This window comes from Pedosphaera parvula Ellin514 (genome assembly GCF_000172555.1).
GTDB lineage: Bacteria > Verrucomicrobiota > Verrucomicrobiia > Limisphaerales > Pedosphaeraceae > Pedosphaera.
Genome location: NZ_ABOX02000052.1, coordinates 1 through 53,453 on the forward strand (window position 1 = coordinate 1; position 53,453 = coordinate 53,453).

The following is a 53,453-nucleotide window of genomic DNA, read 5'->3' on the forward strand; positions in this document are numbered from 1 at the left end:
GACGAAAATAATTTAGTCCCGTGCTCTGCACTTTCCCCTCAACCAACTCATCATGCCGGCAAATCGGACAGACCTCCCGCGCTCTGTCTACATCCTTCGCGCTGTGGAACACCTCCATGACTGCATCCAGGTCTTCCTGCCAAAACCGCGTGGAATCACCCACTTTACGATACGTAATTTTCCCGTCGCGCATCCAACGATAAAGGGTTGGTTCACCTACATCCAAATACTCCGCAGCCTCCTTGATGGAGTACCACTTCCTGCCTGTTGTTTCAGTCTTTTCCATAGCTTTTGCTCCCAATCCGGGTGCATTCATACTCCATTTACTATCATATGCAATTATTTTATTGCATATACAATTAAATGATAGTAAATGATAGTTAATGACACGCAGGCAGGATTGCAGCATTCAACCAATCAGGAGTCATTGCTATGAATCAACATTCTCAGAACGATCCCAAACATTCTTCGTCCCCTCACGGCGCTCCAAATCGAAAACCCATCGGTAGCCTTCTCGCTAAAGGCCTTATCCTAGCCATCTTGGCAGTAACTGTTTATTCAATCTACGTTGCTGTCCACGAACCCGACCCGCAGGAAACGGTATTCCTCGGCCAAACCAAACTCGCCAGTGCCAGTCCAGCCGCCTTCCGAATTCTTGTCCGCCACCGGGCCACAGGTTCTCCCGTTCAAAATGCCAAAGTCGGTCTTAATCTCTCCTCCAAATTTCATTCCACCATAAATCTGGGCACTTTTTACACCGGAGCGGATGGCAGTCTGGGAGACAATATAAACATTCCCGACCTCCCGCCCGGTTCATACCAATTGACTGTGGATGTCTCCTCACGGTTGGGCCGGGATAAATTAATCGAAAAAATGGAAGTCCAACATGCTGTCCGCATTCTCCTCTCCTCAGACAAACCGATTTATCAGCCCGGTCAGACCATTCGTCTCCGCAGTCTGGTGTCCAACACCCGCACACAAGCCCCATTCACCAATGAACCTGTGACCTTTGAAGTAAGTGATCCCAAAGGAAACAAGGTGTTTAAGGAAACCCATAAAGTCTCGAGCTTCGGCATAGCCTCCGCCGACTTTGTTCTCGCCTCAGAGCTAAATCTCGGCAACTACACCATCCGTGCCATCAGCGGCACCGCCACCACGGAAAGCTCGATTCAGGTAAAGCGTTACGTCCTGCCCAAATTCAAAGTGAACATCACCACGGATAAAACCTATTATCTGCCCGGCTACAATGTGGCCGGGAAAATTCAGGTTAAATACTTTTTTGGCAAACCCGTCGCTAATGCTTCAGTAAAATTGAAAGTCACAAGTCTCCAGGAAAAATCATTCGCTGCTTTTGAGATCCCGGGCACAACCGACTCCTCCGGCAACTTCTCCTTCCAATTCGTTGCACCTGATTTTTTTGCCGGTATGCCGCAAAATAATCTCCAAGCCTTTTTGGATTTGAACGTTGAGGTCACTGACACCGCCGGACATCAGGAACAAACAGCCTCGTCGCTGACTGTCACCCAAAGCGAGCTCGACCTCGCGGTCGTTCCTGATGGTGGCAGAGTGGTTCCCGGCGTTGAGAACCTTCTCTACGTCCTCACGACATATCCCGATGGCCAGCCTGCCATTTGTAAAGTCTTCCTCGCCGGAGCCTCTTACCAATCAGATGCCCAAGGGGTTTGTGTTATTAAGTTTTTCCCAGCAGAAATCAATCCCCTGTTGGAACTGCAAGCGCTCGATAACACAGGCAAAAAAGCCCGGCTCAACTATTATCCAGAGGTAAAGGCGGATACCTCGCCGCTGCTGTTGCGTACAGACAAGGCAATCTACGACGCTGGCCAGAGCGCAAACCTAACTATCCTCTCAACCAACAAGAACAATACAGTTTTCATCGATGTGATTCGCGACGGCCAAATGGTTCTTACTAAATCCGTAGTGTTGAAAAACCATCAAGCTCAGTATTCGCTTCCTCTCCCAACTTCCCTGGTTGGCGTTCTAAAAATTCATGCCTACCTGATCACGGATGACGGCGATGATCTCGGGCTCTCCCGGATTATTTACATCAATCCAACCTCCAATCTCAAAATCCAGGCGCTTGCTTCAAAGCCTGTTTATCGGCCGGGCGAAGTTGCGAAAGTTGAATTAAGTGTCACTGACGCTCAAGGACGCCCCGCTCCCAGCGCTCTCGGCATCAGTGCTGTGGATGAGAGTGTCTTTGCTTTGCATGGAAATCATCCCGGACTGTTGCAGCATTTCCTTGATGCCGAAAGCGACCTGCTTAAGCCGCGATTTCAGCTCAAGTCTTTCTCAGACCCAAGCCCTTTGCTTCTGGGCCCTGCCCCTAATCAAACCCTGGCTCAAGCCTATTTTTCTTCGCTCGAATCGGAACCTCCCAATCCAGCGATGGAGAACCTGATTGGCAATGACCAACTGCCGCGCAAAGTACTGGATCACGTCCGCTCTATGCGCGGAACTCCCGATTACGAACGACTTCGCAAAGATCCATACTTTGCAGGGATTCTACAGCGTATCGAAAATGGCGTAGGCTACTATGATCTGCGTGAAGCCACCGGCCCTTCCAAGCTCCGAATTGTCGAATCCAAACGCAAGGCGTATTTCCACAACCTCAAAGGCGCCGTCCTTACAATCGCCGGTGCCGCTCTATTCCTATTGCTGATGTTTCTGGTACTCCGTTCCGCCTACTCGGGAGAGATCCTGATGGTCGTAGCCATCCTTGCCATCATTGCCATTCTGGCAGGATTGCTTATGCCGGCTCTCGCCAAAGCCAAACAGAAAGCTTCAAGAATCAGTCTTATCAATGATCTGAAACAAATTGATCTCGCCAACCGCATGGCGGAGGAGGATAGAAAGGATGCAGGCGGAGCCAATTCAGCTCCGCGCGTCCGCCGTGATTTTCCCGAAACTCTTTTTTGGCAGCCTCAGTTGATCACGGATGACCAGGGCAAGGCATCACTGGAGATACCACTGGCCGATTCGATCACCACCTGGCGCACCACAATTGACGCCGTTGACCACCATGGCAAGCTGGGCGGCACCGAACTCCCCATTGCAGTCTTTCAGGATTTCTTTGTTGATTTGGATCTGCCCGTTTCCCTGTCGCTCAACGACGAGGTCTCCATGTCTGTCACATGTTATAATTACCTGAATGAATCTCAGGATATTCATCTCAAACTTGCCCACTCGGATTGGTTCTACAGTCCATCAGCGGAGGCCACCCTTCACCTTGGGCCGAATGAAGTGAAAAGCGTGCATTTCTCACTAAAAACCCTCAGGGTTGGAACTCACTCGCTCCGGGTGACGGCAAAAGGGCGAAAGCTGTCCGATGCCATCGAACGTGAGATCAAAGTCCTTCCCACCGGCGATCAAATAGAGCTGACCAAAAATGACTTTTTGAAGGATGGCTTTACCAGTGTATTCAATGTGCCAGCAACTGCCATTCCGGGCTCACAAAGCCTTTGGCTTAAATTCTATCCCTCCCGGTTCAGCGAAATTGTGGAAGGTCTGGACGGAATTTTAGAGGCTCCTCACGGTTGTTTTGAACAAACCTCCTCCACAACTTATCCCAATGTTTTGGTTCTCGAATATTTGAAACGAATGGGCCGATTGACTCCGGCAACCGAACTCAAGGCAAAATCGTTCATCAACGAGGGTTATCAACGATTGATTAGTTTTGAAGTCCCTGGCGGTGGGTTTGAGTGGTTCGGACATACTCCGGCACACGTGGGCTTGACCGCTTATGGCATCCTGGAATTTAAGGATATGAGCCGGGTGCATCCAGTCGATCAGGCTCTTATTGATCGCACGGTTAAATGGCTCTCAGCGCAACAAATGACCGATGGTTCGTGGAGCAGCTCAGCCGGGTTGGACTCATGGAGCAAGTTCGATGCGGTCACGCCCTACGTTGCCTGGGCTCTGGCTGAAGCGGGAGATAATTCTCAAAATCTTGAAAAAGCCCTCGCCTATCTCCAGTCCCACGAGAATGAATTCTCCACAGTTTATGCGAAGGCCCTGGTCGCGAATGCCTTTCTCGCTCATGACCGCGCCGATTCGTATGGTCGCAAACTCGCGGCTGAGTTGAAGCAAACTGCCCATCTGGACAATAATAAATCCATTCATTGGACTTCAGCTGGAACAAGCCTCAGCTATTCTCGCGGCGCAGATCTTGAGGTCGAAACCTCTGCGCTTTGCGCCATGGCGCTGATGAAAGCCGGCCTCTGGCCCGAATCGGTAAAGCAAGCGCTCACGTGGATCTCCGCTCATAAGACTCGCAACGGCACGTGGGGTTCCACCCAGGCAACCATTCTTGCAATGCGCGCTTTGATCGAGGGAAGCACCACCTCTCTCGGCCAGGAATTTGACTCTACAGTCACTCTCTCGTCCAACGGAAAACCCATCCATACCTTTCACCTGAACAAACAAAACAGCGATGTCATGCAACAAATCGATCTCACCAAATATTTGCGCTCCGGAGAAAACAGGATCGACCTGCATCAAGTTCCTGCTGGTGAATTGCCTTTCCAGCTGACTGGTGTTTACTGGCTCCCCAGTTCTCCTTCAACAATACCTCCTAAAGTGGCTGAAACTGGCAATCCTCAGCCCTTGGAAATAGTTCTGAATTACGACCGAACCACGCTGGCAGTGAACGATCAACTGCAATGCACCGCGACCGTTAAAAATAGTTCCGGCAGCCTGATCAACATGGCGATAATCGATCTCAGCATTCCACCGGGTTTTGAGGTCGATTCCTCCGACTTCCAATCACTGTTGGCAGCAGGCAAAATCGAAAAATTCGAAGCGACGGCTAATCAGGTCGTTCTTTATTTGCGTGAACTGTCAGCTTCAGTTCCGTTCACCTTCAGTTATTCGTTGCGTGCCCGGTACCCACTTCGTATTCAAACCAGCCCCAGCACAGTCTACGAATACTACCAATCCAGGAACCGTGCGCAGAGCCGTTCCATTACTCTCGAAGTTGCCAAAGAATAACAGGTGCACCGTTGGGATGACATATCACCATCAACCAGTGCACCTGCGATAAATCAGACCTCTTCAAGGCCGCCCGATTCCAGCGGTCAGCCTTTTTTGACTTTCCATGCCAACTCCATCATTTCGGAAGTGTAGGGCTGAGGCAGATCGCCGTGTGCGGCGTAGAGGAAAAGGGCGCAACGAAAAATTTGGCTGGCAACGCTCATGATGTAACTCAGCACAATAATTGAAAACAACCAACTCACACCCACCATCACCCCCAGCAACACTGAATGCAGGGCAATGGCTGCAAAAATACCGCCTGCCAGCCAGACCAGCGAAATAAGCATGATGATGGAACCGCCGAAACTCACCCCCACGTAGCCGATCAATGATTCTCCCCAGGTCCGAGTTAAAGTCACTGCCGACTTTTTCAAGACCTTCACCGGATTGATCGCTTCTTCATCGGTCACAATCACCGGAATCACAAACACGCAAGCAATGCTCCAGGCTGCTCCCACCAACTTCATCACAATCTGGCCCACAATTCCAAAACGCTGCTCCAGGGATTTTATGATAAACCCGATCAATCCTGCGAACGCAGTCCACATCAAAATTTGCTTCCATTTGCCGCACGCAAACCGCAACCCTCCCCCGACTGTTACAGAGCCGCCGCCCAGCGCACTCAATATCTGGGAATAAAAGGCCACATTGAAGAAGGTGGCGCAGAACATCGAAACGAAATACATCGCCGCAAAGTAGGCCACACCCAATGGCTTTACTCCGCTGAGGGCCTGATATCGCCCATAGTGGTTGCCGCTGTGCGCCATACTCCCGGTATCATAGATGGTGTTCACCACCTTGCCCCAGTGTTCGCCAGAGGTGTAACTATAGCCAGTTGGCTGGAAGGCAACGGGCAGAATAAACAGCATCGTGATGATGATGGTGAACGTGGCGGTAAGAATTGGAAACACCAGCAATTTCTTATTTTGCTGCATTACGTAAAGTGAACTCTTGAACAACTCCCAGCTTCTTCTGAACTTTTCCATAATTATCCTTATTTGTGTTAAACGTTCCGGAACCCTTCTCCAGGAAAACAAACTTCTGGACTCATTTTTTCCAACTTTGATGAAACCCCGCTCTTACAGACGCTTCCTCTTTGTATGACTGCCAGGCTGGACAGTCAATCTTTCGGTGCTTATAAATCTACACTTCGTTTATACTCACTCCACACCTTTGCATTTGGGTCATTAGTGCCTTTTCATTACCCGAGATATTGGCCAGTTGATCTTGAACCGGAGAGTAAGTTGATCGCACCTCTCATTTTTCCATTCCAGCAAGAACTTTCGCCACAAGGATTTTATAACTGACTGGTGTTTAGCTTTTTACCTTACCGCATAAGATTTCACTCAAGAAAAAATTTGGAACTCGTTGAATTACATGCTTTTTTCAATCGTCAGAGTTGCAATAGTTATTTTGAGGATGTTTAATAATTGGATAATGACCCCGGTTTTCAAATTTGGTTTTATGACACCTTTGTCGACAAAGCTTTTTCTAGCACTCCTGGGCACGCTTGTGGCCTCGCAGGTTAATGCAGCTCCTGCTCCCGACAAGATTGAATACAACCGCGACATTCGCCCCATCCTTTCGGAGAACTGCTTCGGTTGCCACGGTCCGGATTCCGCTTCACGCAAGGCGGGTTTGCGCCTCGATAAACTCGACGAAGCCACAGCGCCCAGAAAAGAAAACAAATTCGCCATCGTCCCGGGTAGTCCTGAGAAAAGCGAACTGGTCCGTCGTATCACGGCCTCTGACCCGGACGACATCATGCCTCCGGCCAAAACCCACAAAACTCTCTCCTCAAAAGAAAAAGACCTTCTCAAGCTCTGGATTGCCGGCGGTGCAAAATATCAGGCCCACTGGTCTTTCCTTGCACCAACCCGCCCTGAGTTGCCCAAGGTAAAAAACCGCCGCTGGGTTCATAATCCAATAGATCAATTCCTTCTGGCGCGCCTCGAAAAGGAAGGGCTTAAACCCGCTTCCGAAGCGGATCGCCGCACTCTGGCCCGCCGTGTGACGCTTGATTTGACTGGTCTTCCGCCTAAACCAGAGGACGTCGAGGTTTTCTTGAAAGACACTTCAGCCAATGCTTACGAAAAACTTGTCGACCGTCTTTTAGCATCTCCCCAATATGGTGAACACCGGGCTCGCTATTGGCTTGATACGGCTCGTTATGCGGATTCCAACGGCATCCATTTCGACAACTACCGTGAAATCTGGTCTTATCGTGATTGGATAATAAAAGCATTCAACCGCAACCTGTCATTCGATAAATTTACCATCGATCAACTCGCCGGTGATCTGCTGCCCGGGCATGATCTCGATGACGATGTTGCCACCGGCTTCAATCGTTGCAACATGACCACGAACGAAGGCGGCGCGATTGATGACGAATATTATGTGCTCTACGCCCGCGATCGCACCGAAGCCACCGGGCAGACCTGGTTGGGCCTTACCGTTGGCTGCGCCGTTTGTCACGATCACAAATTTGATCCTCTCTCACAAAAAGAGTTTTACTCGCTCTCCGCATTCTTCAACAACACCACCCAAAAGGCCATGGATGGAAATGTCCAAAACACGCCTCCCATTCTGGTGGTTCCTTTGGAACAAGATCGCGCCAAATGGGAATCCCTTTCTCCCCGCATCGACGCCGCCAAAGCGAAACTCGACGACCGCCGCAAAGTCGCGCGCCCTGATTTCGATATCTGGTTCACCAATGTTTCGGCCAAAGCCTTTTCCAAACGCCTGCCCAAGGATGTCCCCCAGTTCCGCGCTCTTCTCGCCGATAACAAAACCAACTCCATCCAGGTCGCCGTTAATGGCGAGAATCGCACGGTAACTCTGGCCACCAACGCTCATTGGCAAGGCGGCTATACTGCGGCCAAGGCCTATACCAGCGATGCCAAAACAACCCCGGCGCTGGATGACGTTGGTGATTTCGACAAAGACCAATCCTTCTCTTACGGTGCCTGGGTTTATCTCGCCAAGGGCCGTGATGGCGCTGTCATCGCCCGCATGGATGATCAACATGATTACCGCGGCTGGGATCTCTGGCTCGAAGGCGGCAAGCCCGGCACACACATTGTGAGCAAATGGCCCGAAGATGCCTTGAAGGTCGTGGCGAACAAAGCAATCGATGCCAAGCGCTGGACTCACGTTTGCATCACGTACGATGGTTCCGCCAAGGCGAGCGGCGTTAAAATCTACATGGACGGCGAACTCCAGGAATCGGTCGGTGTCCAGGCTGACAAACTCCAAAACACGCTTCGCACGAAGGTCCCGTTCAAAATCGGCCAGCGTAATACTTCCTCTCCGTTGGATACGGCGGGCATCCAGGACGTGCGTATCTACAATCGCGTGCTCAAACCCACCGAAGTCAAGTCGCTGGCCACGGATACCCGTATGGCCTATCTGGTTACCCGCTTAAAAAAGAAGGAGAACGACAAGGAGAAGGACGAACTTTATACCGGTTACCTCAAGGATTTTGACCAGCCATACCAGGACCTCTCCAAGTCAGTTGCCGAGGTGGAGCGTCAAGGCGCTGACATAAAGGCTCGCGCCACCGTTGCCCACGTCATGCACGAAAAGCCTGAATCTCCCGAGGCTTTCGTGTTGTTCCGTGGTGAATATGATAAGCGTCGCGACAAGGTCGAACCGACCACTCCCAAGGCATTGCCAGCCATGCCTGCCGACTTCCCCCGTAACCGCCTCGGCTTTGCCAAATGGCTGCTGCTCCCGGAACATCCCCTCACTGCCCGGGTGAACGTGAACCGATTCTGGCAGGAACTTTTTGGTGTGGGCATCGTCCGCACCACGGGAGATTTCGGCATCACCGGCGAACTTCCTTCCAACCAGGCTTTGCTTGACTGGCTGGCAGTTGAATTTCGCGAATCTGGCTGGGACATGAAACATATGTATAAGCTGATGGTAATGTCCTCCTCCTATCGGCAGGCAGCTACGGTTACTCCGGAAAAGCTTTCCAAGGATCCTGATAATCGCCTGCTCTCGCGCGGCCCCCGCTTCCGCATGGATGGGGAAATGGTCCGTGACTACGCTCTCTCAGCCAGTGGCCTGCTTATCCCGAAGATCGGCGGCCCCAGCGTGAAGCCCTATCAACCGGATGGCGTATGGGAAGCCGTGGCCATGATCGGCAGCAATACCCGCGATTACAAACGCGACTCTGGCGAGGCTCTTTATCGTCGCAGCCTCTATACTTTCTGGAAGCGCGCCGCACCACCTGCCTCCATGGAAATCTTTAACGCTCCCAGCCGCGAAACCTGCACCGTGCGCCGCGAACGAACAGACACTCCCCTACAAGCTTTGGTAACCATGGACGACCCGCAATTTATCGAAGCTGCTCGCAATCTGGCCCAACATGCACTCAAGGATTGCGGCGCCAGGGATGAAGTTCGCATTGATTTTATTGCCCAACGGCTTCTCGCACGACCGCTTAAACCGGCGGAATTAAAAATCGTCAGTTCCGGCTATAAAGGCCTGCTTGCTCACTACCAGTCCACTCCCAAAGCCGCGGAGGCCTTGGTTTCAGTGGGCGAATCCAAGCCAGACCCTTCTCTGGATCGCCCCACCCTCGCGGCTTACACCATGGTGGCCAACCAACTGATGAACCTGGATGAAGTCCTGAATAAATAAGCTTATGTTTCCTGAATTTAATCCCCATCCAATTTTCAAAGATTACGTCCGCTATGAAACGCGCCGTCAATTCTTCCGGCGCGGCGCCAGTTTGATGGGTGCCGCCGCTCTTGGAATGTTGGCTCCCGGATTGGCGAAGGGTGCCGAAAAGGTTGCCTCTTTGTCACATGCGAAGAACCAACCAATTGGCCCACACTTCGCGCCCAGGGCTAAACGGGTGATTTATCTGCACATGGTAGGCGGACCACCGCAGATGGATCTCTACGATTACAAACCGGCCATGGGCGAATATTACGACAAGGATTTGCCGGAATCGATTCGTATGGGACAGCGCTTGACCACAATGACGTCCGGCCAGGCCCGCTTCCCTATCGCCCCATCCAAATATAAGTTTCAGCAGCACGGCAAATCAGGCATGTGGGTCAGCGAACTGCTTCCCTGGACTTCCAAGATGGTTGACGATATGTGCTTCATTCGCTCCATGCACACCGAGGCCATCAACCATGAACCGGCCATTTGCTACATGCAGACCGGCAACCAAATCACGGGCCGCCCCTGCCTCGGTTCATGGGTTTCTTACGGACTCGGTTCCATGAATTCTTCCCTGCCCACTTTCGTTGTGCTCGTGGCCAAGCCGACCAATACCGAGCAAGTCCAGGCAATCTCGGGTCGTCTCTGGTCCTCGGGTTATTTGCCCGGACAACACGCCGGCGTTTCCTTCCGTTCTGCAGGTGATCCCATCCTTTACATCAATAATCCCAATGGAGTTGATGCCAAGGTGCGTCGCAGCATGCTTGATGGATTGAAGGCGCTGAATGAAATGAATTATCATGATGTGGGCGATCCTGAAACCCATACCCGTATTAATCAGTACGAACTCGCCTTCCGCATGCAGGCGAGCGTCCCCGAACTGACCGACATGTCCGGCGAGCCCGAGTCCGTTTATCAACTCTACGGTAATGAAGCGAAGAAGCCCGGAACCTTTGCCAATACCGCCCTGCTCGCCCGTCGCATGGTGGAACGCGGCGTCCGCTTCGTTCAGATTTATCACAACAATTGGGACACGCATGCGAACGTCTCCGGTCGCCTGCCCATGCAGTGCAAAGACGTCGACCAACCCTGTTACGGCTTGATTCAAGATCTCAAACAACGCGGCATGCTGGACGATACCCTGGTGATTTGGGGCGGCGAGTTTGGCCGGACAATTTACTCTCAAGGCGGCCTCTCCAAGGACAATTACGGACGCGATCACCATCCCCGCTGCTTCACCATGTGGATGGCTGGCGGTGGATCGAAAGGCGGAACCATTTACGGCGAAACGGATGATTTCTCCTACAACATCGTCAAGGATCCAGTCCACATTCACGATTTTCATGCCACCGCCCTCCAGTTACTCGGCATGGATCACGAACGCTTCACGTTCCGCTATCAAGGCCTCGACCAACGCCTTACCGGTGTTGAGGCCTCCCGTGTCGTCCGCGAGTTGATCGCCTGACCGGCCGCAGCCATTTTCGCAAAACTTAGTCTGGTGCTCGATGCGTCTCAAAGGCACATTGACTGCCAAAGCTTTTGAACCGTGTTGTATGGCTGTACGCCTTCAAACATTATTTGCACTCTGGTTGATTCTGGAAATTGTCCCCAACGGGATAACATTGGCAGCGTCCCCCTCCGGGCAGGTTAACTTCAGTCGCGATGTCCTCCCCATCCTTTCCGACAATTGTTACCAGTGCCACGGTCCGGACGAAGGAGCACGCAAAGCCAAACTCCGCTTCGATACCAAAGACGGCGCATTCCGCGTCAAGGACGGCAAGGCGGTCATCGCTCCTGGCAAAAGCTCGAAAAGCGAACTCATCCGTCGCATCACCACCACCGACGTTGACGACCTCATGCCGCCGCCTAAATCGAATCGCAAATTGACTGCTCAACAAATTGACCTGCTCAGACGCTGGATTGATCAAGGAGCCGTCTGGAGCAGGCATTGGTCCTTCGAACCACCGCAACGTCCCGAGGTTCCGAAGGTCAAAAACACACGCTGGGCACAAAACCAGATTGACTCTTTCATCCTGGCCCGTCTGCAAAAGGAAAATCTCAAACCCTCACCCGAAGCCCGCAAGGAAACGCTCCTGCGCCGCATCACTTTTGATCTCACCGGTCTGCCACCCACCCTCTCCGAGATGGATGGCTTCCTTGCCGACAAATCTTCGAATGCGTACGAGAAAGTGGTCGACCGCCTGCTCGCTTCACCTCGTTACGGTGAGCGCATGGCCACCGACTGGCTGGATATCGCACGCTTTGCCGACACACATGGATATCAAATGGACCGGTACCGCGCGATGTGGCCTTATCGCGATTGGGTGATCAAGGCGTTCAACCAAAATCTCTCCTTCGATAAGTTCGTTCTCTGGCAACTCGCCGGCGATCTGGTGCCTAATGCCACCAAGGAACAACGCCTCGCCACTGCCTTCAATCGTCTTCATTGCCAGAATGAGGAAGGTGGCATCGTTGAAGAGGAATACCGTGTTGCCTACGTTGTCGATCGCGTGAACACCATGGGCACTGCGTTCCTTGGCCTCACCTTCGAATGCTCCCGCTGCCATGATCATAAATTCGACCCCATCACACAAAAAGATTATTACTCTCTCTTCTCCTTCTTTCAAAATATCGATGAGTCAGGCCAGACTAGCTACTTCACCGACTCAATGCCGGTGCCAACCTTGTTGCTCTCGGACGACGCGACCGATACAAAGCTGGCCAGGCTCAACACTGAGATCACCAAAAAGGAACAGCAACTGGTGGCTGTTCGCGATACCGCGCTTGATGCCTTCGATGAATGGCTCAATACCAAAACCAACAAACTGGAAATCCCAGGTTTGATTGCCTCTTTTTCTTTCGATGAAATTGTTTCCAATAAAATTGCGAATGCTGCCGATCCCTCCAAGCCCGGCAACCCGGTGGAAAACCCGAAACTCGTCTCCGGAAAGTTAGGACAGTGCGCTGAATTAAGTGGTGAAAACGGTTTTACCTTCCCTGATCTTGGAAAGTTCAGCCGCACAGATCCATTCTCGATCAGCCTCTGGTTGCAAACATCCACGCTCGCCCCGCGTGCTGTCATTCTTCATCACAGCAAAGCCCCGATTGATGCGGGCAGTCGTGGTTATGAACTTTTACTCGAGAATGGCCGCGTGGCGGTTGGTCTGCACCACATGTGGCCTGGCAATTCACTCAAGGTCACAACCAGCAATGCCATTCCAACCAACGAATGGGTGCACATCGCGATGACGTACGACGGCTCGAGCCACGCCAATGGAGTGCAGATTTACATCGATGGCGAGCCAACGCCCCTCGAAGTCATCCGGGATGGATTGTTCAAGGATATCACTTACGAAAATGGCGAACCTGACCTCGCCATTGGCTACCGCTTTCGAGATAACGGTTTCAAAGGCGGGCGCGTGGATGAATTTAAACTTTTCAACCGCGCCCTGACTCCAATGGAGGTTTCATTGCTCGGCGGTCAGAATAGTTTTTCAAATACCTGGAATACCACAAACTCACAACTAACCTCGGTCCAACGCGACAATTTGTTTACCTTCTACTGCGCCACCATTTACCGGCCCGGCTTTAAACTGAACGATCAATTACATCAATTACGCCAGGAGCAAAACAGCCTGATCAATCCCATCCCGGAAATAATGGTCATGCGGGAACTGCCGCAACCCAAGCCTGCGTATATCCTCAAGCGAGGATCTTACGATGCCCATGGCGATCAAGTCTCGGCCAACACTCCCGCCGCACTGCCACCCCTTCACGCCGACGAACCCCGCAATCGTCTCGGCCTCGCGCACTGGCTTCTCTCACCCGAAAACCCTTTAACCACCCGCGTCACCGTAAACCGCGCCTGGCAGATGATGTTTGGTCGTGGACTGGTGGAAACGAGTGACAACTTTGGCCGTCAAGGTTCGTTTCCCACACATCCGGAACTGCTTGATTGGCTGGCCTGCGACTTCAGGGAAAGCGGATGGGACATGAAACATCTTCTCAAACTGATCGCTCTGTCCGCTACTTACCGACAATCCTCGCAAGCCAATTCCGAACTGCTCGCCCGCGATCCTGCCAACGAACTTTTGGCCCGCGGCCCATCCCGTCGCCTCACGGCCGAGATGCTGCGTGACCAGGCACTCGCCACCAGTGGTCTGCTCGTCGAAAAAATAGGCGGCCCAAGTGTGAAACCCTATCAGCCCGAAGGTCTCTGGGAGGAAAAAGCAATGGGCGCTCCGCACTACGATCAAGGCCATGGTGATGACCTACACCGTCGCAGCCTTTACACCTTTTGGAAACGCACAGTGCCCAACCCCGCCATGATTGCGTTCGATGCCAGTGAAAAAAACACCTGCACCGTGCGTCGTCAAAGCACCAGCACACCCTTGCAAGCCTTGGCCCTGCTGAATGATACCCAAATCATCGAAGCCGCCAGACACATCAGCCAGCGCATGCTCAAGGAAGGCGGCACGAACCTGGAAAGCCAGGTCTCCTGGACCTTCCGCCTGCTTACGGACCGCCGCCCCACAGCTAGGGAAGTTAAATTGCTGAAAGAACTTTATCAGGAGCAACGCGAGTTGTTTGCCAACGATAAACAGGCAACGGAGAAGTTGTTGGTTATCGGCGAAGTGAAAAACGATCCCACCCTAAACCCGGCGGATCTGGCCGCTGGCACAGTTCTCGCCGAGGCCATATTGAACCACGACGAAGCCGTAATGCGTAGATGATATGAATTGCTCGCACGTCAACTTTCAGATGAATCGCCGCGACTTCTTCAGCAAATTCGCCCTCGGTCTCGGCGGTGCCGCCTTGTTCGGCTTGCTGCGTAAGGATACCTTCGCCAGTGCGTCCGCTCCGGATCATTCTTTGAAAGGCATTCTGGATGTGCCGCATTTCGCACCGAAAGCGAAACGCATCATCTATCTGTTCATGAGTGGCGGACCATCACAATTGGATTTGTTCGATTACAAGCCGCTGCTCAATAAGCGAAACGGTGAGGATCTGCCAGCCAGCGTACGCATGGGCCAACGGCTCACCGGCATGTCTGGAAATCAATCCACCCTGCCGCTCGCCGGTTCCATCTTCAATTTTGCTCAACATGGCCAGAGCGGTGCCTGGGTCAGCGAGCTGATGCCTTGGACTGCCAAACTCGCAGACGAACTTTGTTTCATCAAATCGTTGCACACGGAAGCCATCAATCACGACCCCGCCATCACATTTTTCCAGACTGGTTCACAACTTCCCGGACGCCCATCGATGGGCGCCTGGCTCAGCTACGGACTCGGCAGTACCAACCAAAACCTGCCTGCATTCACCGTTCTCATTTCCAAAGACCGCATCGATCAACCCTTGTATGCGCGTCTTTGGGGCAACGGTTTTCTACCCAGCACCCATCAAGGCGTGCAGTTCCGATCAGGCAAGGACCCGGTTCTTTATCTGGCCAATCCTGACGGCATTTCGGGCCAAAGCCGTCGCAAGATGCTCGACAAACTCGGCGAATTGCACGCGCTCCAGTTTCAGGATCTCGGTGATCCGGAGATCAACTCGCGCGTGGCTCAATATGAACTGGCTTACCGCATGCAAACATCCGTTCCCGATGTAATGGATATTTCCAGGGAACCAGCCAGCACGTTTGAACTCTACGGGACTGAATCAAAAAATCCCGGAACCTTCGCCGCGAACTGCATCCTTGCCCGTCGCCTCGCCGAACGCGATGTGCGATTTATTCAGCTCTATCATCCCGGCTGGGATCACCATGGTGGCCTGCCCGCCGGCATCCGACGTCAATGCAAAGATGTCGATCAAGCCTGTTACGCGCTTATCACCGACCTGAAGCAGCGTGGTTTGCTCGAAGACACGCTCGTGGTCTGGGGCGGTGAGTTCGGCCGCACCAACTATTCACAAGGCAAGCTGACTCCCACGGATTATGGTCGCGACCATCACCCGCGATGTTTCACTGCCTGGATGGCCGGTGGCGGCGTGAAACCCGGCTTCAGCTATGGCACCACGGATGATTACGGTTATAGTGTGACGGAAAACCCGGTTCACGTCCACGACCTCCAGGCCACCATCCTTCACCAACTCGGCATCGACCACGAAAAACTCACTTACAAATTCCAAGGCCGTTACTACCGCCTGACCGATGTTCACGGTGAAGTGGTAAAATCCATCCTGGCTTGAACGGAAAAGCCCGAGCCAAAGCCCGGGCTTAACCTGCGACTATTATTGCACCACTGCTTAACGGTCGCGATCGATATTCTTATTCAAGCCAATACCGCTGGAGCGCTTGGCAACCTTGCGACTGGTCTTGATCTTGGTCACCGTGCCGGTCTTAAGGTAAAGGCCCTTGATGGTATCAAGCAATTCATCGCGGCGGTTGTAAAGACGTTTGAGCTTTCGCGGCTTGACCCGGCTCAGGCAATACGCGGTCAGCAGCGGCAGCGAAATGGTGGAATCCACGTAGGCAACGACGCAGTCAGGCAAGGTGTTCGGGTCCACTTTGCCCCAGCTTACTGCTTCAGCCGGCGTGGCACCGCTCAACCCACCGGTGTCCGGACGCGCATCGGTGCATTGAAGGAAATAATCATGGCCCTTTTCCTGGATGCCCATTACTTCCTGAATCTGTGGCTCGGTTTGCAGCATGAAATTCTTAGGTGACCCGCCACCGAGAATGAACACGGATGACTTGTGTCCGCTCGACTTGGCTTCATACACAATCGCAGCCGTCTGATTCACATCACGATTCACATCCATCAGCAATTTGGAATCACGCAGCGCCATCGCGGCCACATTCATGCCGATCGAACTATCGCCCGGGCTGCTCGTGAAAATTGGAATGCCACATTCATAAGCCGTGGCCAGCACGGAGCTATCCTTCAGCCCCAGCTTTTTGCCGCGCTCGGAAACGTATTTGCCCAACAGATAATGAAACTCATCGGTGCCCATCGTGCGTTGGAACTCCGGCCCTTTGATTACTTCCCGAACAAACGCGTCGGTATCGAGCAGCACATTATAGTCGAACAGCACATCGTAAATACGGATGACGCCGTCCTTGTGCAGTTCTATGTCGTTCAAAAAGGGTGAACCGGCGTAGAGCTTCATGTTGAGGCCGTAGTGAAGATCATGGTAAAGATTGGCCCCGGTCGAAATAATCCAATCCACAAAACCCGCCTTCATGAATGGAATGAGGCAGGACTTGCCCAGTCCCGCCGGCGTCAAGGCGCCGGTCAGGCTCATGCCAATGAATCCATCCTTCGGCAGCATCTTCTCGGTCAAAAGTTGTGCCGCTTCGCGAATGCGTCCCCCGTTGTACGCCAGAAAGGTTTGATCGATCAGGTCCGCAGCGGAAATATTTTTGCCCACGCCCAACGGATTGAGGCGGGGATACGCAGCAAATTTACGTGATACACTCTTGCTCATGCGCGCAGTGTTACCAAAATTCCGGCAAACGCAAATTTTTTTTGCGTATCAATAAAGAAAAAGCCCTCGCCGGAACTCCGACGAGGGCAGGATTTTTATTCGTTAAATCAACAATTACTCTGCCACGGCAAACTTGGGCAACCGGGTCTTCGCATTCTTCGGCTGCACATTCGGCACCGAAGGACCTTCTGCCTGTTTGAAATGCACTTTGGAGCGCAGCAGCAGGGTTCCCAAAATCAAATCAGCCAGAGGGAGCACTACATTAAAATTCTTGTGCATATAACGATGATGCAAAAGATGATGGCCGTTTAGGCGGAAGAAGATGCCGGAGCGTTCGATATTGCGCTTCCTTGGCAGGTGCATGCACCAGTGGATGTACTCATAAGCGCCGTAATAGCTGGCGCAAGCCAGGGCCGCGCCGCAGGCAATGGCCCAATGTCCAAGCAGCCATGAAGCCAGCACGAAAGGAAGCATTCCAACTGCAATCAACACCGGGCCGTTCCACCATGCCATGGGGATCGTGTGCTTGTCCTTTTCATCAATCAAATGATAAGTATGGTCGGCCTTGAAAATTTGGTGGTGAACCACGGCATGAGCTTGGAAGGCATAATCAAATTTGCCCACCGGCCGATGCATGATATACTTGTGAAGCACCCACTCAAAGAGGGATGCGAAAAAGATGCCGATTACAAAACTTGCGGACATCCAAAAGAAAAATATAGACATAATTCTGCTAATCAAAAGAAGCCGCAAAGAACCGACAGATTTCCACCCGGAAGCCTAACACCAATTCATACCCGGCTTTCGTGCCACTTTCCGCGCTTTTGCTCACTTAGTCAAATCACAATTCGTCAATTTTAATTAAAAATAATTGAACGTATATCGATTAAATCGATGAAATGTTTCTTTCTCAGCCTTCCGCTTGCCCTCTTTGCCACACCTTGGCAGACTATGCTTGCATGCGTGAATCTATCCGTGCGTGGACGGAATCCATTGAAACGTTCCTTTTAGACGTGATTTTTGAGCAACGCCGCGGTTACGTGGCGGGGCTCGTCCGCGCCATTTTGTACTCGCTTTCCAAAATTTTCCAAGTCGCTGTTAAAACCCGGCGTTTCCTCTATAACGTTCGCATTATGCGCGATTCCACCCTCGGGGTACAAGTAATCGCGATCGGTAACCTTACGGTGGGTGGTACCGGCAAAACACCCGTGGTGGAGAAATTTGCCCGGGAACTCAAAGATCAAGGTCGAACGGTTGCCATCTTATCACGAGGCTATCGCTCCAAACCTCCTCCGTTTCGTAAACGTCTTGTAAACAAGCTTCTCTTTCAGGAAGATAGTACTCCTCCTCGAGTTGTTTCTGATGGTAAATCCCTGCTCCTGGATTCTGAAGCTGCCGGCGATGAACCTTACATGCTGGCCTCGAATCTCAAGGATGTCGTTGTGCTGGTTGACAAGGACCGCGTGAAAAGCGGTCGCTATGCGATTGAGAAGTTCGGCTGCGACACACTTCTCCTCGACGATGGATTTCAATATTGGAAGCTTCGTGGCCGCCGACAGGACATCGTTTTAATTGATCGCCAGCAGCCTTTTGGCAATGAACGCCTGCTCCCGCGCGGCACCTTGCGTGAACCCCCTTCGCATCTTGCCCGCGCCACCACCATTTTCATTACTAAAAGCGACGGCAAAACGGAGGAACTCAGAAAACGCATCGCTGAGTTAAACCCGACCGCGGGAATTATCGAATGCATTCATCATCCGCTCTATTTTGAGGACGTATTTACCGGCCAACGTTGCGGCCTGGAATTAATCAAGGATCGTAAAGTCGCCTCCTTTAGTGGTATTGCTCAACCAGAGAGTTTCGAGCACAGTCTCACCGCCTTGGGCGGAAACCTGGTGTATTCCAAGCGTTTTGCGGATCACCACCGTTTTTCGCAACAGGAAGTGCTTAATGCGATTAATCGGAGCAAGAAGCGTCAGGCGGAATTGATTATCACGACTCAGAAGGATGCCGTGCGATTTCCCAAGATTGATCGGCGCGACCTGCCCATTTATTTTGTGCGGGTGGAAATCAAAATATTGAGCGGGGCGAAAGATTTTCAGGACTGCGTCCGCAAGATCTGCTTCCGCTAGGCGACCATGAACTTTTTGCTTTATTACATTGCCCGCGGGTTGATCGGCTTTCTCCAGGCACTCCCCATCACCTGGGTGGCCCACACCGGGCGTGCTGGAGGAGGCTTGTTTTATTACCTCGATGCCCGGCATCGCCGCGTCGCTATCAAAAACATTTCCCTCTCCTTTCCAGAAAAGCCGGCCACTGAAGTCAAGGCCATCGCGAAGGAGAATTTCCGTCGCATTGGCGAAAACTGGTCTTGCGCCATCAAAACAGCGGCCATGACGTTCGACCAACTGAAGGAACATATGCAGGTCGTGGGCGTCAAAAAACTTCTACCCAAAACCGAAACGGAAACGCCCACCAGCCGGGTTTTTGCCATCGGGCATTTTGGGAACTTCGAGTTATTTGCCCACGCAGTGCACATCCTGCCCTGGTATCAGGGTGCAACCACTTATCGCGCCATCCGTAATCCTGCCATCAACAAACTGGTGCTCTCACTGCGCGAACAGACTGGTTGCTTGTTTTTTGAGCGCCGCATGGATGGTGCAGCCTTGCGCGAGGCAACTCGTAAAAAGCATCTTTTGTTAGGCTTGCTCTCCGATCAGCACGCGGGTAACAGTGGCATGCGGCTCCCGTTCCTGGGACGGGATTGCTCCACGACCAAGGCCCCGGCTGTCTTCGCCATGCGCTACAACATGCCTTTGCATGTCTCCATCTGTTTCCGGACGCGCCCCGGATATTGGCGCATCGAAGTGAGCGATGAAATTCCCACTCGCGAGTTTGGGGAATCCCGCACTGTCGAAGCCATTATGCGTGACGTCAACTCCGCTCTGGAAGAGGCCGTTCGTCGTGATCCAGCCAATTGGTTTTGGGTTCATAATCGGTGGAAGCCAGCTCCTCAGAAGCCGGCCCAATCCAAACCGGAACCGGAGCCGGAGATGGAAGGTGAAGACGCTGCTTAAATTCCGGGACCATTAAATGCCCTCCGCGCATACTGAACGCATCCTGGTTAGAGGCGTCAACTGGCTTGGTGATGCTGTCATGACCACTCCTGCCCTGCAGCGCCTCCGTGAATCCCGGCCACACGCACATATCACGCTGCTCACTCATGCCAAACTGAAAGATCTCTATCAAAATCATCCCTCAATTAACGAAATTCGCACGTTTGGTTCGAAGGCCGGTCCGCTGAAGATTGGCTGGCGTTTGCGAAGGCAAAATTATGATCTCGGGCTCATTTTCCCAAATTCACCGCGTTCAGCCTTGGAACTGTGGTTTGGAGGCGTCAAAAAAAGGGTCGGTTACGCCCGCCCTTGGCGTGACTGGCTTCTCACTCAACCAGTGCAATCGCGCCCGGATGAACTGGCCATGCATAAACGCTCGGAAATTGAGGTGCAAGAGTTGATCAGGACGAATAATTCCAGCCCCACAAGCTACCCTCGGACAGCACACCATATTTATCAATATCTTCACCTCACAACCGCCATCGGTGCCCAACCAGAGCCTGTAGCTCCAAAGATTGTCGTTCCCACTGAGAATGTCGCAAAACTGACCGCCAAATTTAACCTTTCTTCCAAACCAGGGGAACCGGCGCTTTGGTTCGGGTTGAATGCCGGCGCGGAATATGGACCAGCCAAACGCTGGCCGGAAGAGCGATTCACCGAAGCCGCAATTGAAATCCAACGTCGCACCAGATGTCGGTGGCTGATCTTCGGTGTGCACGCAGACCTTGAACTCTCCCTTCGCATCACCACCAATATTTATCGCGCAAATGAGAAGCTGTTTGGAGTTGAGGAAACCGGGAAATTTCCCCATGTCTTTAACCTGGCTGGAAAGACCTCACTGGGAGAACTGTGCGCCGCCCTGAAACTTTGCCGTGTCCTGCTCACCAACGATTCCGGCCCCATGCATGTAGCGGCGGCACTTGGCACCCGCGTCATAGTTCCTTTTGGCAGCACTTCGCCGGAACTCACCGGCCCTGGACTTCCTGGCGATTTCTCACACCAAATCCTTCGGGTTCAAGCCCCCTGCTCCCCCTGTTTCCTGCGCCAATGCCCCATCGACTTTCGTTGCATGACTTCGATCCCGGTTGCGAGCACGGTCGAAGCTGTTTTACGTGCTGCCCGTTAGCTTGCCTTTCTTCGCTGGCTGCTGAATACTCCCTCTGTGCAAATCACGGTTACACAATTAACCGATCAATTGGTCGCTTCCTATGCCCGGCATGGTGGCATCAATCATCTGGATGGCAAGAACCTGCCATCCAAGCGGGCCGTTTGCTCCATTACTGTCGATCTGCTGCGCCTTTTGTTCCCGGGTTTTTTCGATGAAAAGCCGATCCATTCCTCCGAAATCAAGGTGGAGACCGCCCTGCTGATGGATACTGTTTTGGAACATTTGGAGGATGAGATTTATAAAAGCCTCGAATATCGCCCGCCTGAAAACCTGCACAAGAAGGACTTGCGGCCTACCGCGCATGCGTTGACCATGGAGTTTTTAGGCAAACTTCCGCACATACGCGAGTTGTTGCAAACCGATACCGAAGCCGCCTACAACGGCGACCCCGCTGCTCTTAGCCGGGAAGAAATCATTGTCGCCTACCCTTTTGTCGAAAGCATCGCCGTCCAACGATTGGCACATGAGCTCTACAAAAAGGATGTCGCTCTGATTCCTCGCATCATGACGGAGTGGGCACACGGGCGCACCGGAATCGACTTGCACCCCGGAGCCAAAATCGGCTCACACTTCTTTGTCGACCACGGAACTGGTGCGGTCGTCGGCGAAACTGCTGAAATTGGTGATCACGTAAAAATGTATCAAGGTGTTGGCCTGGTTGCGCGTTCCCTTGCTGGTGGTCAGCAATTACACGGACTGAAACGCCATCCCACCATCGAAGACCGCGTCACCATTTATGCCAATGCCACCATTGTCGGCGGCGAAACGGTAATCGGCGCCGGCAGCACCATCGGCGCCAACGTTTTCCTCATGCAGAGCGTTTCTCCCAACTCACTCGTGCTCCAGGAAGAGGTCAACGTGAAAGTGATAAAAAAAGCCGATCGTGAAAAGAAAACGATCGATTTTCAGATTTAATCCAAAAATCGATCGTTTGTTAGCAATCGGACGCTTTTAAAACCTGGTCAGCCTTTCCAATTCCTTCACGCGCGCTTCAATCGCAGGCCGTGTAATTTTCGTGGTAAAGTTCAGCCCGAATCCTTCGCAACAGAACGAAGCCACCACACTGCCGTAAATCATTGCCCTGCGAATATTGTTATCAACCGAACCTTTCGCCGTGGAAAGATAGCCCATCATCCCGCCCACGAACGAATCACCAGCGCCTGTTGGGTCCACGACGCGATGCAGCGGATAAGCCGGTGACACAAACAAGCCGGCTTTCGTTGAAAGGATCGCCCCATGCTCGCCTTTCTTGATGATCACATATTTCGGCCCCAGTTTGTGTATCTTCTTCAACGCCGCCATAATGTTATCTTCCTGCGTAAGTTGGCGCGCTTCACTGTCATTCAGCACAAACCCATCCACCCGCTTCAGCAGTTTCAACAAGTCTGGCAATGCAATGTTCAGCCACAAATCCATCGTATCAGCCACCACGAACTTGGGCTTCTTCATCTGCGTCAAAACATGGTGTTGCAACGAAGGCGCGATATTTGCCAGCAGGACAAAGTCTGATTTTTGATACGCGACCGGCAACCTCGGGTTGAACGTCTCGAACACACCCAGTTCAGTCTCGAGCGTGCGACGATTGTTCATGTTCACTTCGTACTCGCCCGACCAATGGAAAGTCTTTCCGGGAAGAATCTGCAACCCTTCCAGGTGGATCTTATGCTTCTTGTAAAGCTGGATATACTTCTTCGGAAAATCTTCTCCCACAACCCCTACGAGCTTCGTGGGCGCAAAAAAACTCGCCGCCACCGCCGCATGACTCGCCGAGCCACCCAACAGCCGCGGATTTTCCGCCTTCGGAGTCTTGATGGAATCCAGGGCCGTCGAACCAACAATCAGAACGCTCATAGAAATTTTAAATTGGGCAATATTAGATTCTTAATTAAGCCTTAAGGCTACGGAATTATGTAACTCCTGACAAGTTCCCGTTCTCTCATCTTTTATACCGAATGCCGAAAGAAATTTCTGAATGGCAGGAGAGATTTTGGTTTGAAGCAAGGCCGACAACGCCGCCTCAAATCAAAAGAACCCTGTTCCCAATGACTAATGAATTTTCCTCGTCCTTCAGGTCCATGACTTTTCAATCTCCACTTTCATCAAGCTTATTGCCTGCTTTCATTCCGGTTCTTTCTCCCATTTCGGAAATTAATTTTGGCATTCGGTATATTATCATCAAACGCTTATCATACGTTGAAATCTTTACTTGAGCTAAGCCTTATTTCCAGCAAACTTGCTTTGATCCCGCACTCCCAACCAAAACCTTTATGAGAAAATTAACAGCTCTTTTTCTTTTACTCACTTGCCTCAGCCTTCACGCTGAGGAAGAAATCATCCGCCTCTACAAAGGACCCGCTCCCGGCTCCGAAGAATGGAAACACACCGAACAGGTAAGCCTGACCAACCTCTGGCAAGCCCGCGTCGTTTTCAACGTGGTCAATCCCACTCTCACCGTCTTCCGCCCCGACTCCGGCACGACCAATGGCACCGGCATCGTGATCTGCCCCGGCGGCGGATTCTTCGGACTGGGGATTGACAGTGAAGGTTTCGATGTCGCTCGCTGGTTGACCAAAAAAGGTTTCACCTGTTTTGTTCTAAAATATCGCCTCGTCCATTGCAAAACTGATGACCCCACCCGCGAAATGCTCAGCCAGGGCAATCTCGATACCGTCGTCGCCCCCACCGTCAAGCTCGCGCTGGAAGACGGAAAAACCGCCATCGGCTACCTCCGCACGCATGCCAAAGATTACGGCCTCAAACCTGACCACATCGGCATCATCGGTTTCTCCGCTGGCGGCACCGTGGCCACCTCCGTCGCCTATAACTACACCGCCGAAACTCGCCCCAATTTCGTCGCCCCCATCTACCCCGCCTACAGCTGGGCCATCAAGGATCACGGCGTGCCCGCCGACGCTCCCCCCATGTTCATCCTGGGTGCCACCGACGACCCCTTCAACCTCGCCCCGCAAAGCGTCACCCTTTACCAGGACTGGACCTCCGCAAAAAAATCCGCCGAACTCCACCTCTACTCCATGGGCGGCCACGGTTTCGGCATGAGAAAACAAAACCTCCCCTCCGACGAATGGATCCGCCTTTTTGCCGACTGGCTCAAAATCCAGGACGGCAAATAGCTCGTCAGCCAAAACACTCGCCAGCCCCAATAGAAAGGGCTGAACGCCCGACCTAAACCAGCCCCGGGCAAACGCGCAAAGCGCGTGCCGCCCTGGGTATCTGCCCTAACACACCCACACTTTGCCGAAGGCGCGAGCCCAAGCGAGCATCACACGCGTGCAATTTTGTTCGTGGAGGATTGCATCCGGTGTAATTCGGAAACAAGGGTTGAAGACAAAGTATTTACACAAACGCCTTCGCTCACTTAACTTCCGAGTATGACGAGGCAATTACGCATTCAATACCCGGGAGTTTTTAAGGCACCATGACGGTAATCACTGCAGGCGACAAGACCAGGTTCGCAATTGAGTCCGGAATATCAAAGGCATACGAGTCTTTAGGCTCTCGCGCATTAGGCTATTTTGTGATTTATATTCGTGAACACTGTTACGGTGTCTATGCCCCAGACGCCACGCTGCTGGCCTGCTCCTATGGCACAGTGAAGGAGCTAATCGCTCGGCGAGGTAAACACACTACCCCCTTCGCGACTGAACCTGATGCCGGCGCGATTGCCGATGCGTTTCGCGATTCCAGATATGCGCCCGACAAGATAGACGAACCGTTCTTTGGAATCTCAAATTTCAGCGACATCGTTTCCGATAGCAATATGCAATGGGCTCCAGACGGTGACGAAGCCTTCGATGACGGGAGTTATGTTCTGCAATTCGATGTGGGAGACCGCGTTCGTCTCATCGCCTTTAGGAGCATCGAAGAAGGGTATCACCACGACCCGCGCACGCTTGAAGACATCTGGCTTGGGGCCGACGAGTTTTATAGCATCCTTCAGCAATGGCTGGAGAACTTCACAAGCGCCTGGACTGCCGCACCAAAAATCCCTTAAGCTGATGATGGTGCAGAACGGGTTTGAGAGCGCCCTAAAAGCAGGAAATGGTGTCACGCGGTCGCCTACGTCGGCTTCCAGTTTTGTCCTCAGTCAGTTAAGTGCAACATCTCAAGCCGCAGACTCTCGAAGCAGGTTCTCAATTTTTGAGTCGAGATCCCGAGCGACAGCAAGTGCGTCCGCGTTTCCGTAGGGAGCCAGAAGACTGGCCATCCTGTCATACGTCAAATGCACGCCATCCGGCCGTTCATCCACAAGAATTGTTACCGGCGCGTAGGATCCGGCGTCGGGAACATGCTTCGCCATTTCTTTCATGATGAGCGGATTGCCGATCACAAGGCGCACGATTTTCGGTCTGTCGAGCCCGGTCTCCTTGCGCAAAATTGCCCCGAGATCGAATTCCGTAAATAGCATCAGCCCCGTCCTGCCCAAGCCGCGCTGAACCGCACTTTGCAATTCAGCGAACGTCCGTGCCGTCTTGGTCACGTTTGCGAACTCGACCATATCTGGATGCCCGACCGAAGCCTTGAGCGCTGCCACAACCGCCTCGAACGGCTTGGAAGATGTCACGCTGAACCGTTCAATCTCGACCTTTCTAATCGCCATAATTAATCCTTAACTCCACGGAAGCGGGAAAAACAATTGAGGCCGTGGCCTTCCACTATGAATGGCTTGCACTTATACCATGCCACAATCCACAAACAATTTTCTCACGAACTGATCGCCCAGTAAAGCGAAGCGTTCAACAAATAAAATCATCGTTCCCAATAATTGAGGTAAACTTCCGGTCAACAACAATAACGACCACCATTTTCACTATGGCGTTTGCACTCTGTAGAAGCGTGATGCAGCGGGAACAGGAATGGCGAATTTAAATGCTGTGCCTGTAAACACCGTGCTTAACGTCGCAGTACTATTTGTGGTGTATGGTCCACCAGGCTGGCTGGCTTGCAGGAGCTTAAAGCTGGAAGCAAAACCATTCTTCAAGAGGAAAGGCACCTGTAACTGACCGCCTGCTATAAACGGCATATCCAACTCGATCACCGTTATCGCGCTCCCTTTGCGAATGGACGAATTCTGCAGGTCAGCCACGAACAGATTGCCGGTCTTATCGATTGCGATCCCAAATGGACCATTGAACAGCGCCGCACTTCCGGCTCCATCCGCACTCCCGGTGCTGGCGTGGATTCCAGCAAGTGTGGTGACCATCCAGTTCGTGCCCAGCGGGGTAACTTTACGGATGGTATTATTGCCTTGATCTGTGACATAGAGCGTGTCGTTGGTATCGATGGCGATGCCTGTAGGATAAGCGAATCTTGCATCGCTGTTGGTGCCATCCATAAATCCATATGCCTGAGGAAAGGCAGCCACAGTGGAGGAAACATAATTCGTCCCGTTGGGCGTCAACTTGCGGACCATATTGTTACCCATATCCACCACGTAAACCACGCCGCCCTTGCCCACTGCGATTCCGGTCGGCTGGTTGAAAAGTATGTTCGTCCCCACGCCGTCGGCAAAATCGTAACTGTTCAACTTTCCCGCAATCGTGGTGGTAATCCAGTTCGTACCAACTGGCGCAATCTTACGAATGAGACAATTGTTGTTATCAGCCACAAAAAGATTTCCGGCGGCATCGACCGTAATGCCATCAACGATGAAAAAACGGGCATTGGCATTGGTGCCATCCGTGCTGCCAGCTTGAGCAGCGGCAGAGCCCGCAATGGTCGTCACCAGGTAATTCGTAGCCGTCGGTGTCAGCTTGCGAATGACATGATTTCCCGCATCGGTGACGAAGAGATTGCCACTGGCATCGACGGCGATTCCAGCAGGATAATTAAAGTACGCATTTGTGCCATTCCCATCACCGTAGTATGCCATTCCCGCTTGTCCGGCGATGGTGGTCACCGCCCAGTTCGTTCCGACCGGAGTAAGTTTGCGGATTGTGTTATTATTTTGATCCGCCACGAAAACGTTGCCTGCCGCATCCACCGCAATGCCTCTGGGAGAGTTGAAGCGGGCAACCGCATTGGTACCATCAGCACCGCCAACATTTTGAGCGAAACCAGCAAGTGTGGTCACAACATAGTTCGTCCCCACGGGAGCGATTTTGCGAATCTCACTATTCTGCGTATCTGCCACCAAAAGGTTTCCAGCCTTGTCGATGGAGATGCCAAGAAGAAACCAAAATCGCGCCGCGTTGTTGGTGCCATCAGTGCTGTTGCTGGCGCGCGTCTGTCCAATCGGCGTGCTCACCACATAATTCGTGCCGCTGGGAGTGAGTTTGCGAATCGTATAATTTTCCGAATCGGCAACGAAAACATTGCCGTTGGTGTCCACCGCCACTGCATGGGGATAGTTGAAAACGGCATTTGTTCCGGTCCCCTCCGCGCTATCCGCCACCCCGACCTTGCCGGCAATCGTGGTCACCAGCCAGTTCGTGCCCGCCGAGGTGATTTTACGAATCGTGCTGTTGAAATAGTCGGCCACGAAGATGCTGCCTGCGGCATCCACCGCCAGCCCGCACGGCTGGTTGAAATGAGCAAAACCGTTGGTGCCATCGTTGCTCCCGCTGACGGGGCTGCTCCCGGCAATCGTCGTCACCACCCAGTTGGTTCCCACCGGGGTCATCTTGCGAATGCTGTTGTTGGATGAATCGCCCACAAAAAGATGCCCGCTGGAGTCAAAAGCCAATCCCTCCGGGTAAAAGAAGAGCGCGTCCGTGTTGGTACCGTCAGAGCTGCCATGATACCCGGGCACACCCGCAATCGTTGTAACCACCCAATTGGTTCCTAAAGGGGCAATTTTACGAATAGTATAATTGGCCGAATCAGCAACGAAAACATTGCCGCTATTATCAACTGCGACTGCCGCCGGATAATAAAATTGTGCGGCGCTGTTGGTTCCGTCGGCGCTGCCGGGATTGCCTGGTAAACCCGCGATGGTGGTGACCACCCAGTTCGTGCCCACTGCCGCCATTTTCCGAATGACATGATTGCCACTGTCAGCAACGTAGATATTGCCCGCGCTGTCGGAAGCCGTGGCCTCGGGGTTGTTAAACCGCGCGACACGGTTGGTTCCATCATTCGAGCCAATACTCGCAACACCTGCAATGGTGGTGAAATTATAAGGCGTATAATCCACCTGCGCACGCAGAGGCAATGCTGCAATAGCCAGCAGGAAAACACCAAGCCCTACGAAAGAACGATTCCCAAAGACACCCAGGTATTTTCTCATATTTTTGAAAGACGGTTAAAGCAAATCCGGAGCCAATTCTAGGTTGGCTCAGAGGAAAGAGAATACTCCTTTGGGAGTATAGGCACGAAGCAACTGGCGAATGACCTTCTAAATAAAATGGTCGAATCGTAACAGCCAGTGAATGCATCCATCACGGTTGCGTGAGCCGATAGAAACGAATTGGAGAGTTCGTAGCCGTGGCATCGTTAAATATAAACAACCCATTTGTCCCGGCCAACAGGTTGGTGAGATTCATCCAGTTCGTCAGATCGGTCGAAGTCTGGAGCGTATAGCTCAAACCTGCGCCGCCACTAAACTGAAGTTGAAAACTGCCGTTGCCTTGCTGACCAAAGCCGGTCGCTTGCGGCGGCGCCAGCAAGGTAAACGTCATGTCGCCACTACTGTTCGTGCCCACACTATTGGTTGCCACCAACTGATAATGATAGGTTTTTCCCGCCAACAAATTGCTTAGTCCTGAATCAAACGACCATAATGTCGTGCCTCCACCCAGATTCGTCACACTCGTGCTGCTGTCGTAATTCGTGCTCTGCCCATACTGAAAATAGGCAATTGTGACGGCCCCATTCGGATTGACCGCTCCATGCAGACTGACCGTCGAATGCGCAATGCTGTCGGCAGTGGCATTGGTCACTACTGGAACATCTGCCAGATTTGTGAAACTCATGTCTGCCCCCATGACTAGGCCGAAACTGTTCGAAGCCACCACCCGGAAGTGATTGGTTGTGCCTGGCAGCAGTCCGGCAATCAGATTGCTGACCGATAGCGAATTCGTGCCGCCACCGATACTCGTTGCCACCGTGCTCTTCGTATAATTGGTATCCGACCCGTATTGGAATGAGTATACCGTGACAGTTCCGTTCGGATTCACGCTGGCATTAAGCAAGGCGCTGGCCACAGTAATTGTGCTGGCCGGTTGCGTTGTGACCACAGGCAAGCCCGCCTGTCGCGTAACTGTGAGGGTATAAATCTTGGAACTCGTCCCATCTTGAGCGGCGACCAGAATCGAAATCGTGTTGGTCCCGACATTAAGACCAAGCGCGCCGCTGGATGCTTCGGAACTCACCGGAGAGTAGCTGCCGCCATTGACCCGTACCTGGACTGTGGCATAAACACTGTCAGAGCAGGTCGGCGTCACTGTCAGACTGCCGACGCTGTTGGGAACAGCGAGGCTGTAACCAGTCACGCTGGAACTGAAGGGCGGATTGAGCCCCCCACTGCTGCATGCCAGGTTTGCGAGATTGGCATTAGTATTTAAGGATCGAGTAAAGTTCACGGGATAGACGACGGTGGCAAATCCGCTCTGAGCAGTCACTGCGAGCACGTGGGAGCTATTGCCAAAAGGCAACGGGATCAACCCGCTCGGCACACCAGAGGTCAAAGGAACTCCATCCAGTTCCAAGGTGGCATAGGGATTGTTGGCTGTTGCCGTGAGAGTGGTGTTGCTGGCCGCAGTAGGAAACTGTCCCGAATACGTGCCGACATTGAACGTCAAGACCGTTCCACTTGCGGTAACACTGGACAAGGTTGCATCGTCGCTGAGTAGCCGCAAAACATTAAGTGTGTAAGTTTGGGTATTCTGTCTATTCGGGGAAGTGATTTGAATAGGTATTAGGTTCGCGCCAAAGTTTAGTGTCACCCGGTTGCTAATCATGCTGGAAACTGGCGCGCTGAACGCTCCGCCGTTCGTTTGCACCTGTAGGAGTGCATGCGGGTCCTTGGTGACAGCTACGTAATCCGCGTTGCTCACAGAATTCGCCACCGTGCTCACATAGGAAAATATTGACGGGCTAAATGACGGAATCAATGAACCGGGGTTGACGGTCAGGCTGGAAAGCGTGGCATTGGTGCCTATGCCAAACGTCAGGTCCCCGCTGCTGCTGGGACCTGCCTGGTTCAGCGCCACGAGTTCGAAATGATACATGCCGGTATCCAGAAAACCGTTCTGAATATTTCCGGTCGTCCAGTCAGGATTGTTCAATATGTTTCCGGTTTTCCCATTTCCACTGGCGTCCACGGCATTCGTCCCCGGCCAGTCATCCAAATGATAACACGCCACCAATCCGGAATTTGTGCCCGAAAGGCTCCGATTCATGTTCTGCTGGATTTGACTTGGAGTGCGAGCCACGTTCCAAAGGCGCACCTCATCGAGGCTGCCAGGAAAGAAATTGGTCAGCGTCGCCAGACAGCCAAACGTTAGATTCGTGGCCCCGTTCAAAGTCGCCGTGCTGCCATTCGTGGAGGCCGTCAACACTCCATCAATGTAGAGTGCCATCGCGCCGTTGGTTTGTACCCGCGTCGCTGCCACATGATGCCAATTACCGTCCAGCAACTGCCCGCTGGAGATCGTAGTATCCGGTCCTCCCACCCCAAAAAGGACTTTTCCATTGCCAACAGAGACGCCGAAGTCGCCAGTGGCTCCGGGGACGTAGCCATCCACCAGGCCCAACCCTTGATACCATTGTCCTTCCATCAAGCTCGTCACCCGCGGATACAAAAACCAAAACTCGATTGTAAAATCGTTGGAGATGGTCGCAGGAACTTTTACATATTGATTCCCACCATTGAACGAAAGCGCCGCGCCCCGATTTGTTTCCAGACTGCACTCGTATAGATCCATGCTTCCTTCTGGGAAGATATCCTCCAGCATGGCCAGACTTCCGTAGTTGGTGGTGGCGCCGTATCTAACATAGGCCGTGGTATCCCCAAAGTAGCGGCCTATCTGCGAAGCGAAAGTTACAGAATTATTTGTCCCTATTGCCGCCTGTGCGCCCATTATGCTCGGCCATCCAACAACCGTAATCGTCACCGTATTGGTAAAATTCCGCGTGCCATCACTCATTGTGTACGTGAATGCATCCAGGCAGGAATAGATATTTGGCTGGTACGTGCGGTTGGGGCCACTGCCGCTAAGGGTGCCGTTAGTCGGCCCCGCAATGACCGTAAAACTGTAATTAGTCCCGAGAACGCCTGGGAATGAACTAAGCGTGACCGGAGTGATGGTGTTCGCCAACCCAATTATCGACTGGTTCCAGGCTGTAGGCTGATACATCTGGAATGAATAACGGCCTGGCACCGGCGGGGACACGTTCGAATTGTGGATCAAACCATTCGGGGAAGTATCCACCAGATTGGCCGTCCCGGAGCCGGGGAAATTGTAGTAGTTCAAACCATCACCCCGATCAAATCCTACTGATGGATAGGTTCCCAGACTGGCTGTGCCATTGAGCCATTGAATTTTTTCGTAATTGAATTCGACGTCGAAATTGCCCACCTGCACGTCAGAGCGGTCGATTAGAATCACCTGAAAACTGTTGGTGTTGGTTGTGTTCTGATAGGTCATGACATTGGTCCAAGTGACGCCGACTGCCAATCGGCCCCCGATATATTGCATCCCATAAGTCATCACTCCGGAACGGGTATCCATGGTGTACACATCAGCCCAATAGGGAGCAAGCATGGGACCATTCGTCGTCGTCGGAAACGCCGTTCCAATATAATTGGGATTCGCGCTCTTAAAGGTGAGATTGCCATTGTTGTTGGCATAAAACTGCGTGAAATAGTTGGTGGGAAATTTGTTGTTCGAAAACTGCAGCAATAAATCGCGCCCCAGCCAGTCGGAATTGGTGCCCGTTAAACTCACCGGAAACGATTGGTCATCCGCCCTTCCAAAAGAGAACTTGTCGAATCCGGGGCGAATAGCCCCAACGTTAGTCGCCACGACAATGCTCACTGTTCCAACATTCGTTGAATCCAGCGCCCCATCATTCACCTTAAAAGTGAAACTATCCGTACCGAGGTAATTATTGGTTGGAGTGTACATAAAGAATGGAGGAGTTGCAACCAATGTGCCATGGGATGGATTGCTCAGAATCGTATAAGTAAGGTTCGGTATGACCGGGCTATAGTGATACCCCTTGTGATTGGGATCGGCATAATTGGTAAGATCAGCATGGGGATCCAATGCATCCGCATCATCATCACCCGTCAAATATCCGTTGTAAGGTGTGTTTGTCAGCACTTTGATCGATTGAGTCTGGGCATGCGGAGCATGGTTGATATTGGTCGACAGCACGCTGATGCTCACCGTGGCCTCCGCCGAAGTGTTCGCTCCATTGCTCACCGTAAAGGTGAAACTGTCCTGACCACTGAATGTGGCAGGCATATTTGGCAGATATTGGCATTTGCCGGTGTTTGTGGTGTAAATGCCCCCGGCCAGATTGGTGACAATTGTCCCAAACTGGGGCGACCGCATGAGGGTGTAGGTCAATGGTGCGGCTCCGGCTCCCGCAAGTTGTATGGTGGGCGGATTGGTGTTCCCTGCATTCCAGAAAACTGCCTGCGGATATGCCGTAAGCACGGGCGCCTGCATTGAAACCATCACATTCGTGCCGATGGTTACCCCCAAGCTATTGCTGGCCACAATGCGATAGTAAAGAGTGAATGGATTTCCAGTCAGACCGCTAAGCTTGTTTGTGACCAAATACGACGTGGCACCGGCACTCAGATTGGTAATGGCAGTCTGGTTCGTGTAATCTGTGGTCTGCCCATACTGGAAATAAACCTTTGTTGCCGCTCCGATCGGCGTCACAAAACCATTTAAAATGACACTGCTGGAACTGATCACATTGGCCGGCAGCGTCGTCGCAACCGGACCGTTGATGGTGAAGGTCAAATCATTCCCCGTGGCAACGCCCGCGCTGTCAATGGCCATGATGCGATAATGATACGTTCCCGGTGCCATTCCATTTACGGTGATATAAACATTTTGTGAGCCGGGTGGATTGAAATATTGGCTGCTGGTGAAGCTGCCGTAATTCAAATCGGTGCCATATTCAAAATAAGCCCTCGTGCTGGACGTGAGGCCGCTAACGACGCCGGATAAGTACACAGTACTGCCCGAGCTCAAAGCAGAGGCGGTTACGACTCCCGCTCCAACCGCCGTGCTTGGACCTGTGAACCAGCACAATAAGGCAAGTGCCACCACCATTACTTTGAATAAAAACCTGGACTTCATTTTGTTCTTAATCGATCTCACAATTCATTTCTTACTCACCCGGAAATTAACAGCGTCCTCACTTCTGATAATCCGAGGAAATTGTGTATAAAACTGAGACAATGATTTGGCTGGGAAGAATGGGGAACGCTTCCAAGACTTGCTCGGGTCAAAGAAGAAAAAGAAACCAAAATCAAAGCAAACCGAATCGATGGCGGAGCGTCGATAGCCTTTGACAGTGGACAAACTCGGAAATCGAGCTTGGCCTCTTGCAGTTCGGATTCAGCTTCCCTTTGCATTAGTCCGGCTGAAACAGCAAGAGTTAAGCCAAACTACTTACCTCAGAATTTCAATAATTCTTTGAAAATCAGCAGTATTCCATTCCTTTCGCCGGGTTGCGAATTCGAGGATCAGTGGTATACTTTAATTGGTTAAAGACTCTCCTCGAGTCCGAGGTTAAAAATCGGGGAGTTTACCTGAAAAGGTAAACCAGGGATAAAAGCCTGGAACCAAGGATTCGAGTGGTTGCCACAACGTAAAGTGAAAGGTTGTTACCCGACTGGCAACATGGGCCTTTAACCATTTTTTGTGCCTGTGCGTTGCTGTAGGCGGGCTCTCTCACCGTCTCGGCATTCTTTAACATTTAAGCTTATCCACCTCGGCTGACCGGACGAAAACACCTCCCTTGACCGTCTCCAACTATCAGCGATTTGTTAAATAAAGAGAGGAGCTGGATACCAGCTCCAATCAACACCTCATGGCGTCCACCGAATCGCGCCCCATTAAGATTCTCGCGGCTTGGTTATTCAAGACGCTACGCTGGCTGTTGATTGGGCTCGGAATCATTCTTCGAGTTCTGCTCGTAGTGTGGGCCACTCTGGCAATTTACTATTCAAATCTCCCCTGGGCCTGGCTGCGACTCGTGCTGGCCATCGTCTTCATGGTCTTCAGTATTTGGGCCTTATGGTTCTCACGCAAACCGCGTATGTACCTGGCCTTCGCGGCACTATTTCTTGTCGTGCTCATTTGGTACATCTACATCCCTCCATCGCACGATCGCCCATGGCAACCGGAAGTGGCCGTGATGCCCCGGGCCTTTATCAACGGCGATCATGTGCGCATTACCGGAGTCCGTCATTTTGACTATCGCACCAAAGATGATTTCACAGTGCACTACGATGAACGCGATGTATCGCTCTCCCATCTGACTTCGGTGGATCTCTTCCTCTCCTACTGGACGGTGGGACCGATAGGGCACACCTTCGTGAGCTTTAACTTCGACAACGCGCCTCCCATCTGCATCTCCATCGAAACCAGGCCGAAGCTCGGTCAGGGCTATTCCCCCATCGCCTCGCTCTTTAAACAATACGAGTTGATCTACGTCGTGGGTGATGAACGCGACCTCGTGCGTCTCCGCACTCATTTCCGTGACGAGGAAGTTTATCTTTACCACATCCGCATGCCGCCCGAAAAGGCGCGCGCACTTTTTCTAGTTTATCTGGATCGGATCAATCAACTTGCTGACCACGCAGAATTTTACCATCTGTTGAGTAACAGTTGCACGATCAACATCGTACGCTACGCAAATGCAGTGGGCAGGGAAGGCCGCCTCGATATCCGCCAGGTCCTTAATGGCCTCTTTGACCGCTATCTCTACAGAACAGGCCGTGTAGACACGAGCTTGCCCTTTGCAGAACTGCGCAAGCGTTCCCGAATCAACGATGTCGCAGAGGCTACCGATAACTCTCCCGACTTCTCCCAACGCATTCGCATCTCTCTGCCTCCATCACAACCCTGATCTTCGTCGGAGTATGGCTCAGCCTTAACTCACTCCTTAAACGAATCAAGTGATCCGCGCCTTAAACTCCCCGCAGGCCTTTGCAATATCAGGAGCGTTCAAAATAGCTGAAACCACACAAATCCGTTGCGCGCCCGCAGCCAGTACCTGATCCAGATTGGTAAGATTGATTCCCCCAATCGCAAACCACGGGATCTTCACATTTGCCGCCGCCCACCGTACGTAATCCAGCGTGACCGGCTTGGCCGTTGGTTTGGTGCCCGTCGCGTAAATCGGGCCAATCGCGATATATCCCGGTCCTGCCGCAATCGCGCGCTCAGCCTGGGCCGGTGCATGCGTGCTCAAACCAATTTCCACATTCGATTTCCCATCCTTTAGTTGCGAAACGTGCGTGTACCCACCATCAAAAAAATCCTCCTGCCCCAAATGGCAAACCTCAGCTCCCACTTCTATCGCCACTGAAAGAAAATCATTAATCACCAGCGGAACTCCTGCCCTGCGGGTGATTGGAAGAATTGCTTCCGCCATCCTCCGCACTTCATTCTCAGCCGAGTTCTTCGCCCGCAATTGAATTATGTCCGATCCACCGTCGCATAATTGTTGTGCCACCACCTCCGGCTTACGCCCATGTAGGTAGGCAGTATCCACAAACGTATAAAGACGGCAGTCAGACAACGATTTCATATTCGTGAAGAATCTTGTAACCGTAACCACCCCCTTCGCGCAATCAGACAAGTTGTTACACGACCGTATTCCTACATGTTACCAAGTGCTTCTTAATCTGCGCCCATTTGTGTCCATCTGCTGTTGAATTCCCCTCGCCTCACCGCGTCTTCTCAAACAAAAGTTTCCACAACCAATCCCATCTCGGCACCACCGATACCAACGCCCCTTGCAACCCCGGCGCCAGCAAAACGGACTGCACTCGCGCAGCCCAGGCCAGGCGTTTCGCAAACCGTTCATCACAACATCTGGCAATCGTCATTCGCGCTTCATCCCAGGAAATTTTTCCCGCGCTGAAATTTGCCAACGGCTCAATGGCCACCTCCGCCGATTCAAAAGCCATCGACATGCCATTGCCCGTCACCGGCGGAATCATTGTCAACGTATCACCGATACAACACTCGTTATGATCCGCACCCTTGTGCGGTTGCAGTGAAAGTCCCGCCACGGAAGAAAAGGACTTCTCATCGAACACAGCGTTCGCCAGACGCTGATGCAGAAGCGAGCCTGGATTGCCGCATAAAATCTCCTGTCGCCGCAGCGGAACCTCTCCCCCCTCCGCGGGACGTCTAAACAATCCACAGACATTCACTTCACCACCCGCCAGGCGGCAAACCCCAACATATCCCGACCGCGAAAGATGCATCTCCAAATCAGCCGCCAGTGACACGTTTTTCGCATGCGCCTTCAACCCATACCACCGCCAACCATCAACCACCGGTTGCACCCTCCGTCCGGTCGCTCGCACAACACCCGCACCGAACTCCGCATCACGCCACCGCTCACCGGCATGCAACTCTCCGCCCAATCTCACGAACTCGCGCGACAACAGTTCATCCATGACATACCGCGACAAACATAGCGCTGGAGATGCGAGTGTCTGGACCCGAGACGATTTACGCTGTGAGAAAAATGCGGCGGTGGAAGCCGGTTGCGCCCCGGCTTTGACAAAAAGTTCGCGCAGGCCAAGACGCTCCAACGTTTCCTGCCCGTGACCACTGATAAATTCTCCACATACCCTGTGCCGCGGATAATTCCCCGCCTCCCAGACAGAGACTGGAATGGACCGTTGTCGCAGGCCGATGCCCAGCGTCAAACCGGCCAATCCACCTCCCACAATGGTAATGGAGCCACTCATCACTTCCGATGAGCAACGAATAGATGACTGAACATCCCTGCCCGCTGCTCCTGCAACATCCAATTGCCCTGCGTAGGCCACATCTCAGAAAGTTCACGTTTCATGAATCCGGCCCGCACACTCACCACGGCATCATGCCGGGTTACCGAGTTGCACGCAATCGCCCCCACCCACTTGGCTGCCGTCAGGGACAACTTGCTCCGATGCGGCTCACAAGCTGCAAAGAGATCCACCTGTTTGGAAGCCAGTTGAAACATTTCGCATAACTCCGCTTCATGGAAATGATGCAGGAATAAATTAGCCGTGAAAACTGTTCCCTGTTCCATGGTTCCCTGACGTTGTGCCAACCAATCAAAAATATCCGCAGCGACGGTTTCCACCTTACAGCCCAATTTCTGGAACTGGACTTGCACCTTCTCACTTACCACCGGTTGCCGATCCAGCAGTACGATATGCAGCCTGGGTTGGTATTTCACCAATTCCCTGGCCAGCCCCAGGGCGAAAACTCCATCGCCTGCGCCGAGGTCGACGATTCGTTGCAACGGCTTGTTCTTCCAATAGCGCATCAAGGCATGAGCCAGAATCGAACGATGCCCCATCCACCAGTTCAGCCATTTCAAGTCGCGACGCGACCTTATTGCCTTGGGATCATCCGGCGGCAACTCATCCAGTAATTCAGGCTCCAGCGCGCGCTCCACACGTAAAATTGTATCCAAATCAGGAAACTTCCAACAGTGCCCCGTGACAACTAAAACCCGCCCCAAAGGAACACATCCACCACACCCCTCCCCCTGCCTGCTCTGCCAGGGCATTCTGCAGCGCAAAGTACACGCATGGGCTGCTCATATTCCCATACTCCCGCAGCACTTCGGCGCTCCAGCGTGTGTCCATTGTGGAGAGTCCCAATTTCTCTTGTAAGGCGAGCAGCACATCACGCCCGCCCGCATGCCAGATCCAATTCTTAATTTCGCCGCGTGTAACACCGGCACGGGCGAGCGTCTCCCGGAGCAGTTTATCTGCATTTTCCGCAGCCAGCATTGGCACTTCTGGTCGCAGCACGTTACGCAACATGCCATGGACCATCTCGAACCGTAGAAATTCGCGGTCCTTCGCCGCCAGCATGGTATTGCAAACCTTCCATTCAATCCGGCGATTATTCGGGTTCGGCTCGTTCGATAATACTGCCGCCCCCGACCCATCTCCAAATAGACAAGCACTGATCAGCACTCCCGGATCATCATCAATAAACATCGCCGCACTGCATACTTCCACACAGATGGAAAGCACGCGCCGGCTTCGCCCTGATGCCAGCAATGCTTCTCCCGCGCGCATGTTTGGCAGTGCCGCACCGCAACCTTGCCCGACCAGGTCGAGCGCAAAAACGTCTGGTTTCAGCCCCAATTTCTCACTCACATAACTGGTTAACCCGGGACAAATATAACCTGTGCAGGTGCTGATGATAACGGCATCGATTTCGCGGCGGTCGGTTTGGGAGTTTTTCAGCGCTTCTTCAGCTGCTTCAGCGGCCAACTGCGGAGCATGCCTGGCGAATCGCTGGTGCAGGATATCAGGATTAATCTCAAAAGCCTCATGCAGGGAACTCAAGGCCAGGTGACGGGTTTCCACGCCATTATTTCCAGTCAGAACTTTGCGAAGAATGGCCTTTGAACGCGAAGTGAGTTGCGTAAACTGGACCGTTTGTTGCACCGTTTCCCAACCCTCACTCTGCTTATAGCGTTGACGAGGCGCAGCAGTCCCTATTCCCGTGATGAACATGCTCGAGTCTAGCAGGTTTTAGAACCAAATGCCAGTGGAAGTGTACGCTGGCGGAAATGGCTATTCAGGCCTTTGTCAGGATTCCAATCCTTGAACAATGATCGGTCCGAAAGAGGTGCCCAATCGAGTAGCCCCGGCTTCCATCAGAGCTATGGCCCGGTGTGCCTCAGCAATGCCGCCGACTGCCTTCACTCCGAACTTTTCTCCCACCGTTTCCCGCAGCAGTTTCACGTCCTCGATGGCAACTGCCGGAACCTGAAAATCCGTGGAGGTCACCACAAACTGTGCACCTGAATCAACGGCTATTTGACAAACCAGCACCTTTTCTTCGCGCGTGAGCAAATGCGTTTCAAGGATGACTTTAACCGGTCGTTCATCCGCCGCTTCGACGATGTCGCGCATCTCCCGAAGCACATATTGGGAATCACCATCCTTGAGCCGGCCAATGTTCAAAACGTATTCAATCTCATGCGCGCCTTGATCCACCGCAATTTCGGTTTCATAGCGCTTCACGTCGGCATCTGCAGCTCCCAAGGGAAATCCGACCAACGAGATAACCTGCACGCCACTATCTTCAAGCAATGAATAAGCCAGTTCAACGCGCGAACTGTTAACGCAAACTGCGTAGAAAAATTTATCCCGGGCCTCCGCGCAGAGCTTTTCGATCTCTTTGCGCGACGCATTGGCCGCGAAAAGTGTATGATCGATACAACGGGCAAGGTCTTTGGCTGAAAGTGTTTCCATAGCAAGCCTCAATAAAACAATCCGGCTCCAGAATCCAGGTTCCGGAACCGGAAGTTAAAAACAATTTATAATACCAACCTTATTTCGGCAGCAAATCACTCACCAACGACTTTTCTTCCTTCAGCTCCGCAATGGTTGTATCGATCTTCGATTGGCTAAAAGGATCGATGGCTAGACCCTGAACGATTTCCAGTTTCTTGCCATCACTGCGCACCGGGAAGGAAGTAATCAGTCCTTTTTCGATACCATAGCTGCCATCAGAATGAATACACACGCTGTGCCAATCACCAGGTGCGGTGGGATTCACAATGGAAGCAACACTGTCCACCACGGCATTGGCCGCGCTGGCGGCACTCGAAGCGCCACGCGCCTTGATAATCGCTGCACCACGTTGCTGGACGGAACTGATGAAATCACCTTTCAACCATGCTTCATCCTTGATGACATCAGTTACCCCTTTGCCACTGATCTTGGCATGAACAAAATCAGGGTACTGCGTGGAGGAATGATTTCCCCAGACTGCCACATTGGTGACAGCTGTAATGTCGACACCAGCTTTCTTTGCCAACTGGGACTTGGCGCGATTTTCGTCCAGTCGTGTCATGGCGTGCCAGCGATCCTTGGGAATTTGTGGCGCGTTATTCATGGCGATCAAGCAATTGGTATTGCATGGATTGCCGACCACGAGAATGCGGACATCGCTCGCTGCGTTCTTTTGAATGGCCTGCCCTTGTCCAATGAAAATCTTGCCATTGATGCCCAGAAGGTCTTTCCGTTCCATGCCGGCTTTGCGCGGCACACTGCCGACCAGCAGCGCCCAATTCACACCGCGAAAACCTTCGTCCAGGCTGGCGGTCGGCACCACTCCCTTTAACAGCGGAAAGGCACAGTCATCCAACTCCATTACCACACCGTTCAAAGCGGGCAACGCAGGTTCAATTTCAATCAGGTGAAGAATGACCGGTTGGTTCGGTCCGAACATTGCGCCGGAGGCGATGCGGAACAACAGAGAATAACCGATTTGACCGGCAGCACCGGTAACTGCAACGCGAATGGGGGTAGTATTCATTTTACTTAAACTGTCACCCCACTATGGAACGTAATAAGAAAATCTGCAAGAAAAGAGAACACCCAGCCATTTTGCTGTTTAGCTAATGAGCATAAACAGCAATCGTGATGCTGAACGTGTCGATGAAGTTACAAACCGATCGGATGCCAGGCTGTCTTGTATTCAATGGTGTCGAGAATCTTGTACGGATCCTCCGCCTTGGCAGTGAACCAGTCGGCAGGCGAGAAAGCATTTGTAAAATACCGCTTCAAATTGTGAGCGGCACCTGCCTGCAACTGGGCACCCACTTCGGCAATGCCAGTGCCATCGACAACCGCGTTCACATCCATGTGACTGGCAATATGAGAAACCAGATCCGATCTTTTGCCCGTCAGCAAATTAACAACTCCTCCCGGAAAGTCGCTGGTAGCCAGAATCTCCGCGAATGTTGCGGCTGGCAACGGATATTTTTCAGAAGCGACCACCACTGCAGAATTGCCAGTCAGGATGACTGGAGCAATCAAGGAAACGAGCGACACCAAAGCCGGCTCGTCCGGAGCCAGAACGGCAACAACGCCTGTGGGTTCAGGCGTCGTGAAATTGAAATGTGAACTCGCCACCGGATTGACCGCACCAAACACCTGGGAAAGCTTGTCCGTCCAGCCGGCAAAATACACCAACCGATCAATCGCCAAATCCACTTCAGCCCGCGCCTTCGGCGGTCGGACACCCGTAGATCTAGAAATCTCATTGGCCAGTTCGGAGGCACGATTCTGCAGCATTTCTGCCGCACGATAAAGAATTTGCCCCCTTAAATAAGCGGTTCTCTTCGCCCATCCCTCAAAAGCCCCGCGTGCGGCCACCACAGCGTCCCGAAAATCCTTGCGCGAAGCCTGACAATAATTATCCAACAGCTCGCCGGTGGTGGATTGCGCTGGCAGATATCGGCCGCTTTCGCTGCGAACAAAGCTGCCGCCGATGTACATCTTGTAGGTCTTCCGAATTTCGAGATCGTTATTCATGTGAATACTTCAGTGAGAAATAACAATTTTGGGGAGCATCCGCAATCACCAATGCATCGCGGAAGCCAGTCCTCTTTTATGACCAGTTCGGCTATATGGGGTATTTACCCCATACTCACTTTGCACATTAATCCTTATTTCCATCAGGTTTGGGATAATCAGTGACAACTCCGCCTTGCCCGTATCTGCTTAAGGTGGAGGAACAAAGGTTTTATGGTGCCACAATGAATCAATTTCTTTCGTGAATTTGAAAAGTGCCGATAAAGAGTTTCGCGTCCGGCATTCTGCGCTGGCTCCCTACGCCATCGCAGCGCTTTGCGTTGGCTTGGGCACAATTCTTCGACTGCGCCTGGATGAGATTCTCGGCAACCAATATACTTACGTAACATTTTATCTTGCCCTGCTCGTCAGCGCCGGACTGGGCGGCTGGCGTTCCGGTTTTACGGCACTTGTCCTGGGAATTCTTTCCGCCTCTTACTTTTTCACCCCTTCTCGCCATACACTCAGTTTGGGTGATGTGCCCCATCGGATTGGATTGATGTCGTTTATCATAGTAGGCAGCACTGCCGTCTGTTTGAGCGATGCCCAACGTCGGGCTCGAAGTCGCGCCCGCCTGGTGATTCTACAACTCGAACGGGAAATTGCCGAACGCAAGCAAGCCGAAAAGGAACTTCATGAAACCCACGCTCTGGCGCAAAAACGCCTGGCGGAATTGGATGCGGTCATTGAGAGCATGCCAGACGCAGTGTACATCGGCAATGAGAGTGGCATTACCAAATGCAACAGTCATGCCCTGAACATGCTGGGGGTTTCTTCATTGGAAGAACTTCATTCCTCCATCGGCGTGGTGGGCGATAAATTTTCAATTCGCTGGCCACACAACAATCAGAGGCTCAAACCGGAGGAGTTTCAATTCATTCGCGCGCTCGAAGGTCAGACAGTGATCGAAGAAGTGTTGGCCAGCAGGCTGAAAACCGAAGAAACCGTTCACCTGCGCGTCGCTAGTGCTCCAGTCGTTTTTAATGGCGGGATCATCGGAGCGGTCGCCATAACTTCCAATATCACTGACCAGAGAAGGAAGGAGGCTTTCACCTCCGTGCTTTCCCACCTCGGTGAAAAATTAAATACAGCCCGCACACAACCGGAGGCCGGACGCCTTATTGCAGACGTAACGGAGCACCTTTTTGAATGGGATGCCTTTAGCCTCAACCTTTACAATCTCGAAACCCGCGGGTTAAAACCAATCCTAAACATCGATACTCTGGAGGGGCAAAAGACTGAAATTCCCAGCGACCTGCTAGGCATATCTCCAACGATCAGTCGCGCCATGGCTCAAGGCGCTGAGCTCCTGCTCAGAGACTTCCCTTTAACGAACACGACCGACTGTTTCCCTTTCGGCGATGTTTCACGTCTTTCTGCCTCCTTGATATTTGTACCTGTAAGAGACGGGAACCAAAGTATCGGTGTTCTCAGCATCCAGAGTTACCAGCATGCGGCCTATGACGAGAAAGATCTTGGCACCCTTCAGATTCTGGCAGATTACTGCGGCGGTGCTCTCCAAAGGATCCGCGCCGAAGAAGCCTTGCAGGATAGCGAGAAGGAATACCGGGCCATGTTCGATATGGACGGAAGCGGGAAAGCTCAGGTCGATCCATTGACTCACAAGTTTCTGCGGGTCAATCCGAAACTCTGCGAAATCTCGGGCTATGCTCAGGAGGAAATGCTCGAAAAAACCTTTCCTGAAATAATTCTTCCAGAAGATCGCCGGCACAATTTGGTGAACTTTCAGGACCTGATCGCCGGAAGAAGGGATGGTTGCCGATATGAGATCCGGCATTTGCGCAAGGACGGGGCCATTCGCCGGGTGGATATAACCATTACGATCCTGCGGGACGCTGACAGCCAGCCCGTGCGAGTGCTTTCCAGTTTAATTGATGTCACCGAACGCAAGCAGGCGGAAGAAGCCTTGCGTTTGAGCGAACAGCAATACCGAACCTTCACTGAAACTGTTCCCGCAATCGTTTTTACCGGCGGGGCAGAGCGTGCCTGTGATTATTTGAATCAACGATGGACCGATTACACAGGCCTGACAATTGAACAATCATTGGGCGATGGCTGGCGCTCCGCGCTTCATCCCGAAGACCTGCAGCCCACCGCCCAACGATGGCTGGAAGCCAGACAAGAAAAAAAACCTTTCGAGTGGCTCTACCGTTATCGTCGCAAGGACGGAATGTACCGCTGGTTTCTGATGCGCAGCCAACCCTTCTTTGACGACGCAGGAAACATTTGTCGCTGGCTTGGAACTGCCATCGATATCCATGACCGGAAGGAGGCTGAAGATGCGTTGCGGGAAAGCGAGCGGCGGTTTTCCTCCTTCATGCAGCATCTGCCAGGCACGGCCTGGATAAAGGATCTCGAGGGCCGCTACATCTATATTAATGCCAACGGCTGCAAAGTATTTTCCAGGAATGTCGAGGAGATCGTGGGCCAACGGGATGATGCGTTCTTCCCTGCGACAATCGCCGATCGCCTCCGGGAGAATGACCAGGTGGTCATCGAGACCGGCCGGAGCCTGCAGACCATCGAAGCAATCCCATTTGCAGAAGAGTTACGCTACTGCCTGGTCAGTAAATTTCCGATCCTCGGAAATAATGGCTCCCCTGCTTTTGTGGCCGCCATCGCGGTCGACATCACTGAGCGTAAGCGCGGCGAGGAGGCTCTGGCCTTCTCCAACCAGCGGCTCAGCCTGCTCGCACAGGTTACCCATACGGTAGTGGGAGTTGGCTCGCTGAAAGATGAGGTAGGCAAACTGGCTGAAATTGTGCGCTCAGCCTACCACGTGGATGCCTGTGTCATCCGGGTTCTCCAAGGCGATAAGCACGTTTTATTGGCCAGCGCCGGCCTTGATGAACGGGAGCTGGAGCCCAGCATTCCCTCGACCTTGGGAATCGGCGGTGCCCTTTCCGCTCTCAAGCGGCCTGTGTTCGTTCCAGATGTGCGTTTACATCCGCTCACCCAGTCCCTCGAAAACCGACTGGGAAAAGACTATAATTTTCTTTCCTATGCTGGCACACCCCTGCTGATCCAGGACCGCTTGATTGGGATTTTGGGTATTTATTCAGCCGAGGCGATCCGTCACTTTTCTGAAGCCGATTTGGAGCATCTTCAAATTATTGCTCACGATCTTGCGGCCGCCATTGTAAATGACAACCTTTTCCGGGAGGTAAGCACCCAAAAGCGACAACTGGAAGAACACATTGCCGAGCGGCAGGAAGCCGAAATGGAGATACAACGTTTGAATGCTGAACTGGAAAAGCGAGTGCAGGAAAGAACCGCCCAGCTCCAGGCATCCAACAAGGAACTCGAGGCGTTTTGCTATTCAGTTTCCCACGATCTTCGCTGGCCATTGCGCACTATCACGGGTTTCACCCAGGCACTGCGGGATGACTATGCCGACCGCCTGGATACGGACGGGCAGGAGTACCTGGAGCGTGTCATCAACGCCGGGCGGGAGATGGACCGCTTGATCAATGACCTGCTGCATCTCTCACGGCTCACCCGTAGTGAAATGAGACTTCGCCGCGTGGATTTGAGCGCGCTGGCACAACGAATCGCTGGTGAGCTGAATAAAACTGAACCGCTCCGCAACGTGGAATTCGTCATCAGTCCCGGCCTTGCCGCTCAAGGAGATGAGCGCCTGCTGCGAATCGCACTCGAAAATCTGCTAAACAACGCCTGGAAGTTCACGGGTAACCGCAGCCTGGCAAGGATCGAATTTGGCATTGACCTGGCCACGCATTACCCGGCTTACTTCGTGCGGGATAATGGTGCGGGATTCGATATGGCTTATGCGGCAAAATTATTCGGCGCTTTTCAACGGTTACATAGCGCAGAGGAGTTCCCCGGACATGGAATTGGTCTGGCTACTGTTCAACGGATCGTCAACCGGCACGGGGGCCGCACCTGGGCCACTGGCGCCATTAACGAAGGAGCAACGTTTTATTTCACATTGCCAACCTGAAGAGGTAACTATGGAGAATAACTACATCCTCCTCGTCGAGGATAACCGGAACGATGAAATCCTGGCTCGTCGAGCCCTTCAGAAAAACTCAATCAACAACCCCTTGTTCGTGGCGCATGATGGAGTGGAGGCGATTGAATTTCTCATGGGAACAGGCAGTTACTCTCATCGGGATGCCAGACAGCTCCCGGCACTGGTGCTGCTCGACTTAAAACTTCCGCGAATGGATGGTTTGGAGGTTCTCCGTCAACTGCGCTCACATGAACTCACTCGCCGTTTACCTGTGGTCGTTCTGACTTCTTCCGACGAAGAGCAGGACGTAAAAAGAAGTTACGAACTCGGAGTCAACAATTACATAAGGAAACCGGTGGATTTTAACGAGTTTGTTGAAACGGTCAGGCAGCTGAGTTTGTATTGGCTCCAGTTTAGTGATAAGGTAATGATTAATAATAAGGAACGTTAGTGAGCCAAGCCATAAGAGTATTGTTGATCGAAGATTCTGACTACGATGCCGCTTTGCTGCTTCTGGAACTGCGCCAGGCAGATTATGAACCGGAATACGAGCGCGTCGAAACCGCTCCAGCCATGCTGGAAGCCTTGGAGAAACACCCTTGGGACGTGGTCATTGCTGACTACGTACTCCCCTCTTTCAGTGGTCCTGCCGCCCTGAAGTTGCTTCAGGAAAGAGGCATCGATCTTCCCTTCATCATTGTTTCGGGCCATATCGATGAAGATACCGCCGTCGCATCAATGAAAGCCGGGGCTCATGATTATGTCATGAAAGACCGGCTGACCCGGTTGGTGCCGGCCATTGAACGGGAAATGCAGGAAGCGGAGGTACGCCGCGAGCGGAAAAAAACCGAGGCAAAGTTCGCCAAGGAACAGACCTTCCGCCGCGCCATTGAAGACTCAATTCCTTCAGGGATCGCCGCAGTGGATCTCGAGGGGAAGCATACCTATGTAAATTCTGCATTCTGCGAAATGGTGGGTTGGAGCGAAGCAGAACTCCTGGAAACCCGGCCACCATATCCCTATTGGCCAGCTGAGGAAGTGGCCACGATCCAACAGGCCCTTCGACAAACCACTGAAGGCAAAAATCCTGGCGAGGGTTCTGAGTTGCGTTTTCAACATCAGAATGGCAGGCGCTTTGATGTGCTCATGCTTGCCAACCCCATCAAGGATGATCACGGGCGGATCACCGGCTGGCTGGCTTCAGTCACTGATATCACTGAGCGCAAACAAGCCCAGGATGCTCTGCGTCGAGCGCACGATGAATTGGAGAAGCGCGTGGAGGAAAGAACCGCTGACCTGGTCGCCACGAACGGCAAGCTTGAAAACGCCATTCAGGAGCGCAAACGCCTCGAAAATGAACTGTTGGAAATAACAGAGAAAGAGCGCCGCCGCATCGGCTTGGACCTCCATGATGACCTTGGCCAAAAGCTCGCGGGCATTACCCTGATGATGAAGGGATTGGAAATTGGATTAAAAAAGAAGAATCTTCCCGAAGCCGAGGAAGCGCATAGGATCCAAACCCTGGTCAATCAGGCCATGCATCATGCGAGCGACCTGGCGCACGATCTGGCTATCGCAGAATTGGATGAGGATAATCTTCCCTCCGCTCTTAATCAACTTGCAGCCGACATCAAGAAACTTTTTGAAATTCCCTGCCGCTTCAAACACGAGGGGGAAACTCCGCACCTTGACCGAAACACCATCACCCAATTTTACAAAATCTCTCAGGAAGCTGCCACTAATGCCGTAAAACACGGCAAAGCCAAACAAGTCAGCATTAATCTCGTCAACAAGGACGAAACCCTTACCCTCACAATTCGGAATAGCGGCCTGCCTTTTCCTTCCATGATTGATCGAAACCGGGGCATGGGCTTGCGTATTATGAACTACCGCGCCAGTACCGTCGGCGCTTCCCTGGAAATTAAGGCTGGGCGGCCCACGGGCACTATTGTTACGTGCACTCTGCCCTTAAGACCTCAAGCTACGGTAAATGGCAATGGTTCCGCCTTCTCCGGTGGCATCAAAAAGCCCACGTTTCCCATCACCACCCCGGACCAGAATCAGTTATAGATTCGATATCGAAAGAATTTTCCGGAATAGGAAGGAAAAGTGAGAATGAAAGGTTTTGGAAATCGCTTTCGGCTTTCAGCCTGATTGACTCGAAACCCTCGATCTACCCAACTTGCGCATAGAAAGAGCTTTGTAGGAAAAAAATCATTTGCCGGACCGCTTCTGGTCGTTAACAGTAAACGCATGAGTTTGGTTAAAGTACCGTCGATTTTGCTCGCGGAAGATGATGACAACGATGTGTTCTTTATGGAACGTGCTTTTAAACAAGCACAAATCGCCAATCCGCTATTGAGGGTTAAAGATGGCGAGGACGCCATCTCCTATTTTAAAGGGGAAGCTGCGTATTCCAACCGCACACAATATCCCATTCCTTACCTCGTTCTTCTTGACCTCAAAATGCCTCGCAAGAACGGATTTGAAGTAATCTCCTGGGTTCGGCAACAACCCGGTCTAAAACGGCTGCCATTGGTAGTCTTGACTTCATCCAAGGAAGACCCGGATATCAACAAATCCTACGAGTTAGGCGCCAACACTTATCTGGTTAAACCCGTTAAATTTGAAGGGTTGGTCGAAATGATGAAAACGCTCAATCTTTACTGGCTTATTTTGGCAGAAAAACCGAATTGCACTCCAGAATAACACTATGGGCTGGGTGTCCCTTGCCAGCTACTCACGCCGGGTAATCAATCTCAAAGGTATTGTTTTAACCCTTCTGGTCTTAGTCTACAAAGCATAACAAAACGTCAAGACGACGAATGGACAGCCGGGCGATGGGCTTTGGCCGGGCTCAAATGAATATCAAACTGGTCGTCGTCAAATTTCATGACGATTTGAACGTTTTTGATCTTGGACCGCTGCATGAAGTCCAATGCCCGGAGGGTGCGCTCAAAATTGAAAGCCTGGTCGGGATCGATGGTCCAGAGAATTTCTCTGCCAAAGTACAGCTTTGTATTGGTGTTCTGCACCAGCACCCTCATAAAAGCTTTCATTTCAGGAACTTTGGCAGAAATCTGAATCAGCGCATATGGAAAGTTATTCACAAGTAATCCACAGGCAATCCACATCTGCCACCCCAACTCTGGAAGCCCATATCGAGGTGTTGTGTTGAACGCAATCTGCTGGGTTCTACTCACAAACCCTCTGCACACTTCACAAGATTTTAGTGCAAAAAGGGCGGTTTCCCTACTGGCAGGCGGCAACCTCAAGAAGCATATTAGTATTAGCGAAAGATCTTAATTTTGGGAAATTTTACTTGGCTTTGACTAATGGATTTGAGCCACCCTTTTGGAGTGGTTTGAGTATTTAGAACTTGGAGTGTATCCCATGCTAATAGTAGCGAAATCTTCAAAGAAAAAAGGCTTATCCTCTTCCCTAACAGGAGAAAGGCGGCAGATGAATGTTTCGAAAAGGAAGGAATTAGGCACTGAAGATTCCCACCTTGCACCACCTTTGGAACAGCAGTTAGCCCGGTTGAAATCAGAGCACCGGGCTTTGCGTAAGGCCCAATTAAAAGCTGAGAAGCTGGCCGATTACTATTTTGGTCTGCTTAGTCTGGCTCCTGTAGGGTATGTTGTTTTTGATACCGAGGGGATGATCAAGGAAATCAATCGTGCCGGGGCCTCACTCCTACAAACCTCTCCCAAGGAAGCTACCGGAAGGAAGTTTAGTCAGTTTGTCTCCAGTGAAGACCTTCCAATATTTTTCAAGCACCTCCGGCTCGTTAAAAGGGCAAGAAAACACATCCACACTGAACTTCGCCTGCGCACAGTGAAAGGTAATATCCTGCCAGCGGAACTGATAACCAGGTCTTCAGAAAGTTCAAATCACAACGCTCTCTACACCACCGCCATTGTTGAGATAACTCATCGCAGAAATGCGGAGCTTGCCTTGCAGCAAAGCCGCAAGGATTTTCAAGAGCTGGTTAATTCGATAGAAGGCATCGTTTGGGAAAGCAATGCCCGTACGGGAGAGTTTACTTTTGTCAGCCGTCAGGCGGAACGCATGCTCGGTTTTCCAGTGCAACGCTGGCTGCTGGACCCCGGTTTTCTGATGAATCACGCTCATCCGGATGATCGGGAACGAGTAATAAAAACCAGATTGAATCACAGCGAGAGCCAGAAGGGATTCATCCAGGAATTCCGCATGATCCATGCCGATGGTCGAATGCTCTGGCTTCGTGATAACGTCAACGTCATCAAGGATTCCCAAGGGGCGTTGAAGTTTCACGGAATCATGGTTGATGTTACGGAACTGAAGGAGGCTGAAGAGGAACTGAAGGAGAGATCCCGCGTGCTCGAATTATTTAATCGCATTGGCACCTCATTAACGGGAGAATTGGACCTGCAAAAGCTCGTGCGGTTAATTACCGAAGCAGGGCGGGAAATTACAGGAGCCAGTTTCGGCGCTTTCAGCTACAAACAAGTTCAGGGCCATCAGGAGCGGTTGGCAATTTACTCAACTGCTGGCGCTCCCAAGGAATTGTTGGCTCAGCTTCCAACACCGCACCACGACCCCTTTTTATCACCAAATGAAACGGAGAAGGAAATTATTCGCATTGATGACCTGCTCAGAAGCTCATTAACTCATCGCTCCAAATCGCAAGAAACCACCGCCCCTGAGAATTCACCAGTACGCAGTTATTTAGCCGTTCCCGTTATCTCCCGTTCAGGCAAAGCGTTGGGCGGTTTGCTGTTTGGCCATCCGGCGCCCGGGGTGTTCACGGAGCGCGCACAGCATCTGCTCGCAGGGATTGCTGCTGAAGCGGGAATCGCCTTGGACAACGCGCGCCTGTATCATGCGGTAAAGGAAAGCGAAGCTCATTTCCGCGAACTCGCTGACGCCATGCCTCAAATTGTTTGGGCTGCCGATGCGAAAGGGCGGACCGATTATTATAACAAACGTTGGAGTGACTATCTCGGCCTGGACAAGGAATCGCTCCCGAAGGCCACGGATTGGGTTCCTTTCCTTCACCCAGACGACCAACAGAGTTGCGCTGAAAAGTGGTCGGCGGCAATTAAAACTGGAAAAACCTTCCAAAGTGAGTGCCGCTTGAAGGATGCGGAAACCGGCAACTATCGCTGGCACCTTATCCGGGCCGTGCCGATACCGGATGAAACCGGGCAGATAACTCGCTGGTTTGGCACCTTTACAGATATTGAAGACCAAAAACAGGCCGAAGAAAAGGTGCGGCTGCTCAATACTGTCCTGGAAAAACGCGTTCTGGAACGAACTGCCCAGTTGCAGGCTTCCAATCAGGAACTTGAAGCTTTCAGCTATTCGGTTTCTCACGATCTGCGGGCTCCGCTTCGCAGCATCAATGCTTTCAGTGAATTGGTTCGGGAAGATTATGGAGACCGCCTTGATGATCAGGGTCGCCAATACCTGCGGATCGTCAAGGACGCCAGTGCGCAAATGGGTCGTTTAATTGATGATCTGCTTCATCTCTCCCGCGTAACCCGTGGACAATTACGTCGCCAGCCAATTGATCTCGCTCCGATTGTGCATGCGATCATGGCCGACTTGAAACAGATGGAACCTCAGCGGCAGGTGGAAATAATCATACCCGGGGAGTTAAAGGTCAACGCCGACGAACGGCTCATGCGGATCGCTTTGGAAAACCTCTTAAACAATGCCTGGAAGTTTACCGGCAAACTACCCCTGGCAAGGATTGAGATTGGAATGAAGGACCACGATGGCCAGATGATCTTCTTTGTTCGGGACAATGGAGCCGGCTTCGACATGTCTTTTGCAGACAGGCTTTTCGGTGCTTTTCACTGGTTGCATTCCAATAGCGAATGTCCTGGGCCATGGAATCGGACTGGCTACCGTGCAACGTATCATCTCACGTCACGGCGGTCGTATCTGGGCTGAAAGTGTTTCCGGTCAAGGTGCCACATTCTATTTTACCATTCCCCTGACAGACTAAGCTCCCACGATCCAGCTTTGACCCGAACGCCGGAACTCGTTTGTGTCATGGGCATCATGTTTGAAATGTCCACGCAATCCTTCCCCCTGTGGACTTTTCCCATCCTCTTTGCCACCGGGCTCATTGCAGGTTTTGTGGATTCCATCGCTGGTGGAGGAGGACTGATCACTCTTCCTGTCTGGCTCTCCGTTGGAATGCCTCCCCAGTACGCCTTGGGCACCAATAAGCTTCAGGCGACTTTCGGCTCCGGCAGCGCAGCCTGGCACTATACGCGCGCCGGGATTGTTTCCTTGAGGGAATGCAGCCTTGGCGTCTTTTTCACGCTGATTGGTGCTGCCGCTGGAACTGTGTTGGTTCAGAAACTCGACCCTTCATTTCTGAAACGTTTCATTCCCGTTTTACTGCTTGGAATTGTAGCTTACATCATTTTCAAACCCAGGATTGGTGACAAGGATGTCCATCCCCGCATATCCAACAAACCCTTCTACATCATTTTTGGCCTTGTGCTGGGCTTTTATGATGGATTTTTCGGTCCGGGCGCCGGCAGCCTATGGACCATGGCCCTAATGCTCGGACTTGGGTTTAATCTCACGAAAGCCACTGCTTACACCAAGGTGATGAACCTTGCCAGCAATGCGTGTTCCCTGATTTTCTTCGCTTCTGCCGGGCACATTTATTATCTCGCCGGTTTATCCATGGGACTTGGACAACTCCTCGGAGCTCGCGTTGGCTCTCACATGGTGGTAAGAAAAGGAACAGGATTTATTCGTCCTATTTTCATTTCCATGGTGTTGGCCATCACTATCAAGCTTCTCTATGACTCATTTCATAACTTTTCAAGTTCCAAGCCGTGAATGAAACCCTGCTGATCGTCGGAGCTAAAGCAGGCACTGTTCCCTTTCACCACGATTTGCCAGGAAGTCATGACAGTGGACCGTTCTCGGCATTCGGTATAACGAAGGAGATTCGTGATTTTTCGTGATCGATAGCCTGGCTCCCTCTGTTCCGTAAGAAAACTCAGTTGTGAAACGGCTCATTCTTTAAGGCATTTGCAGTTTGCTTGATGCTCAGCACGTCGGCATCCAAATGTTGAATCAACAACTTGCCTCCACGAAGACCGAGCCTGGCAGTCTGCCTGGATTTGCAACTCAGACGCTTGCCTCCGACAGTGCTTCTTTCCAGCAATATTTCACTCACTTCAGCGGTCTGGCCGTCGCCAGCGATGGTGATCTTCCTCTCGGCATGTTCGACCACATAGCTGGTTGTAACGGCTAACCCCTGCTTCAGGTAGGATTCGTACTCCTTACGATCAAAATGCAGCTTTATGTTGCCTTGTGTGCCGTTCAGCTGGATTGTAATGGCCGCATCTTCCGCCAGTTGATCCAGGATGGGTCCGGCCTCAAGTTCGCGGGAAGCATCTTCCAAAGTCTTGAGCAATGCTACCACCTGTTCCCTATCAATCTTGCCCCTTTCCACTCCAA

General features: G+C 52.2%; 36 protein-coding genes. 19 read left to right on the forward strand and 17 right to left on the reverse strand.

The genetic code is table 11. The annotated features are described in order from the left end of the window. On the reverse strand, positions 1-286 hold a 286-nt coding region (locus CFLAV_RS26435), incomplete at its 3' end, for a helix-turn-helix domain-containing protein (protein ID WP_160164665.1). A 146-nt stretch (positions 287-432) separates the two neighbouring features. Here CFLAV_RS26435 and CFLAV_RS26440 point away from each other — a divergent pair. After that, positions 433-5,007, forward strand: coding sequence for an MG2 domain-containing protein (locus CFLAV_RS26440; protein WP_007417951.1), 4,575 nt, complete (start codon positions 433-435; stop codon positions 5,005-5,007). An 86-nt stretch (positions 5,008-5,093) separates the two neighbouring features. Here the strand turns inward: CFLAV_RS26440 and CFLAV_RS26445 are convergent, their stop codons facing one another. Then, a complete protein-coding gene (locus CFLAV_RS26445) occupies positions 5,094-6,035 on the reverse strand; it encodes a DUF6159 family protein (protein ID WP_007417952.1) in 942 nt (313 codons plus the stop codon). A gap of 478 nt (positions 6,036-6,513) precedes the next feature. On the opposite strand from CFLAV_RS26445, the gene CFLAV_RS26450 reads away from it, so the two are divergent. The 4 genes from CFLAV_RS26450 to CFLAV_RS26465 all read left to right on the forward strand — a co-directional run bounded on the left by CFLAV_RS26450 (position 6,514) and on the right by CFLAV_RS26465 (position 15,912). Continuing rightward, a complete protein-coding gene (locus CFLAV_RS26450) occupies positions 6,514-9,696 on the forward strand; it encodes a DUF1553 domain-containing protein (RefSeq protein ID WP_040550316.1) in 3,183 nt (1,060 codons plus the stop codon). Between the two features lie 4 nt (positions 9,697-9,700). Continuing rightward, positions 9,701-11,191: a DUF1501 domain-containing protein gene (locus tag CFLAV_RS26455; RefSeq protein ID WP_007417954.1), complete on the forward strand. Its 1,491-nt coding sequence runs from the start codon at positions 9,701-9,703 to the stop codon at positions 11,189-11,191. 88 nt (positions 11,192-11,279) lie between these two features. Next, on the forward strand, positions 11,280-14,459 hold the full coding sequence (locus tag CFLAV_RS26460) for a DUF1553 domain-containing protein (RefSeq protein ID WP_202796962.1): 3,180 nt from the start codon (positions 11,280-11,282) through the stop codon (positions 14,457-14,459). Position 14,460: 1 nt separating this feature from the next. Beyond that, the gene (locus CFLAV_RS26465; protein WP_007417956.1) at positions 14,461-15,912 is read left to right on the forward strand and encodes a DUF1501 domain-containing protein; all 1,452 of its coding nucleotides are present in this window, start codon (positions 14,461-14,463) and stop codon (positions 15,910-15,912) included. A gap of 57 nt (positions 15,913-15,969) precedes the next feature. Here the strand turns inward: CFLAV_RS26465 and CFLAV_RS26470 are convergent, their stop codons facing one another. Together CFLAV_RS26470 and CFLAV_RS26475 are read right to left on the reverse strand one after the other, a co-directional pair. Next, positions 15,970-17,151 (reverse strand): homospermidine biosynthesis protein, encoded by a 1,182-nt coding sequence (locus CFLAV_RS26470; RefSeq protein ID WP_007417957.1) that lies wholly within the window; start codon positions 17,149-17,151, stop codon positions 15,970-15,972. 114 nt (positions 17,152-17,265) lie between these two features. Continuing rightward, complete coding sequence (locus tag CFLAV_RS26475) at positions 17,266-17,877, reverse strand: sterol desaturase family protein (protein WP_007417958.1); 612 nt, start codon at positions 17,875-17,877, stop codon at positions 17,266-17,268. A 233-nt stretch (positions 17,878-18,110) separates the two neighbouring features. On the opposite strand from CFLAV_RS26475, the gene lpxK reads away from it, so the two are divergent. The 4 genes from lpxK to CFLAV_RS26495 are packed head-to-tail and all read left to right on the forward strand — an operon-like array spanning position 18,111 to position 22,350. Beyond that, positions 18,111-19,283, forward strand: a complete 1,173-nt coding sequence (gene lpxK / locus CFLAV_RS26480; protein WP_007417959.1) for a tetraacyldisaccharide 4'-kinase — start codon at positions 18,111-18,113, stop codon at positions 19,281-19,283. A 6-nt stretch (positions 19,284-19,289) separates the two neighbouring features. Next, positions 19,290-20,228, forward strand: coding sequence for a lysophospholipid acyltransferase family protein (locus tag CFLAV_RS26485; RefSeq protein WP_007417960.1), 939 nt, complete (start codon positions 19,290-19,292; stop codon positions 20,226-20,228). A 16-nt stretch (positions 20,229-20,244) separates the two neighbouring features. Beyond that, positions 20,245-21,393, forward strand: coding sequence for a lipopolysaccharide heptosyltransferase II (waaF, locus tag CFLAV_RS26490; protein WP_007417961.1), 1,149 nt, complete (start codon positions 20,245-20,247; stop codon positions 21,391-21,393). A gap of 36 nt (positions 21,394-21,429) precedes the next feature. Continuing rightward, a complete protein-coding gene (locus CFLAV_RS26495) occupies positions 21,430-22,350 on the forward strand; it encodes a serine O-acetyltransferase (protein ID WP_007417962.1) in 921 nt (306 codons plus the stop codon). A 36-nt stretch (positions 22,351-22,386) separates the two neighbouring features. Here CFLAV_RS26495 and CFLAV_RS26500 read toward each other — a convergent pair whose 3' ends face one another. After that, complete coding sequence (locus CFLAV_RS26500) at positions 22,387-23,286, reverse strand: PfkB family carbohydrate kinase (RefSeq protein ID WP_007417963.1); 900 nt, start codon at positions 23,284-23,286, stop codon at positions 22,387-22,389. A 416-nt stretch (positions 23,287-23,702) separates the two neighbouring features. On the opposite strand from CFLAV_RS26500, the gene CFLAV_RS26505 reads away from it, so the two are divergent. After that, positions 23,703-24,566 (forward strand): alpha/beta hydrolase, encoded by an 864-nt coding sequence (locus tag CFLAV_RS26505; RefSeq protein WP_007417964.1) that lies wholly within the window; start codon positions 23,703-23,705, stop codon positions 24,564-24,566. 305 nt (positions 24,567-24,871) lie between these two features. Beyond that, positions 24,872-25,447 (forward strand): Imm42 family immunity protein, encoded by a 576-nt coding sequence (locus tag CFLAV_RS26510; protein WP_007417965.1) that lies wholly within the window; start codon positions 24,872-24,874, stop codon positions 25,445-25,447. Between the two features lie 111 nt (positions 25,448-25,558). Here CFLAV_RS26510 and CFLAV_RS26515 read toward each other — a convergent pair whose 3' ends face one another. The 3 genes from CFLAV_RS26515 to CFLAV_RS33230 all read right to left on the reverse strand — a co-directional run bounded on the left by CFLAV_RS26515 (position 25,559) and on the right by CFLAV_RS33230 (position 33,716). After that, complete coding sequence (locus CFLAV_RS26515; protein WP_007417966.1) at positions 25,559-26,053, reverse strand: DUF302 domain-containing protein; 495 nt, start codon at positions 26,051-26,053, stop codon at positions 25,559-25,561. 210 nt (positions 26,054-26,263) lie between these two features. Beyond that, a complete protein-coding gene (locus tag CFLAV_RS26520; RefSeq protein ID WP_007417967.1) occupies positions 26,264-28,681 on the reverse strand; it encodes an NHL repeat-containing protein in 2,418 nt (805 codons plus the stop codon). A 151-nt stretch (positions 28,682-28,832) separates the two neighbouring features. Further along, positions 28,833-33,716, reverse strand: coding sequence for a cadherin-like beta sandwich domain-containing protein (locus CFLAV_RS33230; protein ID WP_007417968.1), 4,884 nt, complete (start codon positions 33,714-33,716; stop codon positions 28,833-28,835). A 736-nt stretch (positions 33,717-34,452) separates the two neighbouring features. On the opposite strand from CFLAV_RS33230, the gene CFLAV_RS26530 reads away from it, so the two are divergent. Further along, positions 34,453-35,493, forward strand: coding sequence for an Lnb N-terminal periplasmic domain-containing protein (locus CFLAV_RS26530; protein WP_007417970.1), 1,041 nt, complete (start codon positions 34,453-34,455; stop codon positions 35,491-35,493). Between the two features lie 45 nt (positions 35,494-35,538). On the opposite strand, the gene thiE is transcribed toward CFLAV_RS26530, so the two are convergent. The 7 genes from thiE to CFLAV_RS26565 all read right to left on the reverse strand — a co-directional run bounded on the left by thiE (position 35,539) and on the right by CFLAV_RS26565 (position 41,944). Further along, positions 35,539-36,177: a thiamine phosphate synthase gene (thiE, locus tag CFLAV_RS26535; protein WP_007417971.1), complete on the reverse strand. Its 639-nt coding sequence runs from the start codon at positions 36,175-36,177 to the stop codon at positions 35,539-35,541. Positions 36,178-36,316: 139 nt separating this feature from the next. Continuing rightward, positions 36,317-37,354 carry a geranylgeranyl reductase family protein gene (locus CFLAV_RS26540; protein WP_007417972.1) on the reverse strand — a complete coding sequence of 346 codons (1,038 nt, stop codon included), beginning with the start codon at positions 37,352-37,354 and terminating at the stop codon, positions 36,317-36,319. Then, positions 37,354-38,070, reverse strand: a complete 717-nt coding sequence (locus CFLAV_RS26545; RefSeq protein ID WP_050785963.1) for a methyltransferase domain-containing protein — start codon at positions 38,068-38,070, stop codon at positions 37,354-37,356. The genes CFLAV_RS26540 and CFLAV_RS26545 overlap by 1 nt, the downstream gene beginning before the upstream one ends. Before the next feature lies 1 nt (position 38,071). After that, positions 38,072-39,130, reverse strand: coding sequence for a 3-oxoacyl-[acyl-carrier-protein] synthase III C-terminal domain-containing protein (locus CFLAV_RS26550; protein ID WP_007417974.1), 1,059 nt, complete (start codon positions 39,128-39,130; stop codon positions 38,072-38,074). Positions 39,131-39,205: 75 nt separating this feature from the next. Next, positions 39,206-39,874: a deoxyribose-phosphate aldolase gene (deoC, locus tag CFLAV_RS26555; protein WP_007417975.1), complete on the reverse strand. Its 669-nt coding sequence runs from the start codon at positions 39,872-39,874 to the stop codon at positions 39,206-39,208. A 79-nt stretch (positions 39,875-39,953) separates the two neighbouring features. Further along, on the reverse strand, positions 39,954-40,943 hold the full coding sequence (locus CFLAV_RS26560) for a malate dehydrogenase (RefSeq protein ID WP_007417976.1): 990 nt from the start codon (positions 40,941-40,943) through the stop codon (positions 39,954-39,956). A 128-nt stretch (positions 40,944-41,071) separates the two neighbouring features. Then, positions 41,072-41,944, reverse strand: a complete 873-nt coding sequence (locus CFLAV_RS26565) for an aldehyde dehydrogenase family protein (RefSeq protein WP_007417977.1) — start codon at positions 41,942-41,944, stop codon at positions 41,072-41,074. Between the two features lie 241 nt (positions 41,945-42,185). Here CFLAV_RS26565 and CFLAV_RS33235 point away from each other — a divergent pair, with 241 nt between their 5' ends. The 4 genes from CFLAV_RS33235 to CFLAV_RS26585 all read left to right on the forward strand — a co-directional run bounded on the left by CFLAV_RS33235 (position 42,186) and on the right by CFLAV_RS26585 (position 48,686). Then, on the forward strand, positions 42,186-45,965 hold the full coding sequence (locus tag CFLAV_RS33235; RefSeq protein WP_007417978.1) for a PAS domain S-box protein: 3,780 nt from the start codon (positions 42,186-42,188) through the stop codon (positions 45,963-45,965). A gap of 10 nt (positions 45,966-45,975) precedes the next feature. Further along, positions 45,976-46,428 (forward strand): response regulator, encoded by a 453-nt coding sequence (locus CFLAV_RS26575; protein ID WP_007417979.1) that lies wholly within the window; start codon positions 45,976-45,978, stop codon positions 46,426-46,428. Next, entirely contained in the window at positions 46,428-48,047 is a 1,620-nt protein-coding gene (locus CFLAV_RS33240; RefSeq protein ID WP_007417980.1) for a hybrid sensor histidine kinase/response regulator, read from the forward strand. Before CFLAV_RS26575 ends, CFLAV_RS33240 begins: the two co-directional genes overlap by 1 nt. 183 nt (positions 48,048-48,230) lie before the next feature. Continuing rightward, positions 48,231-48,686: a response regulator gene (locus CFLAV_RS26585; protein ID WP_007417981.1), complete on the forward strand. Its 456-nt coding sequence runs from the start codon at positions 48,231-48,233 to the stop codon at positions 48,684-48,686. 104 nt (positions 48,687-48,790) lie between these two features. On the opposite strand, the gene CFLAV_RS26590 is transcribed toward CFLAV_RS26585, so the two are convergent. Next, positions 48,791-49,180: a hypothetical protein gene (locus CFLAV_RS26590; protein WP_150107610.1), complete on the reverse strand. Its 390-nt coding sequence runs from the start codon at positions 49,178-49,180 to the stop codon at positions 48,791-48,793. A 259-nt stretch (positions 49,181-49,439) separates the two neighbouring features. Between CFLAV_RS26590 and CFLAV_RS33245 the strand changes: the two genes are divergently transcribed. Genes CFLAV_RS33245 through CFLAV_RS26600 form a run of 3 tightly spaced genes read left to right on the forward strand, consistent with a single transcriptional unit; the run spans position 49,440 to position 52,826 of the window. Next, complete coding sequence (locus CFLAV_RS33245; RefSeq protein WP_007417984.1) at positions 49,440-51,917, forward strand: PAS domain S-box protein; 2,478 nt, start codon at positions 49,440-49,442, stop codon at positions 51,915-51,917. Then, positions 51,874-51,972 (forward strand): ATP-binding protein, encoded by a 99-nt coding sequence (locus CFLAV_RS37930; RefSeq protein ID WP_160164666.1) that lies wholly within the window; start codon positions 51,874-51,876, stop codon positions 51,970-51,972. The genes CFLAV_RS33245 and CFLAV_RS37930 overlap by 44 nt, the downstream gene beginning before the upstream one ends. A gap of 47 nt (positions 51,973-52,019) precedes the next feature. Further along, entirely contained in the window at positions 52,020-52,826 is an 807-nt protein-coding gene (locus CFLAV_RS26600; RefSeq protein WP_007417985.1) for a TSUP family transporter, read from the forward strand. A gap of 163 nt (positions 52,827-52,989) precedes the next feature. Here CFLAV_RS26600 and CFLAV_RS35785 read toward each other — a convergent pair. Then, the coding region (locus CFLAV_RS35785; RefSeq protein WP_007417987.1) for a hypothetical protein at positions 52,990-53,453 on the reverse strand (464 nt) is incomplete at its 5' end.

Coding starts and splice junctions, on each gene's coding strand:
- CFLAV_RS26440 (WP_007417951.1), top strand. CDS start 433: ATGAATCAACATTCTCAGAACGATCCCAAACATTCTTCGTCCCCTCAC.
- CFLAV_RS26445 (WP_007417952.1), bottom strand. CDS start 6,035: ATGGAAAAGTTCAGAAGAAGCTGGGAGTTGTTCAAGAGTTCACTTTAC.
- CFLAV_RS26450 (WP_040550316.1), top strand. CDS start 6,514: ATGACACCTTTGTCGACAAAGCTTTTTCTAGCACTCCTGGGCACGCTT.
- CFLAV_RS26455 (WP_007417954.1), top strand. CDS start 9,701: ATGTTTCCTGAATTTAATCCCCATCCAATTTTCAAAGATTACGTCCGC.
- CFLAV_RS26460 (WP_202796962.1), top strand. CDS start 11,280: ATGGCTGTACGCCTTCAAACATTATTTGCACTCTGGTTGATTCTGGAA.
- CFLAV_RS26465 (WP_007417956.1), top strand. CDS start 14,461: ATGAATTGCTCGCACGTCAACTTTCAGATGAATCGCCGCGACTTCTTC.
- CFLAV_RS26470 (WP_007417957.1), bottom strand. CDS start 17,151: ATGAGCAAGAGTGTATCACGTAAATTTGCTGCGTATCCCCGCCTCAAT.
- CFLAV_RS26475 (WP_007417958.1), bottom strand. CDS start 17,877: ATGTCTATATTTTTCTTTTGGATGTCCGCAAGTTTTGTAATCGGCATC.
- lpxK (WP_007417959.1), top strand. CDS start 18,111: ATGCGTGAATCTATCCGTGCGTGGACGGAATCCATTGAAACGTTCCTT.
- CFLAV_RS26485 (WP_007417960.1), top strand. CDS start 19,290: ATGAACTTTTTGCTTTATTACATTGCCCGCGGGTTGATCGGCTTTCTC.
- waaF (WP_007417961.1), top strand. CDS start 20,245: ATGCCCTCCGCGCATACTGAACGCATCCTGGTTAGAGGCGTCAACTGG.
- CFLAV_RS26500 (WP_007417963.1), bottom strand. CDS start 23,286: ATGAGCGTTCTGATTGTTGGTTCGACGGCCCTGGATTCCATCAAGACT.
- CFLAV_RS26505 (WP_007417964.1), top strand. CDS start 23,703: ATGAGAAAATTAACAGCTCTTTTTCTTTTACTCACTTGCCTCAGCCTT.
- CFLAV_RS26510 (WP_007417965.1), top strand. CDS start 24,872: ATGACGGTAATCACTGCAGGCGACAAGACCAGGTTCGCAATTGAGTCC.
- CFLAV_RS26515 (WP_007417966.1), bottom strand. CDS start 26,053: ATGGCGATTAGAAAGGTCGAGATTGAACGGTTCAGCGTGACATCTTCC.
- CFLAV_RS26520 (WP_007417967.1), bottom strand. CDS start 28,681: ATGAGAAAATACCTGGGTGTCTTTGGGAATCGTTCTTTCGTAGGGCTT.
- CFLAV_RS33230 (WP_007417968.1), bottom strand. CDS start 33,716: ATGAAGTCCAGGTTTTTATTCAAAGTAATGGTGGTGGCACTTGCCTTA.
- CFLAV_RS26530 (WP_007417970.1), top strand. CDS start 34,453: ATGGCGTCCACCGAATCGCGCCCCATTAAGATTCTCGCGGCTTGGTTA.
- thiE (WP_007417971.1), bottom strand. CDS start 36,177: ATGAAATCGTTGTCTGACTGCCGTCTTTATACGTTTGTGGATACTGCC.
- CFLAV_RS26540 (WP_007417972.1), bottom strand. CDS start 37,354: ATGAGTGGCTCCATTACCATTGTGGGAGGTGGATTGGCCGGTTTGACG.
- CFLAV_RS26550 (WP_007417974.1), bottom strand. CDS start 39,130: ATGTTCATCACGGGAATAGGGACTGCTGCGCCTCGTCAACGCTATAAG.
- deoC (WP_007417975.1), bottom strand. CDS start 39,874: ATGGAAACACTTTCAGCCAAAGACCTTGCCCGTTGTATCGATCATACA.
- CFLAV_RS26560 (WP_007417976.1), bottom strand. CDS start 40,943: ATGAATACTACCCCCATTCGCGTTGCAGTTACCGGTGCTGCCGGTCAA.
- CFLAV_RS26565 (WP_007417977.1), bottom strand. CDS start 41,944: ATGAATAACGATCTCGAAATTCGGAAGACCTACAAGATGTACATCGGC.
- CFLAV_RS26575 (WP_007417979.1), top strand. CDS start 45,976: ATGGAGAATAACTACATCCTCCTCGTCGAGGATAACCGGAACGATGAA.
- CFLAV_RS26585 (WP_007417981.1), top strand. CDS start 48,231: ATGAGTTTGGTTAAAGTACCGTCGATTTTGCTCGCGGAAGATGATGAC.
- CFLAV_RS33245 (WP_007417984.1), top strand. CDS start 49,440: ATGAATGTTTCGAAAAGGAAGGAATTAGGCACTGAAGATTCCCACCTT.
- CFLAV_RS26600 (WP_007417985.1), top strand. CDS start 52,020: ATGGGCATCATGTTTGAAATGTCCACGCAATCCTTCCCCCTGTGGACT.